Origin of the sequence: Pedobacter sp. N23S346 (genome assembly GCF_048515415.1) — a bacterium.
Taxonomy (GTDB): Bacteria; Bacteroidota; Bacteroidia; order Sphingobacteriales; family Sphingobacteriaceae; genus Pedobacter.
The window spans coordinates 115,344-173,014 of record NZ_JBLYEE010000002.1 but is presented as its reverse complement, the minus strand read 5'-3'; the positions used below and the strand labels follow the sequence as shown (position 1 = coordinate 173,014).

Genomic DNA, 57,671 nt, shown 5'->3' with positions numbered 1-57,671 from the left:
AATTTTTAATATTCAGAAAAAGAATTAACAGACTGCGAGCTGAATAAATAAACTACTGCTAAGAAAGGTTTTCCGTCAGGCGGGCTGATTGCAAAATTCAACGTAGTTTTTTCAGTTGAACTTTATTTTCTGTTTGTTCATCAGTAGAAACTCTGATGTTAAATCGGCAATTATCATCATAAATCTATTAAATTAAACTTTGGTGATAGTAATAAAGTACCGAGCAAGGGTATTTAGTGTGATATTGTTTCAAACCTGGTACGGTTGTAATAGTATATTGCTGGCAATTGTCTGCTCCATATTATCATCCCCCAGCCAGATCACTATCTTAGGAGAAAATGCTTAACTCTGCGTACCCCTTGACTACATTTAATTTATTGTTTGGCAATAAAAAATCCCTATAATTGTTATTAAGGAGAACTATGAGCAAAGTATTTACAATCACAGAAGGGCTAGAGAATTTAGGAGCGCTGCGAACGGGCGGACAGGGATCGGTATATAAGGGGAAGCGTATGGGTGCAATCTACTCCGCAGTAAAATTAATTCCTACTCCAATCCACACCGAGGACCGTGACGATAAAAATTACCGCAATTTTGAAAACGAAGTTTCAAAGCTGCTAAAGGTAAATGAAAATCCCAGTCCGAATGTTGTAAAAATGCTCAGTTTCGGCATAACAGAAAGCGGATCCTTCCCATTTATAGAAATGGAATACATAGAAGGGCCTGACCTTTGTGAGCTGCTTCAGCCCCCACATCAAAAGATATTCACGCTAAACGAACTCATAAAAGTTGCACAACAACTCGCTGCAGCCCTTGAACACTGTCATAAACTTGGTGTAAAACATGGCGATGTTAAGAGCAATAACGTTAAATACAACGTGCATACGGCCAACTATGTACTACTCGATTTTGGACTGGCCATAATGAGTGAGGAGCAACGGAGAAGCAGCATCCGGCATGCGGGTGCTGTGGAGTTTATGGCGCCTGAACAAAATGAAGGCAAAATGCTCTTGCAAACCGATATTTACAGTTACGGCATAATCTTATACGAATTACTTGGAGGTGAAGTCCCCTTTCCCCTATCTGGAAATAGCGATACCGGACGTAATTTGGTAATGATCGGTCACATGGAAAACGAAGTTCCAAACGTAGTTGATCTGCGCAAAACCAACTTACCCTCGACCTGGACTGAAGAACAGAAAACCCGGGAAATGCAGGTTCCCGATTGGCTTTTAAGGCTAATCGATAAATGCCTGCAGAAAGATCCCATGCTCAGATACAGTGATGGAATGGCCTTGCATGAAGCGGTGGTTAGTGGAAGCTTATCAGGCATTACATTTCCGATCGACAATACTGCTATGGATCTGCTCAAAACGGAGAACGAAGCGCTCCGTAAACAGGTATTAGCGCTAGAAAACGTAGAACAGGGCCCAGATAGAAAAGGCATACTGTTGCCTCATTTTGCATTCGCCTTTTTGATCATATCAATTATCGGATTAGTGGCTTTTCTGGGATATTCCCAATTTAGCAACAAACCACAGGCACGACAAGTTACACTTCCCATTGATTCGATACCTGCTGCTGTTGATACCTCAGCGCTTGACAGAAAGAAATTAGCGAATGAGCGCAGGGCGGCTGAAGCAGCGGCAACAAAGCGGGTTGTAGATAGCGCCATCAACGCAGAGATTAAAAAAGCGAGAGAGAAAGCGGCCGATAGCACAGAAGACCTCACTCCCGATACTTTGAATACTCCTGTAGAGTTTTAATTTTATAAACAATTCCCTTAACCGCCACACAGGCACCATAACTTATGGAAACAAAATCAAATTTCTGGCAGCGTATTGGTATTCAGGACTGGTTTCTAACTGATGAAAACAAGAGCAGTAACCAGAAAGTACCACAACTTACCCCGGAAATCATCTATAGCTTTATCGTGGATAAATTTAAGGAGTCTATCAGGGAATTATCATTTGCTGATCGCATCGTTTTTTATCATGAATTCATTATCACCTTTAACGCAGAAGATTACCAGGCATTTGTAGATAATAAGCAGGGGATTTTTGGTTTGATCGTGCAGGAAACAGTCAAAAAATTCTACGAGATTTTAAGAGAATACCGGCAAGCGGGCAAAACTGTAGAGCCATCAGGCTCGAAATGGGTATTCCGACTGGTATCGCACCCGGATTATGCAAGGGGTGATAAGGGTTTTATCGGAAAACTGTTGCCGGGCAATAATCAAAAATCAGAAAACCTCCGTGTAACATTTATTCCCCGTCAAACCGGTATTGCACAGACATTCGATATCAACAACGATATTTTAAAGGGTTTCACTTATTACAGTGAAGGTTATATGGAAATCCCCTACGAAGCTCAATTGGAATATGTTGATAATAATACTGTTCCTTCTGCAAACCAGGCCGTTATCGCCCGGTTGGAAGCCATCATACCTGACAAGCAGTTTTCAGGTAAAAAAATCGAGTTCCTGATTAAAACAGAAGATACTATTGTTTCGGGAAACGAGGACGAACGCGAAGATTCCAATATTTTCAAGATCGACTCAGAATGGACCAATTCACCGCATCTGCACATCCGTTATAACAAAGCAGACGGGAATTTCTATTTAGCTTCTTTCGGTGAACTTACTACCTTGAATGAAATTTTGGTACAGCGTAGCGAAATTAATTCACCGCAGTGGGTTTCTTTGCCCCTCAACTCCAGGATGCTGCTCAACGGCATAATCGGCTTAAACTTATTTAAATCATAGCACATGTCGCAACTCCTATCCATCTTGTTGTTATCACTAGTCGTTGCGCTGATGATCGTTCATTTTAAAGACATTAAAAATTCCAGCAATAAAAATGGATAAACACTTTTTTGGCCTCACAGACACCGGCAAATCCAGAGATAACAATGAGGACAGCTTCATTGTTAAGTCTCTTACCGACGATCAGTTGATTTTGGCAGCTGTGATAGATGGCGTGGGCGGCTATCATGGAGGTGAAGTAGCCGCGGCTATTGCAACGGAACAAATTTCGATGCAATTCTCAGATCGTCCGGTCGATCCAATATCTCAAATGATCAGGGCGTTCAAGAATACAAATGAAATGATCGTTGCCAAAAAGCAAACCGAAAAGGATCTTTCGGAAATGGCTTGCGTAGCCACTATGGTACTTGCGGATATTGAGCATAACCAATTTTATTACGCTCACGTTGGCGATACCCGATTATATCTGCTACGGGATGGATCATTGATCAAAATCTCTAAAGACCATTCATTTGTAGGCTTTCTGGAAGATTCGGGAAGATTGGATGAGGCCGCGGCCATGCAACATCCAAAACGCAATGAAATTAATAAGGCAATTGGTTTTAGTGATCAGATTGCTACCGATGACAGCTATATTGAAACCGGTCAATCTCCTTTCCTACCAGGCGACATGCTCGTATTGTGTAGTGATGGGCTAACCGATATGGTCAACAAGCATGACATCACTAGTCTGCTTCTCCAAGGGGATACGCTCGCGAAAAAAGCAGGTAATCTCATCGCTCTTGCCAATGAAAACGGAGGCCGTGATAATATTACTGTTGTGCTGCTGCAGAACAATAAAGAACCTCAACGGGTAATACCCACCAAACCGGGCTTTACGCAACAAACTCAAGTACCTGCAGCAGGAGCAGAAAAAAATGAAGCCATACGGGCTGAAAATCCAACACTAACAACCACTACACCGCCCAAAAGAAATTATGGGTTTACGGCGCTGGTTATTTTATGCTTCATCCTTCTTGGCACCACCGTATTTATGTACTTGCAAAACCAGCACACAGCGGCCCCTGTTTTACCCCTCGGTTCATCACCAAAAAAAATAGTTAGAAATAGCCAGGAGCAATTACTACAAGATGCATTTGATCATGCCGTAGGTGACACCCTAATCCTATCCGACTCGATTTTTAAAAGTCCGATTTTAATCAGCGATACTTTACGCCTTCGAAAAGATACCTTATACGTTCTTGCAAACGGCATTGTGCTGCAAGCGGATAGCGGATACAAAGGTGCGGCCATAACCATGCTATCTCAATCCAGGCTTATGAAGTTAGACAGCCTGCAATTTAAAGGCTTCGCTACCGCTATTGCAATTTCAAACCAAGCATTGTTACTTAAAAATGTCACTTTCACCAATTGTTTACTTCCCGTAAAAAACAGCATCAGCTTCCCTGATCAGCAACTGGTAAATGCCGAATTGATGAAACTTAGTCCATTAAAAAGTACCACCCCTAAAACCAGAGATTTAAAAAATGGAGCAGAATAAAGGGGCCGTTAAAGTGAGCCGGGCTCATGAACGAATCTTCATATTAGCCATTGGAACCGTTCTTGCACTATTCTTCTACCAATTATATTCGATCATTCAGCCTAGATTTGCAGAAGTTGCGCCACGCTTAAAAGCTGGCACCATGGTGAACCTGAATGCGTTAAAACCTGCTGAAAATATCAGGAACCTGCTTAAAAAAGGTTACTATTTTGAAGATCGGCGGGACATTGATCTTATTGAAAAAACCATTGCAGATGCAACGCCAAATACCCAACAACTTGACAACATTGGCGAAGTTAATAAACGCAGGTACTTTTTACTTGCAGACGAGGCCTTTGAAAAAGGGGGTAAATCATTTAAAGCAAGGGTGTTGGCATCGCGGGCATTGCTTGGCTATACTGGTGATGATTCGCTCAGATTCGCACAGGAGCAGAATAGTCCTCGGCCCTACCCGTCTGAAATAAGCCTCGGCCTGGGTGAGCACGATATCAGTGGGAAGATTGTAGAAAATGAAAAGCCAACCCCAGGTGTACTTGTCCGTTTGGAAATGATTTTGCCGCAAGACAGTATCTACAACGACGAACCTACAGAAACCATCAAAAATATAACTGAAAAAGCAAATGGCATTACAAAGGTTTTTACTTTGGATACTGCTGGTAAACGGAAATTGCAGCAGCTTACCGCCTATGCCCGTACCGGTGCTACCGGGGAATTTACTTTTGCAAAGTTGCCCGACAACCAGGCATTTAAGATATTGCCTTTAAAACCCGGTTTTCAGTTCGGTGCCTCAAAGGGTGTACAAAACCTTAACGATAACACCGTTTTCACTTTTGAGCAGCGCCCCCATACGATAAAGCTTTTTTCTACCAGGGATTTCAATATCCTCAAAAAGGAAAAATCACTGATCATTAGAACACCCGAAGAATTCAACAAGTGGTTTGTCATCATCTGCGGAAGCCTGATTGGTGGATTTTTTCTTGTCCACCTCCTCCTTTCATGGAAATTCAGCACTGCCGATCAGGTCATATTGCCGGTAGTGATGCTGCTTACGGGCATTTCTTTCCTTATGCTGCTGAGTTTACAGGATCCGCTACGCGACCGTTTTTTAGCTAAAGATTCACTCCTATACCTGCTAATGGGTTTTGGTGGCATCTTGTTGATGCTGTGCATTAAATTACGTCGTTTCAATACCGATACCTGGGTTTACCGCCTGCTTTTATTTAAGAACATCCGATCAGCTGCAAACGGGTGGCCCTGGGCCTTAGCCGCCATTGGATTGCTGGCACTCACCATCTTATTCGGAACCGGACCAGAAGGAAGTGGTGTAAAGGTAAATCTGTTCGGATTTCAGCCCAGTGAAGTGGTGAAGTATCTGATCATTTTTTTTCTTGCAGGATTTTTTGCAGTAAACGAGAAACTGATCAGTGAATACACGAGCTGGAACAAAAGATGGTCATTTTTCTCTTTTGCCTTATTGGCAATATTGTTGACCCTCATGCTATTTCTGGTATTGGGAGATCTTGGCCCGGCGATGGTGGTTTGTTTCACCTTTATTATTTTATTCTCCTTCTCCCGGGGCGATTTCATGTTTATGGCAGGCGCCATCGTTTTATATGTAGTGGTGTCATGGATTTTTGAAAACATATGGATATCCACAGGGATCACCTTGCTTTTGGTGGGTTCGTTGATGTTTTTCCAGCGTAAGCAACTTAGTGAGTCTGCGATCATGGTGCTGGTGATCATGTCGGCATTTTTAACGATCGATCAAATTCCATATCTGGATCGCGTCTTCCCTGGACCGGTACAACGCCTGGGGGATCGGAAAGCCATCTGGCAGGATGCCTGGAACAATGAAGTTTACGGCGGCGACCAAGTGGCCAATGGTTTATGGGCCATGTCTACAGGTGGCGCAACAGGACAGGGTGTTGGAGAGGGCTTTGCCAAAACCATTCCGGAAGCACATACCGATATGATTTTACCTTCGATAGGTGAAGAATTTGGATTAACGGGAATGTTGTGCATCTTCCTGCTGTTCCTGTTATACCTGCACCGCTCAATTATTATCGGCAGGCGAACAGGCTCACCGTTTCTCTTTTATTTAAGTGCAGGAATCGGCGTATCTACCTTTGTACAGTTTCTTCTCATCGCAGGTGGTTCTACCGGAGCTTTACCGCTATCGGGGGTATCCCTACCCTTTCAAAGTTATGGGGGATCATCACTTGTACTCAATTTTTTAGCTGCTGGATTTTTAATGTCGGCATCTGCTGTGCGGGGTACGGAAGTACAGCTGCAATACCTCGCCAAACAGCAGGACAAAAACCTGGTACCAGCTTTGATTGCTGCCTGTTTGGGCATTATACTGTTGGGCGTTAATGTAGCAGGCTACGTACTGAATAACCGGAAATGGGTTGTACAGCCGGCCTTGGTAGCCGACCGTAGCGGTGCAAGGATGTTCAGTTACAATCCACGCATCGCGATATTAATGAGCCGGTTAAAAGCCGGCACTATACATGACCGCAAGGGCATTCTAATGGCAACCAGCAACGTTGATAGTGTGAAGGCCCAACACTTTAAGCTCATTGGTGCAGGTATCCCCCATTACAATCTCGATTCTGCGGTACACCAAAGATTAGACCGGTATTACCCTTTCGAAGAACAATTGTTTTTTTGGACAGGCGATGCAAATTCAGGCATATTTAACGGAAGTGTGAACGGTTATTTTGCAGATTATGAACACGCAGCCGAACTCCGCGGATTTAAACTCCCTGCAAAGAGCTTTACGGTACTTGCAAACAGATACAGCGAAAACCGTTTCCTGGCGAGGGGAGTTAAGGAAATGACGGTTGTGAAAAAAGATTATGCTGCACTTTCTCCATTACTCCTTGCCGGTATCAGTAGTAAAGAGGTGGAAGATTTTAAAAATAAGAACCGCGATGTACAGTTAACAATGGATGCCGGCCTGCAGACCAAGATACAAAAGTCGATCGCCCGGGACACTTCACTATCGGATAACCGCGTTTCTGTTGTAATCATGGAAGCAAGCACTGGCGATGTACTTACTTCTGCTGTATATCCCTTACCGCCCATCCATGATTGGGAACGGTTAACCATGACTAATGCAGAACAGAACCAGCTTTCTGGGTGGATCACCACCGCTGACCTTGGCTTTACCAATTTTACCCAACCAGGCTCAACCGCTAAGCTGATTACTGCCATGGCATCGTTTAATAAACTGGGCATGGCTGCTGCCGATAAAAAATACCAGGTGGCATCCTGGGAACGTATCCGTACCAAAGGCATCGAACCAGATGAAACGGGATTGATCGACCTGGAACGGGCTGTGGTTAAATCTAACAACGTCTATTTCATTAAACTTGCAAACCAAGAACAGTTGCAGGAAAATATGGGCGAGCTGTACCTAAAAACAGGCATGTTCTTACACGGAGCCGGAGGATACTATTACAATAAACCCAGCGAAAACGGCGCACAGGAAGAAAAATGGAAACAGCTTTGGCGCAGGACCGAATTCAATACCAAACCAAAATATGACCCTAACAACATCCGAAAGACAAGGGCAAAGGGAATTTCAGGCATGTCGTGGGGCCAGGGAGCGCTCATTGCAACGCCAGCAGCAGTGGCGAGAATGGCTGCCGGGATTGCAAACAATGGAAATATGATTGCAAACAGGTTTGTACTTAAAGTAAGCGATCAGCCGCAGGCGATAAAAACTGGTACAAAATTGGTAAACAATCCGGAGTATGCCAGGCTGATGCAGGAATACATGATTAAACAGAGTGGGCCAAAGGCAGCAACGCTTGGCCTGGCGGTTGCCGGCAAAACAGGGACGCCAGAACGGATCTGGAAGAAACAACAGGTTAATGATGGCTGGTATGTATTTTTTGCACCAACTGCAAAGGGTAATGGCCATATTGTAGTCTGTATACGCATTGAGGCTACCAAAGGGTCATCAGACGCAGTACGATTGGCCGGCAAACATGTAATCCCGCTTTTAAAAGAGGGCGGCTATATCAAAAGCATAGTTTCATCAGCTAAAAACTGATAACCATTTACCGTGCTTTAATTGAACAGATGAAACATTTTAATTTTAACTCAAACAGTGAAATCATAAATTTAATAGCTTTACTGTAATGGAGAACAGAATGGAGATGATGAGTTCAATAATCAAGATAACACAGTAGTAAAGCACCAACAATATATACAGATGAAAATGATATTCGACTTATTCAAAAGCGGAAGTGGGGAACATCCTGATGATGTGAAGGGAATCAGACACGCATTACTACAATTTGTGAAGCAGGAGTTACAAAAAGCGGAGGGCGGTGAAGGTGCAAACATCAAAGGTTTGGGTATTTACATCAACTGTACCTCTGCAGAGCGGCATGTGTATGAAGCTGCCGCATTTACCGAGGATCCTGATCAATTAAAAAACGAGATACAACGCATAAGTGATGACTATTCCCTGGATCTACCTACAAGCTGGGCGCTTACACTTTCTTTTGAAGAAGCTTTTCCAGATGATGCGGTAAAAATGCAAAATCTGCCAGTAGCACTTTTTGTGAAAACTAAAACCCATTTTGTAAAGCAGCAGGCTAAAGCCTACCTGAAAGCACTTAGCGGGAAGACTTTGCAACCAAACTACGAAATCAGTTCTGAGGGTGGAAAATACAATATCGGCAGAGATGAAAAGGCACAGTCTGATGAAGGTTATTTCCGCACCAACCACATTGCATTTCCTTCAGAAAGTGATGATGAACGGAATAAATACATCAGCAGACAGCACGCTCATATTGAATGGGATAAAAACCTCGCCAAATTTGTAATCTTCGCAGATGAAGGTGGTATACCTCCACGCAATAAAGTCAAGCTGCGTTCTGCGCTCACCGAACAGACAGTAAAACTCCATGCCACACAAATTGGGCAGGAATTAGAAGAGGGAGATCAGATTATTTTAGGAGAATCAGTCGTATTGGAGTTTAGTTTTCAGCCGCAAAACCATGAGTAAGATTTTTACCATTGCCGAAGGGCTACAAAATCTTGGTGCATTAAAAACCGGTGGGCAGGGTTCTGTTTACAAAGGGATGCGCATGGGGCCAGTTTATTCTGCCATCAAACTCATTCCTACACCGATCTACGTGGAAGATGAAAGCGATAAAAACTACCGGAACTTTCTGAATGAGGTTAACAAACTGCAGCAGGTAAATACCCATTCCAGCCCGAACGTGGTGAAGATATTGAGCTCGGGGATTACCGATAGCGGATCATTTCCCTATATAGAAATGGAATACATTGAAGGCCCGGAGCTTGGCGAACTGCTGTTGCCTCCGCATCAAAAAGTTTTCACGGTTAAAGAAACGTTAAAAGTAGCAGAACAATTGGCTGCTGCACTTGCACACTGCCATCAGGTTGATGTTAAACATGGCGACGTTAAAAGCAATAATGTGAAGTACAATGTGCAGACTGCCAATTATGTGCTATTGGATTTTGGCCTTGCCATTATGAGTGAAGAGCAGCGCAGAACAAGCATACGCCATGCTGGAGCAATAGAATTTATGGCACCGGAACAGCATGAAGGAAAAATGCTGTTACAAACAGATATTTATAGTTATGGCATCATCTTGTACGAACTCCTGGCCGGACAGGTTCCGTTCCCACTCGAAGGAGGTGGCGATACCGCCCGCAATACGGTAATAATCGGACATATTGAAAAGGAAATTCCAGATGCTATGTTACTTCGTAAAAGCAATCTGGAAAATATATTTCAGGCCGATGTATTGGAGAAGGAAATGCAGGTACCACATTGGTTACTCGAGTTGATTGGGCGGTGCCTACAAAAAAATCCCCTTGAACGATATGCCAATGGAATGGAATTGCATCAGGCAGTTACAGTTGGAATATTATCTGCACCACAAGACTTTAGGCTTACGGAAAATACCTTACCGAACGAAGCCCTGCAATATGCCGCATTATATAATGATGCAAAGGAAAAGAACGAAAAGCTTGAAAAAGAACTGGCAACATTGAAACCCCTGGCGTTAAAGGCCGGAATAAAATACAATAAATCGACCGGTGGGTATCATCAGGAAAATTATATCCATGCTTCAAAAAAGGCTTTTTTGGGCTGTGCAGCTGCCTGCACCTTACTTATCGCCTTTCTAGTTTACAGTTTAGCGACGACCAATAATAATATTGTAACGACCTTACCAACAACACCTTACAAATCACCGTTCGAAATCGCCAATCAACAATACAAACAAGGCTTGCTAACAGCTGGGGAAGACAGCACCCGAACAGCAAAAACGCAATCGGCTCAACAGCTAAAAGCTACAGAAAAAGCCAGAAAACAGAATGGTAAGAAGAAAAAGAAGAAGTTTTTTGGGATATTTTAAAAGTGCCGATACAGCAAACCTGAAGATTCTTTTAGGATGATCTTGAAATAAAGGATATCTCTTTGCCATTACACGCATTACAAAAGGTTTCGATACAATTTAGCTTAATAAAGGGGCTTTAAATTAACGACAATTTTTACAATCTATAGCCACCAAATAATAAACATCATTGAAACCAAACTTAGCCTTAATCACAATTTAGGACAAGAACGAAGAGTTTTATAGCCTGGAATTTGAATTAGAGCTTGGTCACTAACGCAGTACATTCATAGAGGAGAATTTCCTAGCAGCTTCTTTTAACCCGCTTCAACATATCCTTAACCAAGTATTAATATTCTCTTGACATTGAAAATTTACCTTTGCCGCTAAGATGTCAGAATTCATTGAAGAGCTTAAATGCGGTAATGAAGTTGCCTTTGAAAATGTCTTTAGACAATGGCATAAGAAGGTTAATGGATATTTTATTTCCAAAACTGCCAGTACTGATCTGGCCGATGAACTCACACAGGTTGTCTTTATCAAACTGTGGCGTTTCAGGGGATCTCTATCTGAAGATCACCATCTGGAACATCAACTGTTTCGAATAGCCAAATCTGTGTTGCTTGATTATTTCAGAACTGAAAGTACAGCAAGGCGTCATTTATCACTTTACAGCGATGAGCTAGAGGGCAGTCATGCAGGGGAAAACCAGTTTGAGATCCGCCAACAGCTTTATGCTGTACTGAATACTTTGCCTCCCGTGCGAAAAAATGTTTTTATTCTGAGCAAACTTCATGGGTATACCTATAAGGAAATAGCCGAACAACTATCGATTTCTCCCAGAACGGTAGAAAACCATGTTTCATTGGCGACCAAACAACTTGCCAAATATTCTACCGTGGTTTTGCTGTGTGCATTGGCTACACTTAAATAAATTTTTCTTGCATTAGGGGATTGTGATATCCACAATCGTATAAAGGGTATGAATGTCTCAAAAGAGTTACTGGACAAATACTTCAAAGGGCTTTGCTCTGTGGAGGAATATCTGGAAGTCAGAAAATACCTGAATGCCAATCAGGAAATTCCCGAAGAACTGCTTCCAGAACAGGAATGGGCGGATGTTCAGGATGCGCCACTTTCAGCAGAAAAAAGTGAGCAAATGTTTGCATCCGTGAAAAGGCAGACCATTCATAAAACCTACAGCATTTCAGTTCTCAAAAAGCTTGCCGTTGCAGCGGGTATTATATTGGTTTGTACTTTTGGCATACTGAGTTACTACAATACCCCTGAACATAAAAGATCAGCATCTATCGCTGTTACAAAACAAGAGACAGCCGTTCCATTAGACAAAGAAACCGTAACCAATTACTCCAGCAATGTAAAGCGCTTCACCTTACCAGATGGTTCTCTTGTTAAATTAAAACCTGGCGCAAAACTAGAATACCCGAAACCTTTTATAAGGAAAGAACGAAGGGTTTCGCTTCAGGGAGAAGCCTACTTCCTGGTTTCAAAAGACCATCTTCATCCATTTACAGTTGATGCTGGTGGGATTTTAACTACTGCATTGGGAACATCATTTACCATTACGGCAAAACAGGGCAGCCATTCTTTTAAAGTAGTATTACACACCGGAAAGATTTTGGTTAAACCCGCAGAGAAATGGCCGAAAGCAAAGGCTTTCCAGGAAATTTTGCTGGCTGGCAGCCAGTTGGTATACCATCAACATTCAGCAAGTTTACAAGTGAGTAATACGCAAGAAAGGCGACCAGTAGCAGATGCAGTTCCGCAACAACTGGTGTTTAATCAAACACCGCTGCACGAAGTGTTGGCGCAAATGGAAACTTCCTTTGGCATCAAAATAAAATATGAGCTAGCAGATGTAAAAGACCTGGCGTTTACCGGAACAGTAAATCCTAAAAAAGACATTGGCCAGGTACTAGCCGATATTGCCGATCTCAATCAATTAAAATTATCTCGGGTAGCTGATGGTTATCAAATAAGCAAGTAACGTATTGTAAACCAATAAATATTAAGCTCGGAAATTACCGGGGATGGGCATGCCATACCCTTTTCAATATCAAAAATTAATGAGTATATGAATAAACATTTCTTCAAACAATTACTAGTCTGTATTGCGCTGCTTTTAATGGCGGAAAGCCTCAAGGCTCAAAATGCCGAGATGGCGGGCATTGTTAAAGACGAGAAAGGATTGCCATTAGCCGGTGTATCCATTCAGCTTTCCAATGAACTGACCCGGCAAATTAAATCAACGCTTACCGCGAACGATGGAAAATTTAAGTTACCACAACTGCTTTCCCAGACACCATATAACCTAAGCGTATCCTTTGTTGGCTATCAGACCAAACGGCTTTCAAAACTGATTTTAAAACCTTCGGAACATTCCACATTAATTATTGAGCTGTTGCCCGTTGCCACGAAAAGCCTGGATGAAGTGATGGTGATTGGGTATGGCACCCAAAGCAAAACGAGCATCACCGGTGCAGTTGGCAAGGTCAGTTTCAGCCAGATCAAAGATCAGCCTGTTACCAATTTCGACCAGGCCATCATTGGAAAAATCGCTGGCGTTCAGGTATTGCAAAGTTCAGGTGAACCCGGAAGAGGTTCGACGTTCAGAATACGCGGAACCGGATCAATTACTGCCGGAAACGGACCTTTAGTTGTGGTAGACGGATATCCACTTGATTCGCAGGGCCAGGCAAATGAGTTCGTAAACACCAATGATATTGCGTCTATTGAAGTGCTTAAAGATGCCTCTTCGGCTGCAATATACGGATCGCGTGGAGCCAATGGCGTTATCCTGATCACCACGAAAAAAGGCCAGGTAGGAAAGCTGCAAGTAACGTATGCTGCCAATACCGGAATACAGCAGGTTTCTAAAAAGCTGAACATGCTCGATGCTTATCAATATGCACAGCTGGCTAAGGATGCGCACGATAATGCCTGGGTAGATTTTAAGGTAGGAAATAGTGCGGCTACGCCTGATGCCGAACGTGGAACGGTTGAAAATGCAGGCTTTTACTGGAATCAAACCCCTGTTGATTTATATCCATACCTAAACGGCAAAGCGGGACTTACCAATACCGACTGGCAGGATGAAATCTTCCGGTCTGCGGTATTAACCAACCAATCATTAAGCTTTTCTTCCGGAAACGATAAATATAAGTACTTCACTGCTCTGAATTATACTGATCAGCAGGGAGTAGTGATCAATTCAGGCTATCAGCGATATGGAATAAGAATGAACCTCGATGCTACGGAAAACAAATTTGGCTTTGGCGCAAGCCTGGCTCCATCTTACGCAGTAGAGAAGCGGGTTAATGACGAAGGCCCCTATACCGATCAGTCCGTTATCGGCTCAGCCCTTCAGATGTCGCCTACCTGGCCAGTCTATAATCAAGACGGATCTTATAATTTTGATGGCAATGGCAAATGGCGGATTGGTAAAGATTACCAGCACAATGCGGTGCTTAATCCCGTTGCCCTTGCCAATCTGATAGACAACAAGGTATATCACACCAATTTCCTGGGCAGGGTTTACCTTAACTATGAATTGCTTAAAGGCCTGAAGTATGAGATAGCACTTGGCGCCACGCTCAATGAGTACCGGAATAAAACCTATAGACCATCAACTATTCCCAATCTGGGCGAGGCCTTTTATACTGACCCATCAAATCCTGTTGCTACCAACAGTCAAACATCCGTGTATAACTGGCTGTTGGAGCAGACCCTTAATTATAACAAAAATTTTGGCAATCATCATTTAAAAATATTAGGCGGCTTCACGGCTCAAAAAAACCGTTCGGAGCAGAATGGCGTAACCGCAACTAATTTTCCCGACGACCTCATCCGCACCATTAATGCTGGCCAGGTTGTATCTGGTACGGCAAGTATTCAGGAATGGTCGCTCCTATCGGCCCTTTCCCGGCTGCAATATGATTTTAAGGGCAAATATCTCTTCTCAGCTGCTATACGGACTGATGGTTCCTCCCGCTTTGGTAAAAACAACAAGTGGGGTTATTTTCCGTCGGTTTCTGCCGGATGGAGGCTTTCATCTGAGGAATTCATGAATAACGTTACCGCAATCAGTAACCTGAAAATCCGGGCAAGTTATGGCATTACAGGGAATTTCCAGATTGGAAATTATGACCACGTAGCCAGGATTGGCATCAGTAATTACATCCTGGGGCCTGCAAGTGGTCAGCTCGCCAATGGCTCCGCTCCGGCAAACCTGTCTAATGCCGATCTGGGGTGGGAAAAATCAAAGATGTTTGATTTAGGAATCGATTTGGGTTTATTCCAGCAGCGTCTAAACCTGGAAATTGATCTTTATGATAAAACCACCAGCGATTTGCTGCTCAATTTGCCTATTCCCTATTCTTCCGGTTTCCGTATGGCAAGACAGAATATAGGCAAGGTAAATAACAAGGGAGTTGAGGCAACACTTTCCATGCAAAATGAGTTTGGGAAATTTAAATGGGGGATCAGCACAAACATTTCAGCCAACAAAAACAGGGTAAAAGAGTTGGGTCCGGGCAATGCACCCATCATTGCCACCAATGGCACAGCAAATACTTTCTTTATTACAGCAGTAGGCCAACCTATTGGCGCGTATTATTTTTTAAAGGCTAATGGCGTTTACCAGAACCAGGCCGACCTGAATGCCAATCCTCATTTTTCAAATGCCTATCCAGGCGATATTAAATTCATTGATGTTGATGGAGATGGTGTACTTGATGTAAATAAGGACCGTACCATTGTGGGCAATTTTTTCCCTGATTATACCTTTGGCATCACCAATAATCTTTCCTATAGTGGTTTTGATCTGGCTTTCAGCTTTCAGGGAGCACAAGGCTTTGAAATTGTGAATCTCCAGAACAGGTACATTAACAGTATGGAGGGCAACTTCAACAATACTACCGACGCCCTGAATCGCTGGCAATCTGAATCAGTGCCAGGAAACGGACAAGTTAACCGTGCAAACAGAAAAGCTAAGGGTAACAATGGCCGAACCTCATCCAGGCAGGTAGAAGACGGTTCATATGTAAGATTGCAAAATGTAACATTGGGCTACAGCTTAAGTAGCTTGTTATTGAAACGACTATCAATCAGTAGCGCCAGGCTATTTCTAACCGCACAAAATCTGCATACCTGGACCCATTACACTGGCTATAACCCGGAAGTAAACCTCTATTCGGGAGATGCACTCACCCCTGGTATTGATTACGGCACATACCCGCTTAACAAAACAATTTCAGTAGGCTTAAACCTTACTTTTTAACCATGAAAAATTTCCTATCCATCATTTTGTTATCGCTGTTACTGACCAGTTGTAAAAAGGGGTTTCTTTCGCTGAACCCTGAATCTGAAGCAAATGCTGAAAACTACTATAAAACGGCCAAAGGTTTCAATACAGCATTAATTGGTGCTTACGCCAGGTTTACGGATTATCCTACGATGTATTTTGAAATGAGCAGCTACCGTTCCGATGAATTGTCACTTGGTGCACCAACGGCGGGTACACAGGATCGGTATAACATCGATAAATTTGCAGATGACCCCTCTAATCAGATCCTGCTGAACGTATGGGGAAACCTGTATAACGGAATCAGCCGCTGCAATGAAATCATTGCCCGGTTGCCAGATGCCAGCCTTGGTGATGCGGAGCGAAGACAGGTGGAAGCCGAAGCCAGGTTTATCAGGGCCTACCATTATTATCACCTGGTTAAATTTTGGGGCAATGTTCCCCTGATCACCCAGCCAGTCAGTCCATCAGAATCATTAAAGGCAGGGAGTGTACCATCCGGTCAAATTTTAAGCACACTGGCAGACGACTTGCGTTTTGCCAGGGAAAATTTACCTGAACGTTTTGCCAGTCAGGCAGATTTAGGTAGGGCAACATCCGGGGCGGCCACCGTTTTGCTGGCAAAAGTGCTCATGGAGCAAAAAAACTACGCAGAAGTACAACGCTTATTAAAACCGCTACTCACCAGCCGATATAAGCTGCTTAATGATATTGCCGAGGTTTTCAAGGTAACCAATAAGAACAACGAAGAAGTTATATTTTCTATCCGCTACAATAAAGAGGTACCTGGAGCTGGTCATGGCTTATGGCTGGGCACCACGTCTGCAAAATCTTCACTGGTTCCACCGAAGCTATTGGCAGCATATGGCGCCAACGACCGCAGAAGAGATCTTTTATTATATGCCCGCTCTGGTAGCAGTAATAACTTTGTTCCTAATAAGTTCATGGACGTGATCTCGGCCACTACACAGAATGCAGAAAACGATTGGATACTGCTACGCTTTTCGGAAGTATTGCTGATGTATGCAGAGGCCGTAAACGAATTGGGTTATACTCCATCTGGTGATGCCTTTAATTGCCTGAATATTGTACACAGGCGCTCGGCTATTGCTGACCCAAATTTCACATCGGCAAGCTTGCCCAATCAGGCCGCTTTCCGCGATGCCGTTCAGCTGGAATACAAACTTGAGCTAGCCTATGAAGGTCAGCGGTGGTTAATACTAACCCGAACCGGAAAGGCTGCTTCAGCTATCCGGCAGGAAGAAAATATCAATCTGCCCACATTCAGACTATTATTCCCTATCCCGCAAACAGAAGTTGAGAAAATAGGCAATCCTTCCATTATGCCACAAAACCCTGGCTATTAACCTGAATATAGATGAAAAGACTACAACCACTCACGATGTTTTTAATGCTGATCATCGCAGGCATCACATTTCCGGCATTTGCCCAAAAGCAACCAGCAAATGATCTTGACAAGCTTTTTGAGGGGAAAGCGGTATTTATTGCTGCCCACCGCGGCGACTGGAGAAATGCGCCAGAAAACTCTCTGCAGGGACTTAAGAATTGTATCGCATGGGGCATTGATATTGTTGAAATAGACCTGAAGAAAACCAGCGACGGGCAATTGGTTATTATGCACGACGAAACTATAGACCGAACCACGAATGGAAAAGGAAAAGTTGCGGATTATACGCTGGAACAACTTCAAAAATTTTGGCTGATCAATGGAAATGGCCATATCACCACACACCGTATTCCTACGCTTGAGGAATACTTATCCATCGCTAAAGGAAACATTACTATCTGTGTAGATAAGGGCTTCGAATATGTGGATCAGGCGCTGGCGATGATCCGGCAAAAAAATATGCAAGGGCAGATCATTTATAATATTCCACCCATTACACTAGACAGCCTGAACCAGCGGTATCCGGCATTTCATTTGGACGGTATTGCCCTTAATATCCTTGTAGATATTCGCAAAGCGGATGTTAAGGATGTGATTACCTCCTACAAGTACCGAAAGCATACGCTCATCCATCCTACCTTTTCTTCGGATAAGGCAGACTTTGTAAAGTGGATGCCAGAAATCAGGAAAATGGGGCTAAGCATCTGGCTTAATGCGCTCTGGCCTGAACACAACGGCGGACATGATGATGACATGGCTGTAGAACAGTCCAAGCCCGATCAGGCTTGGGGCTGGCTTATTGCCAAGGGTGCTAATGTGATCCAAACTGACCGGCCAAAGGAGCTGCTTCTTTATTTAAAATCTATCAAACATCATCATTGATAGTACCCAGGATATCCTTATCAAACAGCAGTTTAATTAAATCAATAGTTATCATGAAGCGTATAAAAATGAAACCTCCCTAAGTCGCCCACCGAAGAATAGATCAACACCATATAGGTTAATGGTCGCAGCAACTACTTTGAAATAAACAACAAAAAACATTATCATGAACATCAAAAAAATTAGTTTATCATTATTTCTGGTCTTTACGGCCAACTTTTTACAGGCACAACTCTTAAATACCGACAAGGTGATCAACACTTTAAAATCTGGTAGAAAAAATGACCTGGTTGCCGTTTGTGCACACAGGGGCTACTGGCGTGAAAATGGCGTTCCGGAAAACTCATTACTGGCCATTAAACGTGCGGCCGACATGAAAATCGAAATGGTTGAGATCGATATCAAATTAGATAAAGGTGGTGAGCCTGTACTGATGCATGACTGGAACCTGGGCAGAACAACAGAATTGGGTATGAATAGAAATGATCTGGTAAGTAGCTGGTATAGCAACGGGTTAAAAACCCTTCGTTTAAAGGATAAAAACGGCAGGTTAACCAACGAGCATTTACCTACATTCAGAGAGGTTCTCTCCTACATCCGCGATCAGCGGATTGCTATTGTACTGGCTTTAGACATTAAAGATAGGAACGCCGCAAGGGCATGCTGGAACATTATGAATGAAGGCGAAGGCTGGAAAAACGCATGGGGAACACCCAGCCGGAAATGGACTATTTTTAAGCTGAATGCATCAATCTACAGTGGCCCGGGTGACCTGGAAGGAAGCCTAGGTTTGAGGGGCGGAAATTATAGTGACTTTAGATTCGTGCCCGTTTATACCACCAATATGGTTGATAATTTTAATTGTCTGGCGCAGTATAACTCCTATAAGAATAAGCCCTATTTTATTGGTGTTGAAATTAACATTAAACAACGAGATGGCATTCATCAGGATATCATGGACCAAGCCTGGAGAGATGGAAAGACAGTTTGCTGCTTTAATGCCATACCTGATGCGGGTGGTGATAACTTTAATTTTGCTAACGGCACTTGCTGCTATACACTAAAAACTCTCTACCATAAATCTAAATCAGGCAAGGCAGATACCGAGGATAATCGTGGAAGCTGGCAATGGCTCACCGCTATGGGTGTACATTGGATTACGACAGATGAGCCGGTAAACCTGATTAATGACTGGTTAAATAAGGGATTTAGAAACACCGCTTATTATTATTAATTATTCCACTATCGGAAGTCAATTTTCTAACAATTATAATTTTAAAAGATATTCTATGAAGACCAATAAATTCCAGCTTACATTTTGCATACTTATTGCTTTGGCATCCCTTAGCAGCTGTAAAAAACAAATCATCGGGGACCAGTCCCTTACAGGTGAAAAAGGCGAAAACCTGGTATCAAACGCCGTTGTACACGCTAACTTCACCACTCCGGATTCTGTTGCGGGCATCCAGGAAACTAAATGGGGAAAGATAAGTTATGACCTGAACGCCAACCGGGTTAACGGAGATTCGGTTCTGCTCAGTTTTGATGGCAATTTGTGCCGTGAAATACATGCAGCCAACGGTTATACGCTTAGATATGCCGATTTACCGGGCAGTTCTATATCCAGCATCAGTTTACCACAGATACTTGCAGCGAACCTAAATGCTGTAGATTCTTCCGCAGCTGCTGGCAAACCAAATGATGCAAGACAGACCTGGTTTACTTTTAGTGATGGTAAACAATATGGGATGATTCCAGTAAAAGACCGCTATCTGGTATTGTTTAAAGGCGATAGCATCCTTAAAACAAGTGCATTGTATGTGCTTCAATTAAATGCAATTGAATATATCCCTGGTCAAATGAGCGGATATTACTTCGGTGGGGTCAAATTCGACTATAAACGATTGATTTAAGTATAAATATTTAACAAAGGTGTCCTATTTTAATATTGGACACCTTTGTCTTTTTACCAGCTATTTTATTCCTAACTGTGCTACATTGGAAACCATTATAATCTGCCAGAACAGGAGGTTGATGACCTCTCTCTTTGTTAAACTCTATTTTTTCAAGAATTTCTCAATTTCCAGAAGCATATCTTTTGCGTTCTGGTTGGTTGGATCTAGTTCTAGCACTTTTTGGTAATCATTTTTAGATAACTGATATTCCTTTTTAGTAAAATATGCTTCGCCACGACTATCGTAAACATTGGCCAAAGTTGGAAATTCGTTCACATTAAGGCTGAAAATTTTAATAGCCTGATCTATTTTTTCATCTTTCATCAATGCATAACCGAACATATTCAATTCTGTTTCATTGGAGAAGTTGTAGTCATTTGGTTTAGTTTTCTTCAGATTTTTATAGCGTTCGATACCTTTATCAATGTTCTCTTTGCTTACTTTTTTGATGGCTAAAGAAATAGATTCTTTCTGGGGAATTAACGGGTAGTTTTGCCACTTATTGATACTTGCAAGGCTATTAACGATTTCATTAAGTAGAAGCGTACTGGTGCCATTTGTCATCACTATAATGCCATTTCCGTTTTCCATACTTCCCACATAATGGCAAATAAAACCATCAGTTCCGCCATCATGTCTAAAATATTTCACGCCATTATAATCGTCTAAAAATACACCAAAATTATTTTCTATTCTTTTTGCGGTCATTTCTTTAGATAATATTTTATTCGATTTCCCTAACAACGATAGCTGTGTTTCAATGATGTATTTGGCTAAATCTGTTGGATTAGTCCATAAACCAGCAGCTGCTTTTTCAGGATAAATGTGGTATTTGCCTTGCACCTCTTTTTCGTTATTATAACCTGTTGCCAATAGATTTTCTTTCTCTTTAGCTGGAGGTTGATTGAAGGAACTATTACTCATTCCCAAGGGATTTAAAATATTATTCAACATATAGTCTTCATATTTTTCCCCTGTTGTATTTTCGAGAATTAACTGTGTAATTGTAGTTCCACCTCCAGAATATTGAAATTTTAGATTAGGCTCAAAGATGGAGCGAACTGCAGTTGAGTTGGAAGGTTTTATTCCATCAAGCGTTTGAATTGTTGTTGGTAAAGTTCCACCTTTTGCATATCCCCCGAAACCGTGTCCCGATAAACCAGCTGTATGGCTTAATAAATTTGCAATTGTAATTTTCTTGCCTTTTGAAACATCATCGTAAGGGAATTTCCAGGTTTTAAGATAATTATTGATGTCATCATCTAAACCCAACTTCCTTTCTTCAACTAATTTTAAAATACCAAGACTATTGATCGTTTTGCTAATGGAACCTGCTTGGAAGAGTGTTTGTGTAGTTGCCAATTTCTTTTCAGAAACATCTGCAAAACCATAAGCCTTTACCCATTCTACTTTGTAATCTTTAATCACCGCAATACTTACAGCATTGACTTCAAAAAGATCCATTCTCTCTTTTAAAGTATATTTTTTATTTTGTAATTTATTCCAATGATTTACATTGTTTTCGAATAATTTAATCTTTTCATTAACGTTTTGTGCGAAAGTGTTAAGTGAAATCAGTGATATAAAGGCGAATAATTTGAATTTCATTGTTGAGTTATAACTTTAAATTTTGTTTTAATTATGTTTCTTAAAAAAGGTCGTTAATGTTTATTTTTTTGTTTGGATATTTACTTTTTATATGATCTACTACCCTATCTAAATCCTTCACAAATTGGTCTGTTGTGAGCATTGTTTTATCTTTCCATTTATCAGATTTCCCGCTTCCTCTCTGGTCAAAATAGACCACCAAATAATCTTTTTCAAATACGTTTCTATAAAATTCATGGTCAACATTAAAAGCACCAGGCCCACCGTAAAGTGTAATAATTATCGGTTTGTCAGGATTCCCAACAACTCTTGTATACAGGTTGGTTTTTTCTATGGTATATTAAACCCGGTGTCTATCTATTTTTGAGCATCACAAAAACTTGAAAATAAAAGGAATTATATCATTGTAATTTTTGGTTTTTATCAAATTTTATTTATTGCCAGATTTTAACCAATTAACAAGTGTATCTATACCAACTAAATTATTTTCAGCAAGTAATTCCGTAGCTTTTTGGAGCTGTCCATTTTGTAATTGAAGAATAATATTTTCGTGTTGAGTGTTAGATTTTTCAACCATTTTGTTGATAGACATATAAGCGTACTCGTACCGTTGCGATTGGCGATGCAAGGTCTTTATCATTTTCAGCAATCTTTGATTCGGACAGTTAGAAAGTAATAATACATGCCAATGCACATCTAATTCAACCAAGTCTTTGGGCGATTTTGAATTGAGGATTTTTAAATTAATTTGATTGAGTTCACCCAAAACTGTTTGATCTGGAACACCTGATAATTCTAAAGCAAACGATTCTAATTTTGCCCTCAACGGGTAAATCTCAAAGATATCAGCTTCAGAAAATGGCGCTAATTTATATCCTTTTCTCGGTTCGGATATTACAATACCTTCCCATTCTAATTGCTGTAGTGCTTCTCTAAGTGGCGTTCGGCTGATGCTAAGCATTTCTGTCAATTGTATTTCCCGCATCGGTTCGTTAGGCATTATTTTGCCTTCAATTATCAATTGCCACAACGCTTTTATGATTTGACTTTTTAACGATTCTTGTGTTATCATATTACTATTGCATATTGTATACAATATGCAATAGTAATGATTTTTAGTTCAAGTATATCATTTCAACGAAGATTTTCTCTTTTCTTAAAAAGCTGTCAAAAAATTATAATTATCAACTTACGAAATTTCAAAAGCCTGTGCGCTGAAGAATTTCGCAAGTTTTAATCAGAGTACCATAAAACTTTCGAAGTATTTCCTCCAACAAAGGCCACCAAAACTTCGCAAATTGATCTTCATTCATGAAATTTAGACATTTTGTTAGAAACGAATAATGATCCTTTCAAAATTCCAGGGATTTATAATTGAAAAAGCAAATGAATAGTTTTTATAGATGATTTTATAATTTTCCAGTTCTTTATTTAAATTGACAAATCCAGCCGGATCTGGATAAGATGTTTGCAGAAATAACTTATTTTTTCTACCACGCCACTTTTTGACCATCCTGTTCAAAAGACTATAGCGCCAGACACATTTTCTAGGTGTTTTTTTATGCATCATGCTAACCAACTTAAATAAAGCAGAGGCTTCACCGAAGAGCACTGTCAATCCCAAGGGCCAGAGAAATCAAAAAAACATTTGTAAAATAGTATAAATAGCACTAAAAAACCTTAAACGCAGTGTTTTTGTGTTCATAATTACGGGTTCAATTTTTAAAAAGTATTGAACACAAAACGAAGTGCCGCTTTTTTTGATGTGTGTGGAATTTGTGAAGGGCCCCTAGCTTGATTGACAAAGCGTTTTGAGTAATTGGCGCTCCAAAATGCGCAGCATTCTTGAACACCGCTAAAAACAATATTAGCTGTGAAAAATTACCATGCCTCCGCAGCAAAGAGCGGAAAAAAGATCTTTACAAATAGTCCAAAGGACGGGGACAACGATCGTAATCACCTTTAGGAGTTAGAAACGCCCTCTTCATGAGCAAGATTAACGCCGCTAATCTTTGCTTTGCACTCAACCTTAGCAGCACCTGCGTTTCTTTCAACGTTAATAAAGCTTGCAAAAGGAAATTCAACCGGACTACCCACAATATCAAAACTGGCCCAATACAACCATCCGGCAATATATTATTTTTGGCACAAATCAAAAAATAAATGGAATTCTACCATCTTCTCGAGAAAATAACTGGCGATAATAAAACCCATGCAAAATGGCTTAATACCCTCTCTTTCATGGAAAATGCGGGAGCACGAAAAATTTCAGCCTGTGAACATCCAAGCACAGTAAGTTTAGTTCAACTGAAACACGCTTGTGAAGAACATCGTCACGCCTATTATCTCAAAAAACAGATTGGTAAATTAGGTAATTTGCTGTGCAGCACTTATACGCAGTATGAACTTCTGGCACCAGTTGCAACGCGACAATACCTCCATGCGCTTGATATTAAAGCTTGCAGGTATTTACAACATCATTTCAATTTAACAAAGGAAGAATTGAAGTACGCTGCCTATCTCTTTGTAACCTATGCAATTGAAGTTCGTGCAGATGAACTCTATCCTATTTATCAAGATGTTCTTACCAGAATGGCCTCAAAGATTATGGTAAAATCGATCATTCTTGAAGAAGAAGGACACCTGGAAGAAATGATTGAGCAACTTAATGGGTTTTCTGAAAACTGGAGAACCCATGCAGAATTTATTTTACAGATCGAAAGAGAACTGCACACTAGGTGGATTAATGCCATTATTGATGAAATAAAGCCATTTAAACATGCTTAAAAGTTTTAATCGTTTTCAGGCCGATCTTGACCAAAGAAAAACCGAAGGAACTTTGAGGATATTAAAACCAAAAGCAACAGGGGTAGATTTTTATTCAAACGATTATCTCGGATTTGCCAGAAATACAAAGCTCCAAAATTTACTACTACAACAAATTATCGATAGACCCGAATTATTATCAGGAAGTACAGGTTCACGGCTGATCAGTGGAAACAGTGCTGAAGTGATGGAAATAGAAAAATTTATCGCAAATGCACATCAATACGAGTCTGCATTATTATGCTCTTCCGGGTATGAAGCCAACCTAGCCTTATTTTCTACGTTGCCTAACCGGCATGATACCATTATTGTCGACGAAAAGATCCACCGTTCCGTGCACGATGCCTGTAAAATGTCTCATGCCAAAAAGATAAAGTTTAATCATAATCAGCCTGAACATTTAGAACAGCTTTTAAAAAGGCAAAACGGAAACTGCTATGTGGCAATAGAGAGTCTATATTCGATGGATGGCGACATCGCCCCTATTAAGGAGATCTCCAGAATTACAGAAAAGCATGGTGCGTTCCTGATTGTTGATGAAGCACATGCTTTTGGTATTTTAGGCTATGGCTTGGTTGATCGATATCAGCTTCAGCGTACAACTTTGGCAACCGTTATCACTTATGGGAAAGCGCTGGGCGCACATGGTGCAGCTATTTTATGTAATGAATTGATCCATTCTTATCTCATTAATTTTGCTTCTCCTTTTATCTATACCACTTCCGCTCCAAACCTCCAATGGATAGCGATAAAAACCGGCTATGACTTTTTAAAAGCAGAGGCTGATTCGTCAGTTAAACTTCAGGAAAACATTAAAATTTTCCGTAAGCAGAAATTATCTACTCCTTCAGCAGAAAACAGTCCCATTCAGTCTATTATAATTCCTGATTATGATCGATTAAAAAGCTTGCAGCAAATACTATCAGATGAAGGATTATTAACATACGCTATTTACAGCCCAACGGTAAAAAAAGGTACAGAACGCCTGCGAATCTGTATTCATAATTTTAATATAGAAAAAGAGATTACCGCACTTACCGGCATTATTAAAAAATTTATTTAACAGAAAATTAAAAACGGTTTTACCAGGTTACTAAAAACATGAAATTATTCATCACCGGAATAGGAACAGAAGTAGGAAAAACGATCTGTGCAGCAATTTTAACGAAATATTTTAATACAGCTTACTGGAAACCCATTCAATCTGGCGATCTGGATAACACCGACAGTATGAAAATTAAAGCCTGGGCATGCGAAAATGTGATCATTCACCCTGAAAAATATCGCCTGCAACTTGCGGCATCACCACACCAATCTGCTGGCGAAGAAGGGATTTCAATTCATTCAAATGATTTTATACTCCCTGAAAATTTTGAACGCCTCATTGTAGAGGGCGCAGGAGGATTAATGGTTCCGATTTCTGATCACGAATTTATGATCGATCTAATTGCAAAATTAGACCTTCCTGTTGCACTTGTAGTAAAAAATTACCTGGGCTGCATCAACCACAGTTTACTATCAATAATGGCTTTAAACCAAGGAAAAATTAAGCTGGAATATTTGATTTTAAATGGAGATTTCCCCGAAGATACTGAACGGGTTATCTGCAATTTCATAGGAGCCAAAACGAAAATTATAAGAATTCCCAACATCGAAAAAATCACAAAAGAAACTATAGAAAGTATCTCAAACAAATTAAAAATTTATGATAACGGATCAGAAAACAATCGTCAGAAACAACTGGACTAAAAGTGAAATAGAAGAAATCTACCACTCACCCTTATTGGAACTTATCTATAAAGCCGCCACAGTACACCGTGAATGGCATAATGCGCAAGAAATACAAATCTCTACCTTACTATCCATAAAAACAGGTGGCTGTCCGGAAGATTGTTCTTATTGCGGACAGGCTGCAAGGTATCACACCAATATTAAAGTTCAGGCTTTATTACCTACAGAAACCGTAATTGCACATGCCCAGAAAGCTAAAGAAAGTGGTTCATCCCGTTTTTGTATGGCCGCAGCCTGGAGAGAAGTAAGAAATAACAGCGATTTTGATCAGGTAATTGAAATGGTAAAAGGCATTAACGAACTCGGATTGGAAGTTTGCTGCACCCTGGGTATGCTAACCGAAGAACAGGCCATCCGCCTTCAGCAAGCAGGTTTGTATGCTTATAATCATAACCTGGATACATCAGAACAATATTATCAGGAAATTATATCGACCAGAACTTTTGATAATAGAATTAACACCATAAATAACGTTAGAAAAGCAGGCATCACGGTTTGTTCCGGAGGAATTATTGGGCTCGGAGAAACGCACCAAGACAGAATTTCTATGTTGTTAACATTAGCAACCATGCCAAAACACCCCGAATCTGTTCCCATCAATGCACTAGCCAGAGTACAAGGAACTCCCCTTGAAAATAACGAAAAAACAGATACATGGGAAATGGTAAGAATGATCGCAACTGCAAGAATTATAATGCCTGCATCGATGGTTCGCCTGAGTGCCGGAAGAATTGAAATGACGGTGTTTGAGCAGGCCTGGTGTTTTATGGCTGGAGCAAATTCCATTTTTACAGGCGAAAGAGAAACTTTACTCGTAACACCCAATCCGGGTGTTTTAGAAGACATGCAAATGCTGCAGACCTTGGGACTAAAACCAATGAAAGTGGAAAAATCTGCCAATTAATAAGGAGTACAGCATGCACCATTATGGGAAATTAATAATCCACAGAAATACTTATGAATTTACGAGAACGAGACCGGGCCGTTAACTGGCATCCTTACACACAAATGAAGACTGCTGAGGATGCAATCCCTATTGTTAAGGGGAAGGGCATTTATCTTTTTGATGACAACGGAAAGCAGTATATCGATGCTGTTTCATCATGGTGGGTTACCCTACATGGCCATGCGCATCCCTATATCGCAAAAAAGGTTTCCGAGCAGTTGAATACTTTAGAACAGGTTATTTTTGCAGGGTTTACCCATGAACCAGCCATTAAACTTTCAGAAAACCTCTTAAAACTTCTTCCTGAAAACCAGCAGAAGGTTTTTTATTCTGACAATGGTTCAACAGCTGTGGAAGTGGCGCTTAAAATGTGTATTCAGTATTCTTTTAATAAAGGCCTTAAAAAGTCTAAATTTTTAGCTTTTAAAAATGCTTATCATGGCGATACTTTCGGAGCCATGTCTGTGAGTGGAAGAAGTATCTGGACGATACCCTTTGCAGAAATGTTGTTCGAAGTGATCTTTATTGATACACCAACGGCTGAAAACCTGGAGGATTTAAAATCTCAAATTAAAGCCTGCCGCCATGAACTAGTCTGTTTTATTTGCGAACCCTTAATTCAGGGTGCTGCCGGAATGTTGATGCACAGGGCTGAAGATTTGGATCAATTAATGCAGTACTGCAAAGACCAGAGAATTCTAATCATTGAGGATGAGGTTTTTACAGGCTTCGGAAGAACAGGAAAACTGTTTGCAGCTGATCATCTTACGGTGCAACCTGATGTGATGTGTTTTTCGAAAGGGTTAACGGGTGGAACCATTCCAATGGGCATTACCACTTGTTCAAATGAAATTTATAATGCTTTTCTGTCGGATAATCACTATAAAACGCTATTTCACGGGCACTCCTTTACTGCAAATCCACTAGCCTGTACTGCAGCTTTGGCCAGCATGGAATTGTTGTTGAATGAAGAAACTCAAAGTAATATTCAGCGGATTTCTGTGCAGCATTTTCAATTTTCAATCGTTTTAAAACAGCATTCGCGGGTTGAAAGAGTCAGGCAAACCGGAACCATCCTGGCCTGGGAAATAAAAAATGATCAGCAAACTTCTTATTTTAATGAGATTGGCAAAAAACTATATCATGAATTTTTATTACGCGGAATAATTATGCGTCCGTTAGGGAATGTGATGTACCTGGTTCCACCTTACTGTATTACTGCGACAGAACTGGATTTCATTTATAAAAATATTTTAGAAGTGCTAAATTTCCTTTAAAACAGCGTAATAAAGGGCTAAAATTTAGATGTGTAGTATTTAACGTTACACTTTAGAAGCTGTCTAAAAATTATAATTTATCAACTTAAGAAATTTCAAAAGCCTATGCGCTGAAGAATTTCCCAAGTTTTGATGACAGCCCATAAAACTTTCGAAGTATTTCCCCCAACAAAAGCCACCAAAACTTCGCTAGTTAATCTCCATTCATAAAATTTAGACAGTTTCTTATACAACTCGTGTAAATATCCGAAATGCGGTATTTTTTTTCACCAACCCGGATTAACATCTAGAAAAGAAACAATTAACGGCATTTACAATCCTATATTTAGAAAAAAGTAGCATAAAAAGGTTTGCTTTTGCTGTTTTTCACCAAAATGATGGATAAATAAACTATTTCTAGCCAGGAACAACAAATAACACACAGGATTTATTTACATAAAAAAGCTGCCTATTTTATTTTGAGACAGCCTATTTTGTTTAACATCAGCTAAAATTTGTCGCAGATTGACGAAGCCTTTGTTAGTAGATATTCGTGATAAGTATTCTAATTGAGTTAAATAAGAATAAATAATGATGTTGCTATCTAAAATAAAAATCATAAATAAGGGAGTTTACGATCTTCACCTTGACTTCTCTCCCATTCTCCAGCATCACCAAAAGAAAATATTCCTTTTGCTTGGAATAGCAATTCAAGTCCGACTATTTATAATTCAACATTTACGGTTTTCCGTAAGGATGCAACGTTACCTTATTCTATTTTAGCTCACCAATCAGCCAATAATATTAAGCTAAAAATTAGAAATCAAATCTTATCAACATAAGTGGTATTTACTTTTAATGTTTTTGATTTATGCCTATTATTGTTTCAGATTAACTCACTCAATCAAAATGAAAAATCAAATTAATAGCAGCCTTTTCTTTTGAATGACCTGATACATAGTTGCACGTAAATATCGCAGTCTGCTTGGTATATATTAAGGACACAAAGCACACCATTGAATCTATTTTCCTTGCATAAAATGGAGAAATAAATTTAAGTGATTTCACATCAGCAAAAAGTATAGGCTTCTGAAAATAGATTAATTTATGAAAATCCTCCATACCGCAGACTGGCACATCGGCCAGCTGTTTCACGAATACGACCGTACACCTGAACACCAGCAGTTTCTGAATTGGTTGGTGCAGACGCTACAGGATGAAAAAATAGATGTTCTGCTCATCAGTGGTGATGTTTTTGATATTTCCAATCCGGCAGCGGCATCCATAAAAATGTTCTATACCTTTTTGAATCAAGCAACTAAAGCAAATCCAAATTTACAGATCATCATCACAGCCGGCAATCACGATTCTGCCTCTCGCTTAGAAGCACCAAAGCCATTGTTGGAATCCTCCAATGTACATATTATTGGCTTGGTCGAAAAAGATGCAGAAGGAAATATCAATTACGAGAAGCTACTTGTTCCCATACATGATGCTTCAGGCGACATTAAAATATGGTGTCTGGCTGTTCCGTTTTTGCGCATGGGCGATTATCCGGCAATTGCTGACTGTGCCAATCCTTATACAGAAGGCGTAACAGCATTATACGAAGAAGCTTTCCAATATGCCAATTTGAAAAAGCAAAACGGACAAACTATCATTGGGATGGGACATCTGCACACTCACCATGCTGAAATAAGCGACCTGGATAAAACCGAAAGGCTGATTATGGGTGGTGTTGAATGTATTCCGGCTACCGCATTTCATCCTGATCTCAAATACGTAGCACTAGGCCATATCCACAAAGCGCAACGCATTGGCGGAAAAGAACACATTCGATATTCTGGAAGTCCGCTGCCGATGTCCTTTTCAGAGCTTAACTACAAACATCAGGTAATTGTATTTGAATTGGAAGAAGAGATCAGCAACCTTAAAACAATAGAAATCCCGCTGTTTGTACCTTTGCTAAGAATTCCGCTGAAGCCCCTGCCCTTGCATGAAGTTATTGCGCTTTTGGAACAATTGCCAATAATTGATCAGCATTCAGAAATAGCACCCTATCTCGAAGTTCGGGTATTGCTAGACGGACCTGAACCAGCTTTGCGACATAAAATCGAAACGGCATTAATGGGTAAGAAAGTAAGACTGGCTAAAATTGAATCGATAAATCCTGCTTCCAAAGAAAAAGCATCGGAATTTATTACACAAGAAAAACTGAGCGAACTACAGCCTCTTGATGTATTTAACAAAATATATCAATCCAGATACAACAGTGAAGTTCCTTCTACTCTACTGCAACTTTTTCAGCAGGTAGCACAGGAAGTAAACCAGACAGCCGAATAAGATGAAGATACTTGCCATACGCATAAAAAACCTGGCCTCTTTAGAAGGAACTACCGAGATTAACTTTACTGCCGAGCCACTGTGTTCGGCAGGGATTTTTGCCATCACCGGAGCTACCGGAGCCGGAAAATCGACCATATTAGATGCGCTGTGTCTTGCGCTATACAGTAAAACACCACGATACCTGCAGGCAAAGGAAACAGGGATAGAGATCCTTGATGTTCAAGGATTTAAATTAAATCAAAGTGATGTTCGCGGAATTTTACGAGACGGAACAGCCGATGGTTTTGCCGAAGTAGACTTTAGAGGAATCGACGGACAACACTATCGGGCAAACTGGAGCGTAAGGCGTGCCAGAAATAAAGCCGAAGGCAGTATGCAGCAAGATTCGGTTACCTTACAGAATATCACTTCTCATGTGGCTATTCCGGGTAAAAAAGCCGAAACCCTAAAGGAAATAGAAAGACTTGTTGGACTAAATTTTGAGCAGTTTACCCGTTCAGTTTTGCTGGCGCAAGGCGATTTTACTGCTTTTATGAAAGCCAGCAAGGATGAAAAATCTTCATTATTAGAAAAACTTACCGGAACGCATATCTATTCTGAAATCTCCAGAAAAATATTCGAGAATTATAAGTTTGAAGAACAGCAACTCCGCGAACTTAATTTACGAAAGGAAGGAATTGCCACACTCAACGAAGACGAACTTAAAACCTTACTGGAAGAACAGGGAATTCTGGCAACTGAAATCAAAATTTTAGAAAAAGAGATTGAAAATCTAACTTTAGAAATCGGCTGGCACGAGCAACTCGCTAAATTACAAGCCAATCATCTTGAGGCCAATGCCACATTACAACAAGCAAATGAGCATAAAATAAATGCTTTTCCACGCAGGCAGAAACTGGTGGTAACCGAGCAGGTACAACAAACCAGAAGCTGGGTAGATGCACAAAAGCATGCACAACACCAGTATGGGGAGAAAACAATTGCCCTGAATATTTTAAAAGAATCCATTGTCTCGCTCCAGGATCAGAGAGAAAAACTAGAGGTAAAACTTTTAGCATCAGGAAATGAGCTTACAGCCAAAACCAAAGCCTTAAATGATGCTTTACCCCTGCTGGAACAAGCCAAAAAACTTGATACGTTAATTGCTGAAAAAAAGGAAACCTTAGAAAAAGCCAAAAAAGAAACCGACAGTGCATCGGAAACAAACAGCCAGCAACAAAAAATACTGGCAGATAAGCAAGTAGTATTTACAGCGCTTTCCGCTCAGATCAAAACCATAACCAAGTGGAAGACAGAAAATATAGATCGGAGTCCGATTGCTGAAAATAAAAACATCATCCTTTCTAAATTACAGGATGCTAAAAAGCTTTTAGAAACCGTACAATCTTCTACCACAGAACTAGATGTATTAGCAGCTAAAATTCACAACAGTGAAACAGAAAAAATAGCGATTGAAACAAGCCTGGGCAAGCAGAATGAAGAATGGGAAAGCTTAAAGAAAACCTATGATGTTCAGCTAAAAGAACTGCTCTTAATCCCAATCGAAACCCTAAATTTGGATAAGGAGGAAATAAATAGTTCAGTTGAAAATACGATAAAAGCACAAGCCCATTGGCAATTGCTGGATAGTGCGCTTACGGAATTACAAACCTTAAGCCAGAAACAACTCACAGATCAAGCTGATTACCAAACAAAACAGCAAAGCTTGGCAGAACTTTCCAGAAAATTGGAGGTAGAAAGTGCTCAAAAGGAAACCACTGCACAGTTGTTGCAACAATCTCGTCTGGCATCAGCAGAAAACGTTGAAACGCTCAGAGCCACCTTGATAGATGAGGAACCCTGTCCAGTGTGTGGCAGTACCAGCCATCCCTATGCCATGCACCATCCAGGTTTGCAAAATGTACTGGCTAAACTGGAAGAATCCTATGCAGAAATGGAACGTGTTTATCTTGCCTCTTATCGTCAGTATAATGCTTTGGAACAAGCTTTTCAAACCTTGGCGCAAACCATCCAAAGTCAAAGTGCGGCCATTGATGCTAAACAAGCTGCCGTGAAAAATAAAAAGCAAATCTGGGAACAATTCGACATCTCCCAAGAAAGCCAAGCCATTTCCGATGTAAAAAAAGCCGACTGGATAGCAGAAAAATTACAGTCTCTGAAAACAAAACAAGCAGGTTTACTGGTACAGATACAGGCTTATTCAGGCCAAAAACAACAACTGGAAGCTGATAAAAACAAAATTGACCTGCTGAAAGAAACCATTGATAGCCTCAACAATCAATTAAAAGATGCAAAAGCTGCCATCGCCCTTTACCAGGAACAGCACAGCGGAAAAGTTAAGGAACTACAAAAGGCTACCTTGGATCTTAATGAGGTTGAAAAAATACTTTCGCCCTATTTTACCACGTCAGAATGGATGAAAAACTGGAAGGCGGATCCAATAACATTTGTAGGCCGTATAGAAGCCTTTGCCAAAACATGGAATGAAAACTCGGAGAAGTTAGCTCAATATATCCTTCAGGAAGGGGCATTAGCAGCCACGCTAAAAGAACTGGAAAATCAGGTAAAAAACCTTTCGGCTGAACTGACTAAAAAGACGGATGCTTACACCATACAACATCAAAACTACCAGGATCTGAAGCAACAACGCCTTACTATTTTCGATGGAAAACCTGCATCAGATGTAGAAAATCAATTGAAACAGGCAATTACCGAAGCCCAAAAACAGTTGGATCAGCTTAAGGCAATACAGCAGGAACTAAGCATCAACAGTACCAAAGCCAATACTCAAAAAGAGGAATTGCTTGCCACATTAAATACTTTAGAAACTGAAGCCACAAAAGCTTCACAAAAAACAGAAGCCTGGCTCAGCGATTATAACCAAAAAAATAACGCGACTTTAAGCATTACCGAACTGCATCAACTCCTGACCTTAAACAACGATTGGATGGATGCCGAGCGTATGGCATTACAAACCATTGATGACGAAGTTACGAAAGCAACCTCCATCCTGGCTGAAAGAAAGCAATTGCTGGATGCGCATCAGCAAAAAACCTTATCCGAACGTCCGTTAGAAGATCTTAACGAATTATTTAGGGTTGCAAAGTCTGACGTAGAATTACAGAAGCATAAAAGAAGCGAAATCGGTTTCCAGTTACAACAAGACGAAGCCAATAAAAACAAAATTGGTGACTTGCTAAAAAGCATCGACACACAGGCAAGCATTACGGAAAACTGGAGCAAACTGAATGAAATTATCGGCTCTGCTGATGGTAAAAAATTCAGACAGATTGCCCAGGAATATACGCTTGATGTTTTGCTCGGCTATGCAAACATCCACCTGCATTCACTTACCAGCAGGTATAAAATTGAACGTATTCTGGCCACACTCGGCTTACAGGTAGTTGATCAGGATATGGGCGATGAAGTGCGAACTGTGTATTCGCTTTCTGGCGGAGAGTCTTTCCTGGTATCGCTTGCTCTAGCCTTAGGCCTCGCTTCTTTGTCGTCCAGCCGGATGAAAGTAGAATCTTTATTTATTGATGAAGGTTTTGGCTCCTTAGATCCTACTACGCTCAATATTGCCATGGATGCCTTGGAAAGACTTCATAATCAGGGCCGTAAAGTGGGTGTGATCTCCCATGTGCAGGAAATGACGGAAAGGATTCCCGTACAGATTAAAGTGAGTAAGCAGCAGAGCGGAAAGAGTAAGGTGGAGGTTTTGGGAATGTAATAAAACATAAAATTAATTTTAATCATAAACTAAAAAACATGAAACAAACAATTATTGATGCAATTGACATTCGAAACTTATTAGAATTTCACTATGATGGACACTATAGATTAGTTGAGCCATATACTTTTGGAGTTTCCACTAAAGGAAACGACACACTATCAGCATATCAAGTTGGAGGAACAAGCGATAAAGGGAATGTTCCTGATTGGAAACTATTTACTGTTTCCAAAATAATCGCCCTTAAAAAATCTGATGAAACTTTTTTAGGTACGAGAAAGGGATATACAAAGGGAGACAGCAGAATGACTAAAATCTATAAAGAGCTTTAAACTAAAAACATGGAAAGATATAGAAATACAGGTAGAGATTCAGGAGTAGTTGCCTATGAAATAGGCTCCGATTACATCCGAGTACAATTTTCAGTAACATCACGAACTTATACGTACAGCTATAGAAGAGCTGGGAGTAGTCATGTTGAAAACATGAAGGTACTGGCAAGAAGTGGGTCTGGTTTAAATGCTTATATCAATAAACATGTAAAGAATTTGTACGATTGATAATCTGCTAAAAAAACTAAATATGCTCAAAAAAATAGACCAGCTTAAAACCTTTGGTATTTACAAAAACTTCGAATGGTCAAAAAATGGCACATTAAAAGATTTCTCAAGTAAAAATATTTTTTATGGATGGAATTATTCTGGAAAGACCACCCTATCCAGACTATTTTCCTCATTAAAAAATAAAAGAATACATGATGATTTTTCAGAAGAAGGTAGTTTTAAAATAAGTTCAGAAAGCGGTAGCTACCAACACGATACGATTAGTACATACATCAGAAATGTAGAAGTATTTAACTCTGATTACATTAAGGAGAATCTAAAATGGGAATTCGATGATCATATCAACGCCATTTCTTTTGAAGTCGGCGAAAGTATTGAAATCCGTGATAAAATAAACAACAATTTAGCGGAAATAGATGTTATCGAAGGTACGGCAGAAAAGGTTGGTAAAAAAGCAGACTTCGAAGAATTAGTTGAAGAGTATACCAATTTTGAAAACCTTTACACAATTGAGGCAAAACGAATAAAAAATGATGCTTTTATAAGTCTTATTGAATTTAATAAAGGGCATTTTAAAAAAATAAAGGACTTAATCCTTACAGATATAAATGTTGCAGTAATATCAGATAAAGATGAATTAAAACGTTTACAAAATATAGTAAAGATTGAAAGTCCTAAAGAAGAATTAAACACTATTGTATATCAAAATACTATAAAAGAAGCCTATGACTTAGCCACAAATATTTTGTCCCAAATACCGTCGAAGGCTCAAATAATAGATATTCTTGAAAACAATCATTCGCACTATTCTTGGGCAAAACAAGGATTGACTATTCATGAAAAAGGAGATGAATGCAAATTTTGTGGAAACCCATTAACCGATCAACGTTTTTCAGAGCTAACAAATTATTTTAATAACCAAGCATCTATTCTCAGAGAAGAAATACAAAAAGCAAAGCAACTCGTCCATCAGGAAATTCAAAAACTCCAAACAATTAATTTTCCATTAAGTACCAATGATTTAAATAATGGTTTCCAAAGTAAATATGAAGATATTCTAAAAATTGTAAAAAAGGAAGTTGATTTAGCAACAGTAATGTTTAATATTCTTTTAAAAGAGCTATCTAAAAAAGAAGCAGAAAGTATTTATCTGCCAGTATCAACATTATCAAAAAACGAATCAGATAACTTACAAAAGGCTCTAGATGATCTTAATGCGGTGATTAATGATAACAATGAGTTTAGCAAAAGTTTTGAAAGCATTATAAGTGCTGAACGGGTTAAGTATCAAAAGCATTTAGTTGCTGAGTTTTTAAAAGAACATAAATACCTTTCTGTCAAATTAAACAAGGAAAAAGCCGAAAAAGAAATTGAAAAACTTAACCTACGCATTTTAGAACTTCAAAAGGAGAATGTTAAACTGAATGCAGAAATTGACAGCATTTCAAAAGGGTGTGACAAATTGAACACATTCATTCAAAGTTTTTTAAATAGAACCGATATTAAAATTGAGGTAAATCAGGATACAAATAAATTCAACCTAAAAAGAGGGGCTAAGCTTGCCAAAAATCTCAGCGAGGGAGAAAAAACAGCTATTGCTTTTTCTCACTTTTTAGTTTTAATGGATAGTTTGAATGAAAAAAATCAATTAAAAGAAACAATAGTTTATATTGACGATCCAATATCTAGTTTAGATAGCAATCATGTTTTCCAAATTAACTCTCTTCTAAAAGATACTTTCTGTAAGTATGTTCCCTCTGCCAATAACCCTTTACAATCCGAATGGGTAATTGCTTGTAAACAGCTTTTTATCTCTACACATAATTTTGAATTTTTTGGATTACTAAAGGAGCTTCCACCATTAGGCAAGAACAAAGAGTCCAAATACTTTATTTCTAGAATAAATGATGAATCGTTTATCTCCCCACTTCCTATGGCTTTTGAAAAATATTCATCAGAGTACCAATATTTGTTTGGAGAAATATATCAGTTTATCAATGAGCCCGACCGAGCGGCATCTCATCGACTTCTTGCTATGCCCAATATTTTCCGAAGGTTTTTGGAGTTATATACCTTGTCAAAATATCCAAGTTCAGATGAGGTAGATAAACGTGCAGATAAAGTATTTGGGAATACCGCTTCAAAAAGAATTCTAAAAGTGCTTCACTATTTTAGTCATCTAAACAGCATCGAAAGGATTTCGAAGCAAAGCGATTTTATTTCTGATATAGACGCAGCAACTAAAGAATTAGTAAATTTTATAAAAACAAATGATGCATTACACTACGAAGCATTAGAGGCATCTATGAATTAATAATTGCAACGTATCACGAAAATAGAAGATTAAATGGGATGATTCAAGATTAGCATACCATGACAATAGCCGGATAGCTTATTCTTCTGGAATTGCATATCATGATAATGGGGGATAGCATTTTCATTAGGAACATTTTATCATTCCAATGGTAGAATTATAAAAAATCAAAGTTTTAGTATAGACTTAAGTAAAGGAATTACACTTTATATTATTCCTAACATTAAAATTACTTTTTATGGAAGAAAATAGATCGAGGAAATTTAATATTACCCATTAAAAAAATTGCTTTTATAAGATCATAAAAGTGAAAATCAGAGATATTATACACCATGATCACAAACATTAGAGAGTAAAATTACCTTTTGATCGGCCCATCCGCAGCGAATAAGATGAGCCGATCAATCTTGAATTTTATCAAAACCAGAAATCTACAAAGACAAAATCATGAACCGCATTAAAAAACACAGAGGCCTTCGGCGATATTATAAAAACCTGGAGCTAAAGAATGAAGACTGAAGTGAATTAAAGTTTACAGATTCAAATGATGCATGGTTTGATCATTTGCATACGCATTTCGATTGGTATGGTTATGGAAATGATAGCTTTAAACGTCGTAAACCTCACTTGGATAAATTGTTCCGACATTTCGATCTTTTAAGTGATCGAGCTAAATCTTTAACAGTTAATTTTCAGATCTGGATTACCATTTTAGACAATGACAGCGCTAGTGATGCGTTATTTTTACACACGCCCAACCCAAATCAGAATAACTTTCCATGGAAGATCTCAGGATTATCTGAAACGTCTACCCTCACTAATCAGCGGTTAATAGATTACATTAATAACTTAGTTGGTTACGAGAAACGATATGGCAACGCGAACGAAGTCTACTGTATGCTTTATAAAAAGAATATCGGGATAACTGTTGGATAGCTTTTGATAGGTTCCAAGAAATAGCGCAGCAATTATTGGAAATTACTTTTGCTATTTAATATTTAATTTGCATTTTGATTACCAGCAGTTCAGGAAAAATCAGTTATTAAAAATTTCAAAAAATTAAAAGATGACCAGACTAAACGCGTTTCACTGTTTCTTCCATTGGAAGGGTTTATCTATGATGGCCCTTTGTTTTTTAGCCATGAGTTGCGGCAATAAAAATAACAAAGCCGTAAAAACCAGGCTTCCTGACACGAGTAAAACTGACAGCGTTGCCAAAATCGAACCGAATGATCACATTAGTCCAGCCAAAGTACATAAGCCTGATACCATCAGAAATGTTGAGGCTACGCAAATGAATGGAGATGCTTTTCAAAAGGCCATCATTAGCCTTCAGGATAGTTCATTAATGGTATATGGAAATATCAGGGAAGATTACCGGATTTTTGGATATGAACAACCAGATACCAATTCCAGAAAGCTTATCTTTTTTTCTGTATTTACAACTGATGTTAAAGGGAATCCATACCATTGTCCTTATGGGGCATATTATTCGACTACGGATATGATTAACTCAGAAATCAAATACTTGTCAAATAGTGGAAAGTTCATCAAAGCCAATTTCATTAAAAATAAAACCGTGCTCACTCCTATCTACATTTTGAAGGATTGGGTTAAGTTTGAAGGAAAAAATTAATTATAGAAAGAACTAACACACGGTACAAAAACGGTCGTCATTGCGAAGCCAATTCTTCATTGGCTGTGGCTACCTTCTTGCGGCTAATACTGTATCAAAGAGGAGAATGTTCTCGCAAGGACGTTCAAGGAAGATAAACTACGTTCTTAAACTTACGAAGTTTTCCGCTACACAAGCCAACTAAACTTCGTAAGTTGATTTCCCACCACTAACATTACCGATGAAGTGAAGGATCGGAAAATTTTCTCACACGAACGATCTAATAGACGAATCGTCTTCCTGAACTTGTTTCAGGATCTTCTCTAAAGGTGCTGAACTAAATCCGATAGCTATCGGATCAGCATGACGATTCTGTTAAGAATTCTCACCAGAAACCCGTCTTTGTTAACAATTTTTATGCAATCGCTATCTGCGTTGAGTCGTAGCGGGACGCTACAACAAGATTTTTTATTTGAAGAAATTAATAATCGGGCCATCCGAAGACGACCCGAAAAACTAACCAACTTTTCTTATTAATAACCAGGATTTTGTGTTAAAACAGCATCTTTGTTCAATTGTATTTCATTCAGTGGAATGGGTAATAACAATGCTTTTGTGGTTAAGCCCGTAATCGGTTTAGAAGCATCGTTTGAATTTAAACGAAGGGCACGTTCTACCAAAGTTCCTGTTCTCATCAACGTCATTCTTCTATTCTCCTCTCCGATCAGTTCTCTCGCTCTTTCATCAAGAATAAAATCTTTTGTCATTTCTGCTGCCGTAACCTGAGCAGCATTTGCACGGGTTCTCAACACGTTTATAGTGGTAGCCGCCTGTGCCGTTTTACCTTGCGCCACTTGTGCTTCGGCAAGTAAAAGATAGGTTTCGCCTAATCGCATTAAGATAAAATCTTTAATCATGGCAAATCCGAATGTATCATTGGGATCAAAAGCGCCCCATTTAGTCGTACTTGGACAGATATTAATTAAGGTATCTGGACCTGTAAATGGCACTTGCTTTCCAAATCTGGCTGCGTAGATTGGATTAGGATCGTTATAATAATATTTTCTGCGAATGTTATATTGTGAATTACGGATATCATTTCCTTTGTATAAGCCGTAAAGCACCCAATTGCTTAAACGTAATCGACCAATGGAACGACCTCCTAATGAATCGGCCACCGCCATCCCAGCGATATTGTAATAAGCTGCTCCCCAAACCCTTCTTTGTTGTGGATTATCGGTGATACCGCCAACTACCGCTGTCGGGTTTTCTTGCTCCAATACCCAGATAGCTTCTGTATTTCCTTGTGATCTTCTTTGATTTCCATACTGGAACATGTCAGAATAATAATCTCCCGGCTGACTCGCTTTTACACCATAGCGGCTTCTAATCAGGTTAAATTTACCACTGCTGATAATGGCTTGTGCCTGTTGCTCTGCCAAATCTGGTTTGCCAATTCGCAAGTAGACTTCTGCTAAAAGTTGCATGGCCATAAATTTATTCGCCCTGCCGTACATTTTTCCTTTTGTATTGTTTTTTACCGCTTCAATATCTGGTAAGTTTGCAGCAGCAAAAACTAAATCGGCTACAATAAAATCGTTAACTTCAGCTATTGGTGCACGAACGAAATCTATTTTCGGTCCGGTTAAGGCATTTTTCACTAATGGAACCCCACCAAACAAAGTAGCCAGGTTATTATAAGCGTATCCCCTAAAAAATCTTGCTTCGGCACTGATCAGGTTCCTACCATTCGGGCTGATTGTTGATGTGGTTAGGTTGCTGATGCCATCCAAAATGATGTTTGTGGAATTAACCATAATGTAGTTTCTGTTCCACGCACGGGCTGCACCATTATCTGTTGGTGTTAATAATGCATAATTATAATATGGAATTTCCACACCTTGCTGATTATTGGTTGCATTTGCCACATCGGTTCCCACCTGCCAAACGCTCGGCCAGCCTTGCTGATCACCCCATGAAAAGATGGTACTGGTGTGGTTATATAAACCGATAAGCGAAGCTTCGAAACCAAGCGAATCGGTAAGGGTTAATGGCGTGTAGGCCGAAAATGGTTTTTCATCCAAAAACGCTTTTTTGCAGGATGATAATGCAAAAAACAGTATGGTAATGGATGCTATAATGGTTATATATTTTTTCATGATGGTGTTAATTAACGTAATGAAACATTTAAACCGATAACAAAAGTTCTGGTCACCGGATAGTTGTTTGTCCAATCTGCAGCGAATGCCTGCTGATTAGAATTTGAATTTCCTGTTCCTCTGCCATAAGTTGTTTGTTCAGGATCCCAGCCTATCCAGTTGGTAAATGTTGCCAGGTTCCGGCCGCTTGCGTAAACGGTTAAACTGCCTAAATGAAGCTTATCTAATATTTTTTGCGTAAAAACATAGCTTAAAGTAACATCTTTAATTCTGGTATAACTGGCATCAGATGCGTAACCGTAACCTAAAGTATTGTTATAAGATAAAGCCGGACGGGTCTGGCTTTGGTTTTCTGGTGTCCAATAGCCAATTTCTGCCGGGGTATTTCTTCTTCCTGTTTCATCACCATAAGTTAAATCAGGGTTATTTCTGGTGATACCTTGAGCAGTTTGAATAAATACGCTTAAATTAATGTTTCTGTAGTGAAAAGTATTCGTGATACCACCAGTCCATTTTGGCGCAGTCTGGCCTAAAATAGTTCTGTCATCCGGGGTAATTCTACCATCTCCGTTAATGTCGGCAAACTTTAAACTTCCTGGTCTTGCGGTTGGATCCTGTTTAGAAACATCTTCTCCGGTTTGCCAAATACCAGTCATTTGGTAATCGTATATTACATTAATTGGTTTACCAATAAACAACCTGTTTCCCAGATCATCTTTACCATCACCAAAAAGATCGGTGATTTTATTCTTATTGGTCGCGAACACAACCATCGTTTCCCATCTGAAATCTTTTCCTCTAAAATTTTGTGAGTTTAGCGTTAGTTCTAAACCATTATTAGTTGTTTTACCAACATTTTCCAATACCTGACCATATCCAGTGATAATTGGCAAAGCCCTATTAAGGAGAATTCCGCTAGTTTTATTTTGATAAGCTTCAATACTACCAGAAATTCTATTGTCGAAAAGACCGAAATCTAAACCAATGTTGGCTGTTTTGGTGGTTTCCCATTGCAACAACGTGTTCCCCAAATTAGCAGGAAGTACACCGATTGTACTAATGCCATTGAATGGAGATCTCACCGAATTTTCAGTAGTAATTGTTCTGTAAACCCCTACTGCCTCATTACCTGTTTTACCATACGACACTCTTAACTTTAAGTTATTGATAGCCTTAAGGTTTTTCATAAAACTTTCGTTGGTGATATTCCAGCCAATTGCTGCTGATGGGAAAACCCCATATTTGGTTGTATTTACACCAAATACAGATGATCCATCTCTACGCGCAGTTAAGGTTAACAGATAGCGACTATCATAAGAATAGAATAAACGACCCATTTGAGAGTTTAATCCATATCTATCCCGATATGTACCACTGGTTTGAGTAGCACCTGCACCAATATTATCTAAGCCAAGTTCATCATTAATAAAACCTATGGCACCTGCAGTAGTAGAATTGAATTTACGTTCCTGCGCACTGTACAAAGCGGTAAAATCGAAATGATGCTTTTCAATGTCTTTGGCATAGGTCAGGATATTCTCGATGGTATAGCTGTTTGTTGATGCATTGAAACTACTCGCTGTTCCATTGTTATCATTTGCCAAACGGCCTACATAACTTCCTCTTCTTTCAGGGAAGTAAGTGTAACCTGCATTAAATCTATATTTCAACCCCGTTAACACCCCTGGGAATTTAATCTCCGCATAACCATTGCCATTGATGTTGGTGGTTCTGTTGATCTGCGTGGTTTTTAAACCTAATAATGGATTGGTATACAACAATTCAGGAGCCATCGGGAAAATTTTATAGGCGCCGTTTGCCTCGTATTGCTGACCATAAGGACTCATTGCACTTGCTAATAACAAATTTGCCCTTCCACCATCAAACTTGTTGCTGGTTAAAAATAGCGAAGTTCCAACAGTTAAGAAACTGGTTACGTTAATATCCAGGTTTGATCTTAAGCTTACGCGATTGAATTGATATCCTTTGATTACACCTTTCTGATCGAGGTAATCGCCGGAAATGAAATATTTCACATCAGGCGATCCACCGGAGATACTTACGTTATGATCCTGAATTTTACCCTGCTGAGTAGATTCATCTATCCAGTCTGTAGTAGTACCTGCATTATAAGCCGCAAGCTCACCAACATTAGGAACTGGTCTGGTTTGAGTTTGATTGGTTTGTTTTAAGAAATCGGCATATTTTTGCACATATTCTACACCACTGCGGGGCTCCAAAGTATGCGCGATATTATCAATACCAGCATAACCACTGTAACGAATAACCGGTTTGCCTGCTGTTCCACGTTTGGTAGTAACGAGAATTACACCGTTTGATCCGTTCGTACCATAAATTGCCGTGGCACTTGCATCCTTCAAAACCTCTACCGATGCAATGTCGTTCGGGTTGATATCATTTAGTGAACCTCCGGTTTTACTTAAGGGTACACCATCAACCACCACATAGGGACCAGCACTTGCTGAAATGGAGTTTTGTCCCCTGATTAATGCATTGGGCTGACTACCCGGAACTGATGAGGTTGTGCTAATGTTTACACCTGCAACAGCACCTTCAATAGATTGAAGCACATTAGTTACCGGAAGCTGAGATAGCCTTGCCTTAGGTACAGATACCACAGAACCTGTTACATCTGATCTTTTTTGTGTACCATAACCTACCACAACCACTTCGTTAAGGGTTTTATCTGATTCTTCAGCAAGTGAAAAATTTAGCTGGGTTTGGTTTTCCAAAACGATTGTTTTCGGTGCATAGCCGATAAAGGTTACAACTAAAGTTTCACCTTTGGCTGCCGCAATTTTGTAGCGCCCGTTTCCATCGGATATGGCGACTTTAGCAGTCTTTTCATTTTTAATGGTTGCACCAGGAATTGGCAAACCTTTAACATCAAGAATAACACCTGATATTTCTGTATTTTGAGTTTGAGCATATAGACTGTTACCGCTGATACTTATAGAAAGCAGGATAGCGAAAAGTCCAAATATGCGCCCTAACGGGTAAAGTAAATTTTTTAGCATAATTGAATTTGGTTAGTTGATTTGTTTGGAAGGGATTCGGTTTCCGAACCCAATTACTCAGCGCCAGTTTTAATTCAGCGCATTTTGTGATCGCCAGATGTGGCGCTTAAGCGTAGCTGTTATAGGTCATAAATATTTATATTTGATTAACTCAAAGAAACCATAAATAAACAGAAATAGTAAGGGGTAATACGGTAATTAATAGGGGTTAAATTGATAATTTGATTTAATTTATAGTGATATAACAACGTGAAGTGCTATTTATGGTCTTTAAAGACTTGAGCTTAATTATTTGTCGTTTTTTAACCATAATATCGTTTTATTTCGATCTACATTAAGCAAACGATACCATTTACCCATCTCAGCAATAAAGATTAATTTTCGAACCAGTCTCCCAATTATTATCAAATTTTGATTTAATACATTGACCAGTCAACCAGCTAATCGGAACGTTTCTAAACTGCAATATGATTATTCAAATCAGTAAACTTTGCCTTAATTTTGTCCCATACAAACAAAACAAAAATGGCTAAAACAAAACTTACAATAAACAACAACGGATCGGTGAAAATAGAAGGAGATTTTGAGATTGTTGATAAAAACGGAAATACTTACGGTTTACAAGGCAGAGAAGTCTTATCTATTTGCCGTTGCGGTCTTTCTCAAAACAAACCCTTTTGCGATGGCGCACATAAAGGCCATTTCGAACACGATGCAATAGCTTTTGATTTGCCTCCAAAAAAAGTATAAACGATCATCTTTTACGAGAAGCCTTACAGAAATGTAGGGCTTTTCTTTTAACCCACTAGTTGGTAGCTTTTAACCAAGGAGAGCAAAGAGAAAAAATCACAGAGAACGCGAAGATTGGGTAATTACTCCAACCAACCACTAGTTGGTGGCTCACCAACCAGTCTAAGTTTATTCCCTAAATCTGTTCATACCATTAAATTTATAGGTAAGATTGAAGGTTACTAACTCTGATGATTATTCTCTCTGTAAAGTGAGTAACTTATTGGAGAAAAGATCCTCAATTTGTTAAACCATCAATTTATAGGCATAAGCTTTTCGGTTGGTGAGACACCATCTGATAGATGGAAATGAATTCTGCTTAATTTAAATTACTCGCCTATCGAAAATTTCTTTTAACAAATTTCCATAAAATTTTATAATCTGAATAAATAAACGTTAATTAGACGATTATTTATTGTTATGAGCGCAGCAAACTATGTAATTGGTGTAGATTACGGGACGGACTCTGTTCGTTCGGTTCTGGTCGACACCGCAAACGGAAAAGAAATTTCAGCTTCTGTTTTTCTTTATCCCCGATGGCAAAAAGGTTTATATTGTAAACCATCTGCCAATCAATTCAGACAGCATCCATTAGATTATATTGAGGGTTTAGAACACACCATTAAAGCTTGTATTGAAAAAGCTGGTGGTGCAGAAATTGCTCATTTGATTAAAGGGATCTCTATTGATACCACAGGCTCCAGTCCGGTTGCGGTTGATGCCACTGGCACTCCCCTGGCACTCACCTCTGGTTTCGAGGAAAATCCAAATGCCATGTTTGTGCTTTGGAAAGACCATACTGCTGTTAAAGAAGCTGCAGAGATTAATGAGCATGCCACAAAATTCCCGGTGAACTACCTTAAATACGTAGGTGGGATCTATTCTTCTGAATGGTTTTGGGCAAAATTATTGCGCACTTTAAGGGTTGATTCGTCTATAGTAAAAGGCGCTGCATCATGGGTTGAACATTGCGACTGGATTCCATTCTTATTAAGTGGTGGAACAGATGTAACCACCATGAAACGTAGTCGTTGTGCGGCCGGACATAAGGCTTTATGGGCCGAAGAATTCAATGGCTTACCTCCTGATGATTTCTTTAGCAACCTTGATCCGCTTTTAGCCGGATTTAGAGATAAATTATTTAATGATACTTACACTTCAGATATTTCTGCTGGAACGTTAAGTGAGGAATGGGCAGGAAAATTAGGTTTAAATACAGATGTTGTAATTGGTGTTGGTGCCTTCGATGCCCACATGGGGGCAGTTGGTGGACAGATTGAGCCTTACTATTTAAGTAAAGTGATGGGAACAAGTACCTGCGATATATTGGTTGCGCCTAGTCAGGATTTACAAGGTAAACTAATTGGCGGTATCTGTGGCCAAGTAAATGGCTCTGTCATTCCGGGTATGGCAGGTTTAGAAGCAGGTCAGTCTGCTTTTGGCGATGTTTATGCCTGGTTTAAAAACCTGATCAGCTGGCCTTTAAATCATTTACTGACCGAATCAGATTTAATTGACGAAGCAACAGCCATTGCCTTAAAAGATGAATTGGAAAGTAAAATCATTGCCAATTTAAGTAAGCAAGCTGAAGCCTTAGATGATGATGATTATGCTGAATTAGCCATTGATTGGTTAAATGGTAGGAGAACGCCTGATGCTAATCAAGAGCTTAAAGGTGCAATTCTCGGTTTGGGTTTAGGTACAGATGCGCCAAGATTTTTCCGTGCACTAGCTGCCGCAACCTGCTTTGGTGCTAAAGCCATTGTAGATCGTTTTAAAGAGCAAGGTGTTCCGGTTAAGGGAATCATCGGTATTGGTGGTGTGGCTAAAAAATCAGCTTACATTATGCAAATGATGGCTGATGTATTGGAAATGCCAATCAGAATTCACCGTTTCGAACATACCTGCGCTTTAGGTGCCGCCATGTTTGCAGCGGTTGCAGCAGGGATCTATCCTAATATCGAAGCAGCGATGGCCGCTATGGGTACCGGTTTTGAAAAAGAATATACCCCAAATGTGAAAAAGCAAAAATTGTATCGCCAACATTACCAGGCTTATTTAGGCTTAGGCAGATACCTGGAAAAACATAATAAAAAAGACGTAAAACCTTACTTGTCATGAGCAATTACCAGGATATAAAAGAACAGGCTTATCAGGCCAATATGCAGTTGCCAAAGCTGGGACTGGTACTCTTTACTTTCGGGAATGTAAGTGCAGCCGATCGTGCTAAAGGTGTTTTTGCCATTAAACCAAGTGGTGTACCTTACGAGGATTTATCTCCGGAAAAAATGGTAATCGTAGATTTTGATGGGAATACTGTTGAAGGAAGTTTGCGTCCATCTTCGGATACGAAAACGCATGCGGTTTTATATAAACATTGGGAAGATATTGGCGGCGTGGTACACACCCACTCTACCTATGGAACTGCCTGGGCTCAGGCACAAAAGGCTATTCCGATTTTTGGAACTACGCATGCCGATCATTTAACGGTTGATATTCCTTGCGCACCACCAATGGATGATGCCATGATCAAAGGGAACTACGAATATGAAACCGGCTTTCAGATCATGAATCACTTTCAAAGTCTGGGGCTAAGCTACATGGAAGTAGAAATGATCCTGGTAGGTAATCACGCTCCCTTTACCTGGGGGAAAACCGCTGAAAAAGCGGTATACAACAGTGCGGTTTTAGAAGCAGTAGCACAAATGGCCTTGTTAACACAGCAGATTAATCCGCAGGCACCGAAGCTGAAAGATTCGCTAATTGAAAAACACTTTGAACGGAAGCATGGTGCAGGGGCTTATTATGGACAGGTTTAGGTTAGTTGTGAGTTGAGAGTAATGAGTTTGGAGTTCTAACCCATCGTCTTTGCGAGGAGGAACGACGAAGCAATCTCATTTAGTAAATGCTGTTTGAAGAGCAATTAAAAGAGTTGGGAGTTGAGAGTCTCCACCCGTCGTCATTGCGAGGAGGAATGAAGAAGCAATCTCATTCGATCAAATCTCTCAAATAAGATTGCTTCAACCGATGAAAAATCGATTGAAGCAATGACGGAAAATAAAAATATTAGTATTTAAATAAAGTAAATAATGATTGATTTAAAGAAATTACAAGTTTGGTTCATCACGGGTACACAACATTTGTACGGTGAGGAAACCTTAAAACAAGTGGCGGATCATGCACAGGAAGTAGCAGATTCACTTAATCAAAATGGAAATATCTCCGTTTCGGTAGTTTACAAACCGATCGTAAAAACGACTGAAGAAATTTTCGAAACCTTACAAAAAGCCAATATCGATAAAAATTGCATTGGTGTAATCACCTGGATGCACACCTTCTCTCCTGCTAAAATGTGGATCAGGGGTTTAAATGTTTTGCAGAAACCATTGCTTCATTTACACACGCAATTCAACCGTGACATTCCTTGGAATACCATCGATATGGATTTCATGAACTTAAACCAAAGTGCACACGGTGACCGTGAATTTGGTTTCATGGTAACCCGCATGCGTAAAGATCGTAAGGTAGTGGTTGGACATTGGCAAGATGAAGAAGTAGCCAAACAAATCGATACCTGGTGCAGAGCTGCTGCCGGATGGAACGATTGGCAAGGTGCTAAATTTGCTCGTTTTGGTGATAATATGCGTTATGTTGCCGTAACCGATGGTGATAAAGTTGAAGCAGAAATGAAATTTGGCTTCGCGGTAAATACTTATGGCATAGGTGATTTAGTGGCTGTAATTAACGCGATAGATGAGGATTCTATTCAGGGTTTATTGAAAGAATACGAAGAAACGTACCACATGGCCGATGATTTGAAAGCTGGCGGTGCAAGACATCAATCTGTTTATGATGCTGCAAAAATCGAACTTGGCTTAAGAAAATTCCTCGTAGACGGTGGTTTCAAAGGCTTCTCTGATACTTTTGAGGATTTACATGGTATGATTCAGTTACCGGGTATTGCTGCGCAACGTTTAATGGCTGATGGTTATGGCTTCGCTGGTGAAGGTGACTGGAAAACAGCTGCTTTGGTTCGCGCTTGTAAAGTAATGGGCGCTGGTTTACCTGGCGGCAATGCTTTTATGGAAGATTATACTTACCATTTCGATCCATCGAATTCAATGGTTTTAGGATCGCACATGCTTGAGGTTGATGCATCATTGGCTAATGGTAAAGCAAGTTTAGAGGTTCATCCTTTGGGGATTGGTGGCAAAGCTGATCCTGCCCGTTTGGTTTTTAATGTAGGTAGTGGCGATGCTTTAAATGCTTCTTTAATTGATATGGGCAATCGTTTCCGTTTGTTAGTGAACGAAGTAACTGCTGTTGAAGCGGAACATGATTTACCCAACTTACCTGTTGCGCGTGTGCTTTGGAAACCGCTTCCTGATATGAAAACTGGTTGTGCGGCATGGATTTATGCTGGTGGCGCACACCATACGGCTTATAGTCAGAATTTAACGACAGAACATTTATCAGATTTTGCAAATATTGCTGGTTTGGAATATATCAACATTGGTGCCGATACTAAAATTAATCAATTCAGAAATGAATTGCATTGGAATGAGGTTGCTTATAAATAATTCATAATAAGTTCTGTAATTGAAAGCCGATAGTTTTATAAATTATCGGCTTTTATTTTTTAAAACGGGGCCGCAGATTCGCAGATTATCATAATGTGGTTGGTGAGACACCAACCAATAGAGAGCTTGATTCAACTTGCGAAGTTTCAAAGGTAAAAAGCACAGGAAGAACTTCGAAAGTTTATGAGTAAATCTCTAGACTGACGAAGTTTTGACACCACACAAACCCACCTAAACTTCGTAAGTCTTATCCTTGAGGTTTAACTTGCGAAGTTTCAAAGGCTAAAAGAGCAGGAGAAACTTCGAAAGTTTTCAGAATGATCTTCAGACTGACGAAGTTTTGCCACTTCACAAACCCATCTAAACTTCGTAAGTCTTATTCTTGAGGTTTAACTTGCGAAGTTTTAAAGGCTAAAAGCGCAGGAGAAACTTCGAAAGTTTTCAGAATGATCTCTAGACTGACGAAGTTTTGCCACCTCACAAACCCACCTAAACTTCGTAAGTCTTATAATGATATGGCGGTGAGACACCAACCAATAGAGAAAATTCAATTCCGTGTTCTCCCATTTCCGTGGCAAATATTGCTATATAGCACCAAGACCAAAGATATCTATAAAACAATATGCCTCTAATCCTCCATCCTGACCATCGCTTTAATTACGCCATTCTTCGGGTCTAACCAACTTTTAAATTCATCCTTTACTTCCTCAAATTTTACCTGGTGCGTGATATAAGTAGTGGGTTTCACTAAACCTGCTTTCATCGATTTAATTACATGTTCAAAATCTTCAATGTTGGCATTTCTGCTGCTCATTAATGTAGATTCTCTTTTATGGAATTCGGGATGATTAAAAATCAGATCTCCCTTTTGCAAGCCTATTAACACAAATCGGGCCCCGTGTGCCATATAATTAATGGCATTATTAATCGCTTTCTGATTTCCCGTGGCATCAATGACTACTGTAGGCATATCGCCATTGGTGATCTGACTTAACTGCTCTGCTACATCTGCTGATTGTGCATTAATGGTATGAACAACGCCAAGATTTTCTTTACAAAAAGCCAGGCGATCATCATTAATATCCAGCGCAATTACCTTTCCTCCGGCAATTCTGGCAAACTCCATTGTACCCAAACCAATCGGACCAGCGCCAATAACCAATACAAATTCGCCAGATTGCACATCAGCCCTACGGACACCATGTGCGCCTATAGCCAAAGGCTCTACCAAAGCCAATTCATCATAACTCAATCCTTCGCCATGTAAAAGCGTTTGCGAAGGCACCTGCAGATACTCTCGCATTCCACCATCTACATGCACTCCACAAACCTGCATTTTCACACAGCAGTTTGGCTTATTCATGCGGCAGGCAATACATTCTCCACAATTGAAGTATGGAATAAAAGTAACAGCCCCTCCTATTTGGAAACCTTCAACGCCATCGGCTTCTACCAATTCTCCGGAAAGCTCGTGACCTAAAACCCGTGGATAATTGAAGAATGGCTGAGTACCCTCAAAAGCATGTAAATCAGTTCCGCAGATCCCGATACGTTTAATTTTTATAATGGCGTGGTCTTTCTTAAGTTCAGGTTTTTCCGTTTCTGAATATTCGAAGGTTCCGGGGGTGGTGCAGGTAAGGGTTTTCATTTGTTTTGAATGAGAGAATGATTGAATTTTGAATTAGTGAATTTTGAATGAAAGAATGATGAGTGTTGAATGAGAGAATGTTTAAAGCAATTGCATAGCCATTTACTCATTCTATATTCTCTAATTCCTTCATTATTTATGCGTTCGCCAAGGCCCTGTCTAAATGCACATAGCCGCCATCAACATGAATAATTTGTCCGGTGGTATGGCTCGATTTATCTGACAATAAGAAAGCTGTCATGTTGGCGATCTCTTCTGCTGTAGTCATTCGGTTTTCTAATGGAATTTTAGCCGTAATTTCATCCAGCTTCGCCTGGGCATCTGGCAAAGTTTCAATCCAGGTTTCATAAGCTGGTGTCCAGCATTCTGCCACTACCACTGCATTTACGCGGATGCCATATTTCAATAATTCAACTGCCCACTCGCGGGTTAAGGCATTTCTTCCACCATTCGCAGCGGCATAAGCCGAGGTATTTCCTTGTCCAGTTTCGGCAGTTTTAGAGGTGATATTTACAATTGCGCCTTTGCTTTTAATTAATTCTGGCAAGGCATGATGCGCCATCAGATAGTAATGAACCATATTTTTATGCAACGACGCCATAAAATCTTCATAATTACCGTTTTCTAAGCCTACACCATCGTTTACACCAGCATTATTAACCAAACCATCGATTCGCCCAAACTTTTCAATGATGGCTGCGATTACATTTTTACAATCGTTAGGGTTTGATAGTTCAGCAACAAATTGAGCTGCTTGTCCACCGCTTTCTTTAATGGCCGCAACAACTTTTTCATTGTCTTCCGCTTTTCTACCCACAATAACCGCAGTTGCATGCTCTTTGGCAAACACCTCTGCAATGCTTCGGCCAATGCCTTTTGCAGCGCCGGTAATCACAATAACTTTTTCTTTTAAATTTAAATCCATGTCTTTTTTTATTAGTCAATTAATGAATGAGTGAATTTTGAATTAATGAATGAGTGAACGTTCTATCAAATCTCCCATTCTATCAATCTCCCATTCAATCAATCTATCAATCTATCATTCAATCAATCTATCATTCCATTACTCTATCATTACTTTTACATCTGCTTTTCTCGCTTCTGGCAATACTTTCAAATCAATTAGTTTACCATCTTTTAGCGTTCCTTCAACTGTGGTTTGGTATGGCGCATAAAGTTTGAAATGTACATCCCAGTCTTTCGGCCACGCAGGAAACAGATAAATCTTTTTTCCATCCACTTGCATTAACATTTCCTGTAAACCAATCATTCCCGAGCCACCCCAGTTGTGATCAGGCGTCCAGTCGAAACCCGGTCCCCAGAAAGCCGGAAACCTTCTTCCCGAATCTTTAAGTTTTAAGGTGGTAAGCTTGGCGGCTTCTTGGGTTAAACCTAGTCTGGCGGCGAAAATATTATCTTGTTTCCATCCTACGTGACTTCTAAATTTAAGTACGTCGGTATCATATTTAAATGTATTGATGGCCGTATCCAGTCCAGGTTTGCCGATGCCGTAAATTCCCCAGGGATAAACTGGGTATAACTGTGGACTTTCGGTATTATTGATGCGCTCCCAAACTTTTGCAGGGGAAATGGTGGTATGCCCGTCGAATTGCCTGAAGCTTATTGGAGGAATCGTCTGAAGCATTTCAGTCCATTCCTTACTTTTACTGTCGGGCAAGGATGGATATTCGATTAACCGCTCCAGCACTGTTTTCAAAGCCGCAATGGTCGAAGTAGAATTGTATGCCATTTTATAGGTTTCGGCACCAGACCCCGGATATAAAACCAAATGACCGTTTCCATCAAGCGATTTTGCTCCTCTTTTCTTGGCTAAATAGGTATAATGTTCCTTAAAAAAGGTGAGCGAGCTTTCTATCAAAGGAAGATATTTATCAATATTTCGATGATCATATCGTTCGGTATCCATGATCATCATACAAAATTCTAAAACGGTATCCCATTCGTATTCCAGCCAGGCATTGTATTCCATGCCTTTATTATAGTCCGCCGGACGTTTCCATCCATATTCTGCAGGATTTGGCAAGCCAAAATTCTCTAACTGTTCGGTAAAACTGGCGCCTTTATGCCCCCAGGCTGCTTCGGTTCTGATTTCTGCATTCTTGAGCAGATTGAGATAAAAATCGAACTGCGGTTTCATCTGTTCAAAATCGCCACTTTTTAGCATTGGCCAATACACCAAACGCTGGTTTTGAGCAGTGTGTATCCCTCCGCCCCAGTTTCTAAAATCGGGCGTATACTTTAATGTAGAATCTGTAAGTTGAGGATCGAAAGTAAATAATCCACCATTAAATTTGGTTGGATATTTGCCGAAGGCATTGCAGCCCAGCATATATCGGAATAATTGATAGTTTTTTGATGATTGATTCGCCGTTTCATCTTTTGAACTGATATAAATGAAACTTTTTTTCCAGTAATCGTTCCACCATTTAATACTGGCCTTTTGACTTGCCGCAGGTTTAATTGCATTTATTTCCTTTTCCCAGGCCTGAACAGATGCCACTTTACTGGTATTTAAGCGAATGGTAATCTGCTCGGACTTGGTAGGCGATTTACTTTTTAACGTCCAACCTTGAAATGGCGTGTTTAAATAAGTGCCTGAATAATTCCCTGCCTGAATCATCCTATTTCCTTGTAACGAACCACCAAAAATTAAGTTTTTTAAGGGATTAAATAATTCTGCTTTTCTATCTTCTAATCCCTGCTGTTTTACGGCAACATCAAAAACGGTTTCCAGTTTATTTTGATGATAGAATTGAATAGTATTTCCTTTGAAGCTAATTTCGTCTTTAAAAGTTTTTATTACACCCTGTGGTGCCCATTTGTAGGAGTTTTGATTGTTCTCCTTCCCTTTTGTAATCCGATCTTCAAAACGCCAGCTTTCATAACTTGCTTCAGTAGTTATTTTCTGATTGGATTTAATATCAAGATGAATAACAGGATTAAAAACATCAACCCAAATCTTAATTTGAGTGTTTAATTTGCCATTTGAACCTGAAATTTGAGCATAACCATCGTTTAAAATCAGTTCCTGTTTAAATGTTTTCCCTTCGAATGGGTTTGGGCTTAACTTTAGTTTTACACGACCAAGTTTAAGCAAGGTATTATTTTCATCAAAGGTGCCACTTTGCGATAGATACAGGTAAATCTCGCCTTTTTCTACCCAAAGGTTGAGGCCAATATCACCACCGCCTACTGGCATTGATTCTGATGAGTTATGGCTTTGTGTTATCCAGATTACGTTACTTTGCGCATATGCATTTTGGGAAAAGTATAATGTATAGAAGAAGAATAATAAGGTAAAATTTGACCACCTAATTGCAAATAAGAACGAATTTAAAAATTTTGACCATATAAGACATATAAGAACATATAGGTTCCTAGCTAAAATGCTTGGTGTTCCGTGTGCCTTTGTGGCAATGTAGATCTTTGCGGTAAAACCCATTATCAATTTAAAATTTTGACCTTATAAGACAGATATGAACATATAGGTTCTTAGCTAAAATGCTTGGTATTCCGTGTGCCTTTGTGGCAATGTAAATCTTTCTGGTAAAACCCATTATCAATTTAAAATTTTGACCTTATAAGACAGATAAGAACATATAGGTTCCAAGTTAAAATGCTTGGTGTTCCGTGTGCCTTTGTGGCAATGTAGATCTTTCTGGTAAAACCCATTATCAATTTAAAATTTTGACCTTATAAGACAGATAAGAACATATAGATTCCTAGTTAAAATGCTTGGTGTTTCATGTGCCTTTGTGGCAATGTAGATCTTTCCGGTAAAACCCATTATCAATTATCCCAATTATCGGTACGGAAAGAGGACACGGGCAAACCATCGTTCCCAAATAAATCGCCATTCACAAAATCTTTAAAAGCGTAGCGAACAGCCACCGGAACTTTTACTTCCACAGCTGAAACCGTTACACTGCTTCCTTTTATAACTGCTTTCGCAGGATAAAATTTCTGATCCGCTCCAGCAATCTCAAATAATGAAAGTGTTTTCCCAAAAGAAGTGATTCCATTTGGAACGTTCTGAAATTTGACAATGGCTTCGTTTTTCTCAATCGTTACCGATTCGTAAGCAGGACTTACGCCGCCAAATCCTTTTACTCCATAAGTTTGTGCCAGTGCCAGGTAGGCTAAGCGTTCACCGCCTTGTTTTTTATTGGCCGGATGGATGGAGTTTTCTTCGCCTATATCCAGTAGCACGGCCATACCAGCATTAGGAATTTTTGATAAAGACTTCCGTTGTGCATCTCTAATGAAGGCAGAATTGTTAATTTTTGTTCCTTTTCCAACAGTTGAATAATTATAACTGAAAGGTGCAATCTGCGCATAGTAGAAGGGAAATTCTCCAATAGCCCAATGTTGCCTCCAGCTGGAAACCATTGCCGGGAAGAAGTCTTCATATCGGTCTGGCCTTTCGAAATTGGATTCGCCCTGGTACCATATGGCTCCCTTTATGCCATAACCGATTACCGGATAAAGCATACCGTTGTACAAAGTGGTTGGCGTACGACTCACTTCTTTAATTGAATCACCTTTTGCCGGGATTTTGATTTCAGGAAAAGGTTTTAAGTCTTCCGGCGACATCCAGGCTTCGATTGTTGAACCCCCATAACTATCATTGATGATTCCAATTGGAACGGTTAATACTTCGCTTAACAGCTTCCCGAAAAAGTAACCTGTTGCACTGAAATTTGAAACCGCCTCGGGTTCGGCCAATTTCCATTGAGAAGCTTTGCTATTGTCTTGTTTTTCTGTAATAGATGAACGTGGGACGGTATACAGTCTGATATTTTGGTTTGTAGATTTTAAAATCGCCTCAGCCGAACCTATAATTGGCTGACTCTTAAAGCCCTTCATTGGCATTTCCATGTTGGATTGCCCGCCACAGAACCATACCTCACCGATCAGAATATCTTTTAATACCAACTCTTCGCCATCGTCGAATGTCATTTCATATGGTCCGCCAGCTATCGGAGTGGATACTTTTACCCGCCATTTACCATCCTGATCGGTTGCGACCTTATAGGTTTTTCTATTCCAGGACGTTTCTATTCTCACGCTGGAAGAAGGTTTTGCCCAACCCCAAATGGCCACTTCACTTTGCTGCTGCAGCACCATATGATCGGTAAAAATGGATGCGGGTTTAACCATTGCCGATGCGATGATGCAGCAGGTAAGGTTTAAAAATATGAGGAGTTTTAGTTTCATTTCTTTTATTATTTGTTAACAGCTGAAATCTAATTTCATTCTGGTTTATTTTTTTATATTGAGTCTATAACACCCCGCCTTTCAGGCACCCCTCTAAAAGAGGGGAATTCCCCTCATAGTTCAATATTATAAATGCTATCACCTCGCAATAACGATTATTTATTTACCTACTTACCGGCAACCAAACAGACATTTCCGAAGATCGTTATAAATTACCTACATATTTGAAACTATGGTTTCGATGGCTACTTTAAAACGATCTACGCATATCTGAAGTCGTAAAGTATGAAGGACAAAATTTTCGATTATATGAGGTAGCTTTTTCATCATTATTCTTTTCGTTTTTAACTTGGAAATGTGTTTTAGTCTTAGCGTTACTAATCTAATTTACTGCCAAAAGTTCTTAAATTCTGAAGTGTAGGTAATGACCTTATCATCATTTTCTTTGTATTTTTCTTTATTGCTTTCTCAGGATCTAGTGACTCTACTGTCTCAGTTTTCACTCCAGCTACGAGATCAAATATGGTCTCAATTGTTGCATTCTGACCATCATAAACTATACTGGAGATTTTAACCAATTGGAAAATTCCATTTTTATAGATGAATTTGTGTTCATACCGAACATCATCTTTTTCAGAGCTCATTAATAAATATCCTTTTTCGATAAAAAAATATGGGATTGTATTTTTAGTATGTATACCGTTTACATATTGTGGTTCGATTACATCAGTTGAAGAGAAAACCATTTTAAATTTCTTATTGGGTTGTAAAAAAAATATTTGCAATCTTAAGGGAACGGATGCATCAATTGTATCCATCGTAATTACGGTTTTGTCGGTTAAGCCATCTTTATTTAAATCGCCCTTTTCTAATCTGATCGGAACAGTAAAATTATCCTTCACTTTCTTTTGTTGAGCGTATACCATAGTTTGAGTTAAAGCCAATATGAATACCATTATTTTT

General features: G+C 39.7%; 38 protein-coding genes (1 of these 38 only partly in view). 28 read left to right on the top strand and 10 right to left on the bottom strand.

Annotated elements, in window-relative coordinates:
- Positions 1–422 precede the first annotated feature (422 nt).
- From ACN1CD_RS04565 to ACN1CD_RS04505, 13 genes are all read left to right on the top strand, one after another.
- Entirely contained in the window at positions 423–1,766 is a 1,344-nt protein-coding gene (locus tag ACN1CD_RS04565; RefSeq protein ID WP_419129083.1) for a serine/threonine protein kinase, read from the top strand.
- A gap of 44 nt (positions 1,767–1,810) precedes the next feature.
- Positions 1,811–2,764 carry a hypothetical protein gene (locus ACN1CD_RS04560; protein ID WP_419129082.1) on the top strand — a complete coding sequence of 318 codons (954 nt, stop codon included), beginning with the start codon at positions 1,811–1,813 and terminating at the stop codon, positions 2,762–2,764.
- Between the two features lie 94 nt (positions 2,765–2,858).
- Positions 2,859–4,304, top strand: coding sequence for a PP2C family protein-serine/threonine phosphatase (locus ACN1CD_RS04555; RefSeq protein WP_419129081.1), 1,446 nt, complete (start codon positions 2,859–2,861; stop codon positions 4,302–4,304).
- Positions 4,291–8,364, top strand: a complete 4,074-nt coding sequence (locus ACN1CD_RS04550) for an FtsW/RodA/SpoVE family cell cycle protein (RefSeq protein WP_419129080.1) — start codon at positions 4,291–4,293, stop codon at positions 8,362–8,364. Before ACN1CD_RS04555 ends, ACN1CD_RS04550 begins: the two co-directional genes overlap by 14 nt.
- Positions 8,365–8,526: 162 nt before the next feature.
- Complete coding sequence (locus tag ACN1CD_RS04545; RefSeq protein ID WP_419129079.1) at positions 8,527–9,327, top strand: FHA domain-containing protein; 801 nt, start codon at positions 8,527–8,529, stop codon at positions 9,325–9,327.
- A complete protein-coding gene (locus ACN1CD_RS04540; RefSeq protein WP_419129078.1) occupies positions 9,320–10,711 on the top strand; it encodes a serine/threonine protein kinase in 1,392 nt (463 codons plus the stop codon). The genes ACN1CD_RS04545 and ACN1CD_RS04540 overlap by 8 nt, the downstream gene beginning before the upstream one ends.
- Positions 10,712–11,081: 370 nt before the next feature.
- A complete protein-coding gene (locus ACN1CD_RS04535) occupies positions 11,082–11,624 on the top strand; it encodes an RNA polymerase sigma factor (protein ID WP_419129077.1) in 543 nt (180 codons plus the stop codon).
- Between the two features lie 48 nt (positions 11,625–11,672).
- Complete coding sequence (locus ACN1CD_RS04530; protein WP_419129076.1) at positions 11,673–12,698, top strand: FecR family protein; 1,026 nt, start codon at positions 11,673–11,675, stop codon at positions 12,696–12,698.
- A gap of 87 nt (positions 12,699–12,785) precedes the next feature.
- Positions 12,786–15,989, top strand: a complete 3,204-nt coding sequence (locus tag ACN1CD_RS04525; RefSeq protein WP_419129075.1) for a SusC/RagA family TonB-linked outer membrane protein — start codon at positions 12,786–12,788, stop codon at positions 15,987–15,989.
- A 2-nt stretch (positions 15,990–15,991) separates the two neighbouring features.
- A complete protein-coding gene (locus tag ACN1CD_RS04520; RefSeq protein ID WP_419129074.1) occupies positions 15,992–17,380 on the top strand; it encodes a RagB/SusD family nutrient uptake outer membrane protein in 1,389 nt (462 codons plus the stop codon).
- Positions 17,381–17,391: 11 nt separating this feature from the next.
- Positions 17,392–18,303, top strand: a complete 912-nt coding sequence (locus tag ACN1CD_RS04515) for a glycerophosphodiester phosphodiesterase family protein (protein ID WP_419129073.1) — start codon at positions 17,392–17,394, stop codon at positions 18,301–18,303.
- Positions 18,304–18,469: 166 nt separating this feature from the next.
- The gene (locus tag ACN1CD_RS04510; protein ID WP_419129072.1) at positions 18,470–19,537 is read left to right on the top strand and encodes a glycerophosphodiester phosphodiesterase family protein; all 1,068 of its coding nucleotides are present in this window, start codon (positions 18,470–18,472) and stop codon (positions 19,535–19,537) included.
- A gap of 55 nt (positions 19,538–19,592) precedes the next feature.
- On the top strand, positions 19,593–20,216 hold the full coding sequence (locus ACN1CD_RS04505) for a hypothetical protein (protein ID WP_419129071.1): 624 nt from the start codon (positions 19,593–19,595) through the stop codon (positions 20,214–20,216).
- Between the two features lie 144 nt (positions 20,217–20,360).
- On the opposite strand, the gene ACN1CD_RS04500 is transcribed toward ACN1CD_RS04505, so the two are convergent.
- The 3 genes from ACN1CD_RS04500 to ACN1CD_RS04490 all read right to left on the bottom strand — a co-directional run bounded on the left by ACN1CD_RS04500 (position 20,361) and on the right by ACN1CD_RS04490 (position 22,938).
- Positions 20,361–21,866, bottom strand: coding sequence for a serine hydrolase (locus ACN1CD_RS04500; RefSeq protein ID WP_419129070.1), 1,506 nt, complete (start codon positions 21,864–21,866; stop codon positions 20,361–20,363).
- 40 nt (positions 21,867–21,906) lie between these two features.
- Positions 21,907–22,143 carry an alpha/beta fold hydrolase gene (locus ACN1CD_RS04495; RefSeq protein WP_419129627.1) on the bottom strand — a complete coding sequence of 79 codons (237 nt, stop codon included), beginning with the start codon at positions 22,141–22,143 and terminating at the stop codon, positions 21,907–21,909.
- Positions 22,144–22,296: 153 nt separating this feature from the next.
- Positions 22,297–22,938: a GntR family transcriptional regulator gene (locus ACN1CD_RS04490; RefSeq protein ID WP_419129069.1), complete on the bottom strand. Its 642-nt coding sequence runs from the start codon at positions 22,936–22,938 to the stop codon at positions 22,297–22,299.
- 1,091 nt (positions 22,939–24,029) lie between these two features.
- Between ACN1CD_RS04490 and ACN1CD_RS04485 the strand changes: the two genes are divergently transcribed.
- From ACN1CD_RS04485 to ACN1CD_RS04435, 11 genes are all read left to right on the top strand, one after another.
- A complete protein-coding gene (locus tag ACN1CD_RS04485) occupies positions 24,030–24,653 on the top strand; it encodes a hypothetical protein (RefSeq protein WP_419129068.1) in 624 nt (207 codons plus the stop codon).
- Positions 24,646–25,755, top strand: a complete 1,110-nt coding sequence (locus ACN1CD_RS04480; RefSeq protein ID WP_419129067.1) for an aminotransferase class I/II-fold pyridoxal phosphate-dependent enzyme — start codon at positions 24,646–24,648, stop codon at positions 25,753–25,755. Before ACN1CD_RS04485 ends, ACN1CD_RS04480 begins: the two co-directional genes overlap by 8 nt.
- A gap of 38 nt (positions 25,756–25,793) precedes the next feature.
- Positions 25,794–26,441 (top strand): dethiobiotin synthase, encoded by a 648-nt coding sequence (bioD, locus tag ACN1CD_RS04475; protein ID WP_419129066.1) that lies wholly within the window; start codon positions 25,794–25,796, stop codon positions 26,439–26,441.
- Positions 26,398–27,387: a biotin synthase BioB gene (bioB, locus tag ACN1CD_RS04470; protein WP_419129065.1), complete on the top strand. Its 990-nt coding sequence runs from the start codon at positions 26,398–26,400 to the stop codon at positions 27,385–27,387. Before bioD ends, bioB begins: the two co-directional genes overlap by 44 nt.
- Before the next feature lie 53 nt (positions 27,388–27,440).
- Entirely contained in the window at positions 27,441–28,706 is a 1,266-nt protein-coding gene (bioA, locus tag ACN1CD_RS04465; protein ID WP_419129064.1) for an adenosylmethionine--8-amino-7-oxononanoate transaminase, read from the top strand.
- Between the two features lie 1,086 nt (positions 28,707–29,792).
- The gene (locus tag ACN1CD_RS04460) at positions 29,793–31,028 is read left to right on the top strand and encodes an exonuclease SbcCD subunit D (RefSeq protein WP_419129063.1); all 1,236 of its coding nucleotides are present in this window, start codon (positions 29,793–29,795) and stop codon (positions 31,026–31,028) included.
- Between the two features lies 1 nt (position 31,029).
- Positions 31,030–34,764 (top strand): AAA family ATPase, encoded by a 3,735-nt coding sequence (locus ACN1CD_RS04455; protein ID WP_419129062.1) that lies wholly within the window; start codon positions 31,030–31,032, stop codon positions 34,762–34,764.
- A 38-nt stretch (positions 34,765–34,802) separates the two neighbouring features.
- Positions 34,803–35,096 carry a hypothetical protein gene (locus ACN1CD_RS04450; RefSeq protein WP_419129061.1) on the top strand — a complete coding sequence of 98 codons (294 nt, stop codon included), beginning with the start codon at positions 34,803–34,805 and terminating at the stop codon, positions 35,094–35,096.
- 250 nt (positions 35,097–35,346) lie between these two features.
- The gene (locus tag ACN1CD_RS04445; protein WP_419129060.1) at positions 35,347–37,641 is read left to right on the top strand and encodes an AAA family ATPase; all 2,295 of its coding nucleotides are present in this window, start codon (positions 35,347–35,349) and stop codon (positions 37,639–37,641) included.
- A 564-nt stretch (positions 37,642–38,205) separates the two neighbouring features.
- Positions 38,206–38,577 (top strand): hypothetical protein, encoded by a 372-nt coding sequence (locus ACN1CD_RS04440; RefSeq protein WP_419129058.1) that lies wholly within the window; start codon positions 38,206–38,208, stop codon positions 38,575–38,577.
- Positions 38,578–38,707: 130 nt separating this feature from the next.
- On the top strand, positions 38,708–39,277 hold the full coding sequence (locus ACN1CD_RS04435; RefSeq protein ID WP_419129057.1) for a hypothetical protein: 570 nt from the start codon (positions 38,708–38,710) through the stop codon (positions 39,275–39,277).
- Positions 39,278–39,789: 512 nt separating this feature from the next.
- On the opposite strand, the gene ACN1CD_RS04430 is transcribed toward ACN1CD_RS04435, so the two are convergent.
- Together ACN1CD_RS04430 and ACN1CD_RS04425 are read right to left on the bottom strand one after the other, a co-directional pair.
- Positions 39,790–41,415: a RagB/SusD family nutrient uptake outer membrane protein gene (locus ACN1CD_RS04430; protein ID WP_419129056.1), complete on the bottom strand. Its 1,626-nt coding sequence runs from the start codon at positions 41,413–41,415 to the stop codon at positions 39,790–39,792.
- 11 nt (positions 41,416–41,426) lie between these two features.
- Complete coding sequence (locus ACN1CD_RS04425; protein ID WP_419129055.1) at positions 41,427–44,453, bottom strand: SusC/RagA family TonB-linked outer membrane protein; 3,027 nt, start codon at positions 44,451–44,453, stop codon at positions 41,427–41,429.
- Positions 44,454–44,978: 525 nt separating this feature from the next.
- Between ACN1CD_RS04425 and ACN1CD_RS04420 the strand changes: the two genes are divergently transcribed.
- From ACN1CD_RS04420 to araA, 4 genes are all read left to right on the top strand, one after another.
- Positions 44,979–45,203 carry a CDGSH iron-sulfur domain-containing protein gene (locus ACN1CD_RS04420; protein WP_419129054.1) on the top strand — a complete coding sequence of 75 codons (225 nt, stop codon included), beginning with the start codon at positions 44,979–44,981 and terminating at the stop codon, positions 45,201–45,203.
- A gap of 459 nt (positions 45,204–45,662) precedes the next feature.
- Complete coding sequence (locus tag ACN1CD_RS04415; RefSeq protein WP_419129053.1) at positions 45,663–47,363, top strand: ribulokinase; 1,701 nt, start codon at positions 45,663–45,665, stop codon at positions 47,361–47,363.
- Positions 47,360–48,061, top strand: a complete 702-nt coding sequence (locus ACN1CD_RS04410) for an L-ribulose-5-phosphate 4-epimerase (RefSeq protein ID WP_419129052.1) — start codon at positions 47,360–47,362, stop codon at positions 48,059–48,061. Before ACN1CD_RS04415 ends, ACN1CD_RS04410 begins: the two co-directional genes overlap by 4 nt.
- A gap of 270 nt (positions 48,062–48,331) precedes the next feature.
- Complete coding sequence (araA, locus tag ACN1CD_RS04405; protein ID WP_419129051.1) at positions 48,332–49,822, top strand: L-arabinose isomerase; 1,491 nt, start codon at positions 48,332–48,334, stop codon at positions 49,820–49,822.
- A 628-nt stretch (positions 49,823–50,450) separates the two neighbouring features.
- Here the strand turns inward: araA and ACN1CD_RS04400 are convergent.
- The 5 genes from ACN1CD_RS04400 to ACN1CD_RS04380 form a co-directional block, all read right to left on the bottom strand.
- Entirely contained in the window at positions 50,451–51,470 is a 1,020-nt protein-coding gene (locus ACN1CD_RS04400) for a zinc-binding alcohol dehydrogenase family protein (protein ID WP_419129050.1), read from the bottom strand.
- 136 nt (positions 51,471–51,606) lie between these two features.
- Positions 51,607–52,395, bottom strand: a complete 789-nt coding sequence (locus ACN1CD_RS04395) for an SDR family oxidoreductase (RefSeq protein ID WP_419129049.1) — start codon at positions 52,393–52,395, stop codon at positions 51,607–51,609.
- A 138-nt stretch (positions 52,396–52,533) separates the two neighbouring features.
- Positions 52,534–54,807 carry a DUF5703 domain-containing protein gene (locus ACN1CD_RS04390; protein WP_419129625.1) on the bottom strand — a complete coding sequence of 758 codons (2,274 nt, stop codon included), beginning with the start codon at positions 54,805–54,807 and terminating at the stop codon, positions 52,534–52,536.
- Positions 54,808–55,280: 473 nt separating this feature from the next.
- Positions 55,281–56,708, bottom strand: coding sequence for a sialate O-acetylesterase (locus tag ACN1CD_RS04385; RefSeq protein ID WP_419129048.1), 1,428 nt, complete (start codon positions 56,706–56,708; stop codon positions 55,281–55,283).
- A gap of 377 nt (positions 56,709–57,085) precedes the next feature.
- Positions 57,086–57,671 carry the 3' portion of a hypothetical protein gene (locus ACN1CD_RS04380; protein ID WP_419129047.1) on the bottom strand. The gene runs 5 nt beyond the window's last position, so only the last 586 of its 591 coding nucleotides appear in the window; the start codon falls outside the window, past its right edge; it ends in the stop codon at positions 57,086–57,088.

What these genes read in the sequence shown, in the direction of transcription:
- ACN1CD_RS04525 (WP_419129075.1), top strand. Translation starts at nt 12,786, where the DNA reads ATGAATAAACATTTCTTCAAACAATTACTAGTCTGTATTGCGCTGCTT.
- ACN1CD_RS04420 (WP_419129054.1), top strand. Translation starts at nt 44,979, where the DNA reads ATGGCTAAAACAAAACTTACAATAAACAACAACGGATCGGTGAAAATA.
- ACN1CD_RS04425 (WP_419129055.1), bottom strand. Translation starts at nt 44,453, where the DNA reads ATGCTAAAAAATTTACTTTACCCGTTAGGGCGCATATTTGGACTTTTC.
- ACN1CD_RS04535 (WP_419129077.1), top strand. Translation starts at nt 11,082, where the DNA reads ATGTCAGAATTCATTGAAGAGCTTAAATGCGGTAATGAAGTTGCCTTT.
- ACN1CD_RS04510 (WP_419129072.1), top strand. Translation starts at nt 18,470, where the DNA reads ATGAACATCAAAAAAATTAGTTTATCATTATTTCTGGTCTTTACGGCC.
- ACN1CD_RS04500 (WP_419129070.1), bottom strand. Translation starts at nt 21,866, where the DNA reads ATGAAATTCAAATTATTCGCCTTTATATCACTGATTTCACTTAACACT.
- ACN1CD_RS04485 (WP_419129068.1), top strand. Translation starts at nt 24,030, where the DNA reads ATGGAATTCTACCATCTTCTCGAGAAAATAACTGGCGATAATAAAACC.
- ACN1CD_RS04455 (WP_419129062.1), top strand. Translation starts at nt 31,030, where the DNA reads ATGAAGATACTTGCCATACGCATAAAAAACCTGGCCTCTTTAGAAGGA.
- bioD (WP_419129066.1), top strand. Translation starts at nt 25,794, where the DNA reads ATGAAATTATTCATCACCGGAATAGGAACAGAAGTAGGAAAAACGATC.
- ACN1CD_RS04515 (WP_419129073.1), top strand. Translation starts at nt 17,392, where the DNA reads ATGAAAAGACTACAACCACTCACGATGTTTTTAATGCTGATCATCGCA.
- ACN1CD_RS04505 (WP_419129071.1), top strand. Translation starts at nt 19,593, where the DNA reads ATGAAGACCAATAAATTCCAGCTTACATTTTGCATACTTATTGCTTTG.
- ACN1CD_RS04550 (WP_419129080.1), top strand. Translation starts at nt 4,291, where the DNA reads ATGGAGCAGAATAAAGGGGCCGTTAAAGTGAGCCGGGCTCATGAACGA.
- bioB (WP_419129065.1), top strand. Translation starts at nt 26,398, where the DNA reads ATGATAACGGATCAGAAAACAATCGTCAGAAACAACTGGACTAAAAGT.
- ACN1CD_RS04490 (WP_419129069.1), bottom strand. Translation starts at nt 22,938, where the DNA reads ATGATAACACAAGAATCGTTAAAAAGTCAAATCATAAAAGCGTTGTGG.
- ACN1CD_RS04385 (WP_419129048.1), bottom strand. Translation starts at nt 56,708, where the DNA reads ATGAAACTAAAACTCCTCATATTTTTAAACCTTACCTGCTGCATCATC.
- ACN1CD_RS04395 (WP_419129049.1), bottom strand. Translation starts at nt 52,395, where the DNA reads ATGGATTTAAATTTAAAAGAAAAAGTTATTGTGATTACCGGCGCTGCA.
- ACN1CD_RS04415 (WP_419129053.1), top strand. Translation starts at nt 45,663, where the DNA reads ATGAGCGCAGCAAACTATGTAATTGGTGTAGATTACGGGACGGACTCT.
- ACN1CD_RS04480 (WP_419129067.1), top strand. Translation starts at nt 24,646, where the DNA reads ATGCTTAAAAGTTTTAATCGTTTTCAGGCCGATCTTGACCAAAGAAAA.
- ACN1CD_RS04435 (WP_419129057.1), top strand. Translation starts at nt 38,708, where the DNA reads ATGACCAGACTAAACGCGTTTCACTGTTTCTTCCATTGGAAGGGTTTA.
- ACN1CD_RS04555 (WP_419129081.1), top strand. Translation starts at nt 2,859, where the DNA reads ATGGATAAACACTTTTTTGGCCTCACAGACACCGGCAAATCCAGAGAT.
- araA (WP_419129051.1), top strand. Translation starts at nt 48,332, where the DNA reads ATGATTGATTTAAAGAAATTACAAGTTTGGTTCATCACGGGTACACAA.
- ACN1CD_RS04410 (WP_419129052.1), top strand. Translation starts at nt 47,360, where the DNA reads ATGAGCAATTACCAGGATATAAAAGAACAGGCTTATCAGGCCAATATG.
- ACN1CD_RS04540 (WP_419129078.1), top strand. Translation starts at nt 9,320, where the DNA reads ATGAGTAAGATTTTTACCATTGCCGAAGGGCTACAAAATCTTGGTGCA.
- ACN1CD_RS04520 (WP_419129074.1), top strand. Translation starts at nt 15,992, where the DNA reads ATGAAAAATTTCCTATCCATCATTTTGTTATCGCTGTTACTGACCAGT.
- ACN1CD_RS04450 (WP_419129061.1), top strand. Translation starts at nt 34,803, where the DNA reads ATGAAACAAACAATTATTGATGCAATTGACATTCGAAACTTATTAGAA.
- ACN1CD_RS04400 (WP_419129050.1), bottom strand. Translation starts at nt 51,470, where the DNA reads ATGAAAACCCTTACCTGCACCACCCCCGGAACCTTCGAATATTCAGAA.
- ACN1CD_RS04430 (WP_419129056.1), bottom strand. Translation starts at nt 41,415, where the DNA reads ATGAAAAAATATATAACCATTATAGCATCCATTACCATACTGTTTTTT.
- ACN1CD_RS04460 (WP_419129063.1), top strand. Translation starts at nt 29,793, where the DNA reads ATGAAAATCCTCCATACCGCAGACTGGCACATCGGCCAGCTGTTTCAC.
- ACN1CD_RS04530 (WP_419129076.1), top strand. Translation starts at nt 11,673, where the DNA reads ATGAATGTCTCAAAAGAGTTACTGGACAAATACTTCAAAGGGCTTTGC.
- ACN1CD_RS04445 (WP_419129060.1), top strand. Translation starts at nt 35,347, where the DNA reads ATGCTCAAAAAAATAGACCAGCTTAAAACCTTTGGTATTTACAAAAAC.
- ACN1CD_RS04545 (WP_419129079.1), top strand. Translation starts at nt 8,527, where the DNA reads ATGAAAATGATATTCGACTTATTCAAAAGCGGAAGTGGGGAACATCCT.
- bioA (WP_419129064.1), top strand. Translation starts at nt 27,441, where the DNA reads ATGAATTTACGAGAACGAGACCGGGCCGTTAACTGGCATCCTTACACA.
- ACN1CD_RS04565 (WP_419129083.1), top strand. Translation starts at nt 423, where the DNA reads ATGAGCAAAGTATTTACAATCACAGAAGGGCTAGAGAATTTAGGAGCG.
- ACN1CD_RS04560 (WP_419129082.1), top strand. Translation starts at nt 1,811, where the DNA reads ATGGAAACAAAATCAAATTTCTGGCAGCGTATTGGTATTCAGGACTGG.